Annotated in this window: 56 protein-coding genes, 3 tRNA genes and 1 pseudogene (2 of these 60 only partly in view); 20 read left to right on the plus strand and 40 right to left on the minus strand. The window is 64.1% G+C overall.

Annotation, left to right across the window (positions count from 1 at the left end; translation table 11 throughout):
- Positions 1-517: the 5' portion of a phosphonate ABC transporter substrate-binding protein gene (gene phnD / locus AB5S05_RS13705; RefSeq protein WP_369288086.1), read on the minus strand. It extends 488 nt beyond the left edge of the window; 517 of the gene's 1005 nt are visible here — the first part of the coding sequence; its start codon is at positions 515-517; its stop codon lies beyond the left edge, outside the window.
- A 55-nt stretch (positions 518-572) separates the two neighbouring features.
- The gene (gene phnC / locus AB5S05_RS13710; protein WP_369288087.1) at positions 573-1409 is read right to left on the minus strand and encodes a phosphonate ABC transporter ATP-binding protein; all 837 of its coding nucleotides are present in this window, start codon (positions 1407-1409) and stop codon (positions 573-575) included.
- 373 nt (positions 1410-1782) lie between these two features.
- On the opposite strand from phnC, the gene AB5S05_RS13715 reads away from it, so the two are divergent.
- The gene (locus AB5S05_RS13715) at positions 1783-2109 is read left to right on the plus strand and encodes an Arc family DNA-binding protein (protein ID WP_369288088.1); all 327 of its coding nucleotides are present in this window, start codon (positions 1783-1785) and stop codon (positions 2107-2109) included.
- 96 nt (positions 2110-2205) lie between these two features.
- Here the strand turns inward: AB5S05_RS13715 and AB5S05_RS13720 are convergent, their stop codons facing one another.
- The 4 genes from AB5S05_RS13720 to mgtE all read right to left on the minus strand — a co-directional run bounded on the left by AB5S05_RS13720 (position 2206) and on the right by mgtE (position 7073).
- Positions 2206-3342 (minus strand): sodium ion-translocating decarboxylase subunit beta, encoded by a 1137-nt coding sequence (locus tag AB5S05_RS13720; RefSeq protein WP_369288089.1) that lies wholly within the window; start codon positions 3340-3342, stop codon positions 2206-2208.
- 11 nt (positions 3343-3353) lie between these two features.
- Positions 3354-5135, minus strand: coding sequence for a sodium-extruding oxaloacetate decarboxylase subunit alpha (oadA, locus tag AB5S05_RS13725; RefSeq protein ID WP_369288090.1), 1782 nt, complete (start codon positions 5133-5135; stop codon positions 3354-3356).
- 25 nt (positions 5136-5160) lie between these two features.
- Positions 5161-5415 (minus strand): OadG family protein, encoded by a 255-nt coding sequence (locus AB5S05_RS13730; protein ID WP_369288091.1) that lies wholly within the window; start codon positions 5413-5415, stop codon positions 5161-5163.
- 215 nt (positions 5416-5630) lie between these two features.
- Positions 5631-7073 carry a magnesium transporter gene (gene mgtE / locus AB5S05_RS13735; protein ID WP_369288092.1) on the minus strand — a complete coding sequence of 481 codons (1443 nt, stop codon included), beginning with the start codon at positions 7071-7073 and terminating at the stop codon, positions 5631-5633.
- A 322-nt stretch (positions 7074-7395) separates the two neighbouring features.
- Between mgtE and AB5S05_RS13740 the strand changes: the two genes are divergently transcribed.
- Positions 7396-7890, plus strand: coding sequence for a DUF4124 domain-containing protein (locus tag AB5S05_RS13740; protein WP_369288093.1), 495 nt, complete (start codon positions 7396-7398; stop codon positions 7888-7890).
- Positions 7891-7937: 47 nt separating this feature from the next.
- Here AB5S05_RS13740 and AB5S05_RS13745 read toward each other — a convergent pair.
- The 16 genes from AB5S05_RS13745 to AB5S05_RS13820 all read right to left on the minus strand — a co-directional run bounded on the left by AB5S05_RS13745 (position 7938) and on the right by AB5S05_RS13820 (position 24102).
- Positions 7938-8014 (minus strand) — tRNA-Arg (locus AB5S05_RS13745).
- 72 nt (positions 8015-8086) lie between these two features.
- Positions 8087-8163: transfer RNA gene (locus AB5S05_RS13750), tRNA-Arg, on the minus strand.
- Between the two features lie 107 nt (positions 8164-8270).
- A tRNA-Ser gene (locus AB5S05_RS13755) sits at positions 8271-8361 on the minus strand.
- 62 nt (positions 8362-8423) lie between these two features.
- On the minus strand, positions 8424-8609 hold the full coding sequence (gene csrA, locus AB5S05_RS13760) for a carbon storage regulator CsrA (RefSeq protein WP_010490393.1): 186 nt from the start codon (positions 8607-8609) through the stop codon (positions 8424-8426).
- Between the two features lie 184 nt (positions 8610-8793).
- Positions 8794-10032 carry an aspartate kinase gene (locus AB5S05_RS13765; protein ID WP_369288094.1) on the minus strand — a complete coding sequence of 413 codons (1239 nt, stop codon included), beginning with the start codon at positions 10030-10032 and terminating at the stop codon, positions 8794-8796.
- A 112-nt stretch (positions 10033-10144) separates the two neighbouring features.
- Positions 10145-12769: an alanine--tRNA ligase gene (alaS, locus tag AB5S05_RS13770; RefSeq protein WP_369288095.1), complete on the minus strand. Its 2625-nt coding sequence runs from the start codon at positions 12767-12769 to the stop codon at positions 10145-10147.
- A gap of 123 nt (positions 12770-12892) precedes the next feature.
- Positions 12893-13897 carry a low-specificity L-threonine aldolase gene (gene ltaE, locus AB5S05_RS13775; protein WP_369288096.1) on the minus strand — a complete coding sequence of 335 codons (1005 nt, stop codon included), beginning with the start codon at positions 13895-13897 and terminating at the stop codon, positions 12893-12895.
- Positions 13898-14009: 112 nt separating this feature from the next.
- On the minus strand, positions 14010-15020 hold the full coding sequence (astE, locus tag AB5S05_RS13780) for a succinylglutamate desuccinylase (protein ID WP_369288097.1): 1011 nt from the start codon (positions 15018-15020) through the stop codon (positions 14010-14012).
- Positions 15021-15030: 10 nt separating this feature from the next.
- On the minus strand, positions 15031-15315 hold the full coding sequence (locus AB5S05_RS13785) for a topoisomerase II (RefSeq protein WP_369288098.1): 285 nt from the start codon (positions 15313-15315) through the stop codon (positions 15031-15033).
- Positions 15316-15331: 16 nt separating this feature from the next.
- Positions 15332-16678, minus strand: a complete 1347-nt coding sequence (astB, locus tag AB5S05_RS13790; protein ID WP_369288099.1) for an N-succinylarginine dihydrolase — start codon at positions 16676-16678, stop codon at positions 15332-15334.
- Positions 16678-18141, minus strand: coding sequence for a succinylglutamate-semialdehyde dehydrogenase (gene astD, locus AB5S05_RS13795; protein WP_369288100.1), 1464 nt, complete (start codon positions 18139-18141; stop codon positions 16678-16680). Before astD ends, astB begins: the two co-directional genes overlap by 1 nt.
- Positions 18142-18238: 97 nt before the next feature.
- Complete coding sequence (gene astA / locus AB5S05_RS13800; RefSeq protein WP_369288101.1) at positions 18239-19255, minus strand: arginine N-succinyltransferase; 1017 nt, start codon at positions 19253-19255, stop codon at positions 18239-18241.
- Positions 19256-19264: 9 nt separating this feature from the next.
- A complete protein-coding gene (aruF, locus tag AB5S05_RS13805) occupies positions 19265-20281 on the minus strand; it encodes an arginine/ornithine succinyltransferase subunit alpha (RefSeq protein ID WP_369288102.1) in 1017 nt (338 codons plus the stop codon).
- Positions 20282-20418: 137 nt separating this feature from the next.
- Positions 20419-21639, minus strand: coding sequence for an aspartate aminotransferase family protein (locus AB5S05_RS13810; RefSeq protein ID WP_369288103.1), 1221 nt, complete (start codon positions 21637-21639; stop codon positions 20419-20421).
- A 252-nt stretch (positions 21640-21891) separates the two neighbouring features.
- The gene (locus tag AB5S05_RS13815) at positions 21892-23094 is read right to left on the minus strand and encodes a patatin-like phospholipase family protein (RefSeq protein WP_369288104.1); all 1203 of its coding nucleotides are present in this window, start codon (positions 23092-23094) and stop codon (positions 21892-21894) included.
- A 78-nt stretch (positions 23095-23172) separates the two neighbouring features.
- Entirely contained in the window at positions 23173-24102 is a 930-nt protein-coding gene (locus AB5S05_RS13820) for a lipid A biosynthesis lauroyl acyltransferase (protein WP_369288105.1), read from the minus strand.
- Positions 24103-24235: 133 nt separating this feature from the next.
- On the opposite strand from AB5S05_RS13820, the gene minC reads away from it, so the two are divergent.
- From minC to AB5S05_RS13840, 4 genes are all read left to right on the plus strand, one after another.
- The gene (minC, locus tag AB5S05_RS13825; RefSeq protein ID WP_369288106.1) at positions 24236-24976 is read left to right on the plus strand and encodes a septum site-determining protein MinC; all 741 of its coding nucleotides are present in this window, start codon (positions 24236-24238) and stop codon (positions 24974-24976) included.
- 99 nt (positions 24977-25075) lie between these two features.
- Positions 25076-25888 (plus strand): septum site-determining protein MinD, encoded by an 813-nt coding sequence (gene minD / locus AB5S05_RS13830; protein ID WP_369288107.1) that lies wholly within the window; start codon positions 25076-25078, stop codon positions 25886-25888.
- Positions 25888-26142: a cell division topological specificity factor MinE gene (minE, locus tag AB5S05_RS13835; RefSeq protein WP_021443221.1), complete on the plus strand. Its 255-nt coding sequence runs from the start codon at positions 25888-25890 to the stop codon at positions 26140-26142. The genes minD and minE overlap by 1 nt, the downstream gene beginning before the upstream one ends.
- Before the next feature lie 57 nt (positions 26143-26199).
- On the plus strand, positions 26200-26835 hold the full coding sequence (locus tag AB5S05_RS13840) for an RluA family pseudouridine synthase (protein WP_369288108.1): 636 nt from the start codon (positions 26200-26202) through the stop codon (positions 26833-26835).
- 43 nt (positions 26836-26878) lie between these two features.
- Here AB5S05_RS13840 and AB5S05_RS13845 read toward each other — a convergent pair whose 3' ends face one another.
- From AB5S05_RS13845 to AB5S05_RS13875, 7 genes are all read right to left on the minus strand, one after another.
- Positions 26879-27211: a Na+/H+ antiporter subunit G gene (locus AB5S05_RS13845; RefSeq protein ID WP_369288109.1), complete on the minus strand. Its 333-nt coding sequence runs from the start codon at positions 27209-27211 to the stop codon at positions 26879-26881.
- A gap of 10 nt (positions 27212-27221) precedes the next feature.
- Positions 27222-27491: a K+/H+ antiporter subunit F gene (locus tag AB5S05_RS13850; protein ID WP_369288110.1), complete on the minus strand. Its 270-nt coding sequence runs from the start codon at positions 27489-27491 to the stop codon at positions 27222-27224.
- Entirely contained in the window at positions 27476-27979 is a 504-nt protein-coding gene (locus AB5S05_RS13855) for a Na+/H+ antiporter subunit E (RefSeq protein ID WP_369288111.1), read from the minus strand. Before AB5S05_RS13855 ends, AB5S05_RS13850 begins: the two co-directional genes overlap by 16 nt.
- Positions 27976-29481 carry a monovalent cation/H+ antiporter subunit D gene (locus AB5S05_RS13860; RefSeq protein ID WP_369288112.1) on the minus strand — a complete coding sequence of 502 codons (1506 nt, stop codon included), beginning with the start codon at positions 29479-29481 and terminating at the stop codon, positions 27976-27978. Before AB5S05_RS13860 ends, AB5S05_RS13855 begins: the two co-directional genes overlap by 4 nt.
- A complete protein-coding gene (locus AB5S05_RS13865; RefSeq protein WP_369288113.1) occupies positions 29478-29807 on the minus strand; it encodes a Na+/H+ antiporter subunit C in 330 nt (109 codons plus the stop codon). Before AB5S05_RS13865 ends, AB5S05_RS13860 begins: the two co-directional genes overlap by 4 nt.
- Position 29808: 1 nt before the next feature.
- Positions 29809-32601 (minus strand): monovalent cation/H+ antiporter subunit A, encoded by a 2793-nt coding sequence (locus AB5S05_RS13870; RefSeq protein WP_369288114.1) that lies wholly within the window; start codon positions 32599-32601, stop codon positions 29809-29811.
- Between the two features lie 359 nt (positions 32602-32960).
- Entirely contained in the window at positions 32961-33425 is a 465-nt protein-coding gene (locus AB5S05_RS13875; protein ID WP_369288115.1) for an outer membrane lipoprotein, read from the minus strand.
- A 148-nt stretch (positions 33426-33573) separates the two neighbouring features.
- On the opposite strand from AB5S05_RS13875, the gene AB5S05_RS13880 reads away from it, so the two are divergent.
- Complete coding sequence (locus AB5S05_RS13880; RefSeq protein ID WP_369288116.1) at positions 33574-33810, plus strand: hypothetical protein; 237 nt, start codon at positions 33574-33576, stop codon at positions 33808-33810.
- A gap of 125 nt (positions 33811-33935) precedes the next feature.
- On the opposite strand, the gene pdxH is transcribed toward AB5S05_RS13880, so the two are convergent.
- The 4 genes from pdxH to dinG form a co-directional block, all read right to left on the minus strand.
- Positions 33936-34583: a pyridoxamine 5'-phosphate oxidase gene (pdxH, locus tag AB5S05_RS13885; protein ID WP_369288117.1), complete on the minus strand. Its 648-nt coding sequence runs from the start codon at positions 34581-34583 to the stop codon at positions 33936-33938.
- A 47-nt stretch (positions 34584-34630) separates the two neighbouring features.
- Positions 34631-35275, minus strand: coding sequence for an OmpA family protein (locus AB5S05_RS13890; protein ID WP_369288118.1), 645 nt, complete (start codon positions 35273-35275; stop codon positions 34631-34633).
- A gap of 95 nt (positions 35276-35370) precedes the next feature.
- Positions 35371-36516: a serine hydrolase domain-containing protein gene (locus tag AB5S05_RS13895; protein ID WP_369288119.1), complete on the minus strand. Its 1146-nt coding sequence runs from the start codon at positions 36514-36516 to the stop codon at positions 35371-35373.
- Between the two features lie 105 nt (positions 36517-36621).
- Positions 36622-38766 (minus strand): ATP-dependent DNA helicase DinG, encoded by a 2145-nt coding sequence (gene dinG, locus AB5S05_RS13900; protein ID WP_369288120.1) that lies wholly within the window; start codon positions 38764-38766, stop codon positions 36622-36624.
- 111 nt (positions 38767-38877) lie between these two features.
- Here dinG and AB5S05_RS13905 point away from each other — a divergent pair, with 111 nt between their 5' ends.
- A complete protein-coding gene (locus tag AB5S05_RS13905; protein WP_369288121.1) occupies positions 38878-39342 on the plus strand; it encodes a CopD family protein in 465 nt (154 codons plus the stop codon).
- A gap of 68 nt (positions 39343-39410) precedes the next feature.
- Here the strand turns inward: AB5S05_RS13905 and AB5S05_RS13910 are convergent, their stop codons facing one another.
- The 3 genes and pseudogenes from AB5S05_RS13910 to AB5S05_RS13920 all read right to left on the minus strand — a co-directional run.
- Positions 39411-39752 (minus strand): DUF1145 domain-containing protein, encoded by a 342-nt coding sequence (locus AB5S05_RS13910; protein WP_369288122.1) that lies wholly within the window; start codon positions 39750-39752, stop codon positions 39411-39413.
- Between the two features lie 142 nt (positions 39753-39894).
- On the minus strand, positions 39895-40632 hold the full coding sequence (locus tag AB5S05_RS13915) for a PA1041 family peptidoglycan-binding anchor lipoprotein (protein ID WP_369288123.1): 738 nt from the start codon (positions 40630-40632) through the stop codon (positions 39895-39897).
- 125 nt (positions 40633-40757) lie between these two features.
- Positions 40758-41111, minus strand: a pseudogene (locus AB5S05_RS13920) (OmpA family protein); the annotation flags it as partial.
- A gap of 439 nt (positions 41112-41550) precedes the next feature.
- Between AB5S05_RS13920 and AB5S05_RS13925 the strand changes: the two are divergent.
- The 3 genes from AB5S05_RS13925 (at position 41551) to AB5S05_RS13935 (ending at position 43731) form a co-directional block, all read left to right on the plus strand.
- Positions 41551-42048: a DUF6231 family protein gene (locus AB5S05_RS13925; protein WP_369288124.1), complete on the plus strand. Its 498-nt coding sequence runs from the start codon at positions 41551-41553 to the stop codon at positions 42046-42048.
- Between the two features lie 4 nt (positions 42049-42052).
- Entirely contained in the window at positions 42053-42529 is a 477-nt protein-coding gene (locus AB5S05_RS13930; protein ID WP_369288125.1) for a YchJ family protein, read from the plus strand.
- A 71-nt stretch (positions 42530-42600) separates the two neighbouring features.
- Positions 42601-43731 (plus strand): hypothetical protein, encoded by a 1131-nt coding sequence (locus AB5S05_RS13935; protein WP_369288126.1) that lies wholly within the window; start codon positions 42601-42603, stop codon positions 43729-43731.
- 53 nt (positions 43732-43784) lie between these two features.
- Here AB5S05_RS13935 and AB5S05_RS13940 read toward each other — a convergent pair whose 3' ends face one another.
- Entirely contained in the window at positions 43785-44342 is a 558-nt protein-coding gene (locus AB5S05_RS13940) for a hypothetical protein (RefSeq protein WP_369288127.1), read from the minus strand.
- A 112-nt stretch (positions 44343-44454) separates the two neighbouring features.
- Between AB5S05_RS13940 and AB5S05_RS13945 the strand changes: the two genes are divergently transcribed.
- From AB5S05_RS13945 to AB5S05_RS13960, 4 genes are all read left to right on the plus strand, one after another.
- On the plus strand, positions 44455-44952 hold the full coding sequence (locus AB5S05_RS13945) for an LEA/WHy family protein (protein ID WP_369288154.1): 498 nt from the start codon (positions 44455-44457) through the stop codon (positions 44950-44952).
- Between the two features lie 6 nt (positions 44953-44958).
- Entirely contained in the window at positions 44959-45159 is a 201-nt protein-coding gene (locus AB5S05_RS13950) for an SEC-C metal-binding domain-containing protein (protein WP_369288128.1), read from the plus strand.
- A 7-nt stretch (positions 45160-45166) separates the two neighbouring features.
- On the plus strand, positions 45167-45631 hold the full coding sequence (locus AB5S05_RS13955) for a DUF2489 domain-containing protein (RefSeq protein ID WP_369288129.1): 465 nt from the start codon (positions 45167-45169) through the stop codon (positions 45629-45631).
- 154 nt (positions 45632-45785) lie between these two features.
- Positions 45786-48320 (plus strand): penicillin acylase family protein, encoded by a 2535-nt coding sequence (locus AB5S05_RS13960; protein WP_369288130.1) that lies wholly within the window; start codon positions 45786-45788, stop codon positions 48318-48320.
- Positions 48321-48478: 158 nt separating this feature from the next.
- Here AB5S05_RS13960 and AB5S05_RS13965 read toward each other — a convergent pair whose 3' ends face one another.
- Both AB5S05_RS13965 and dcd read right to left on the minus strand, forming a co-directional pair.
- Complete coding sequence (locus AB5S05_RS13965) at positions 48479-48706, minus strand: hypothetical protein (protein WP_369288131.1); 228 nt, start codon at positions 48704-48706, stop codon at positions 48479-48481.
- Between the two features lie 279 nt (positions 48707-48985).
- A complete protein-coding gene (gene dcd / locus AB5S05_RS13970) occupies positions 48986-49552 on the minus strand; it encodes a dCTP deaminase (protein WP_369288132.1) in 567 nt (188 codons plus the stop codon).
- A gap of 311 nt (positions 49553-49863) precedes the next feature.
- Between dcd and AB5S05_RS13975 the strand changes: the two genes are divergently transcribed.
- The gene (locus AB5S05_RS13975) at positions 49864-50073 is read left to right on the plus strand and encodes a cold-shock protein (RefSeq protein WP_003245585.1); all 210 of its coding nucleotides are present in this window, start codon (positions 49864-49866) and stop codon (positions 50071-50073) included.
- 98 nt (positions 50074-50171) lie between these two features.
- Here the strand turns inward: AB5S05_RS13975 and apbC are convergent, their stop codons facing one another.
- Entirely contained in the window at positions 50172-51266 is a 1095-nt protein-coding gene (gene apbC / locus AB5S05_RS13980) for an iron-sulfur cluster carrier protein ApbC (RefSeq protein ID WP_369288133.1), read from the minus strand.
- A 197-nt stretch (positions 51267-51463) separates the two neighbouring features.
- Here apbC and metG point away from each other — a divergent pair, with 197 nt between their 5' ends.
- The 4 genes from metG to rsxC form a co-directional block, all read left to right on the plus strand.
- Positions 51464-53506, plus strand: a complete 2043-nt coding sequence (gene metG / locus AB5S05_RS13985) for a methionine--tRNA ligase (protein ID WP_369288134.1) — start codon at positions 51464-51466, stop codon at positions 53504-53506.
- Positions 53507-53737: 231 nt separating this feature from the next.
- Positions 53738-54322, plus strand: a complete 585-nt coding sequence (gene rsxA / locus AB5S05_RS13990; protein WP_369288135.1) for an electron transport complex subunit RsxA — start codon at positions 53738-53740, stop codon at positions 54320-54322.
- A complete protein-coding gene (rsxB, locus tag AB5S05_RS13995) occupies positions 54319-54894 on the plus strand; it encodes an electron transport complex subunit RsxB (protein WP_369288136.1) in 576 nt (191 codons plus the stop codon). Before rsxA ends, rsxB begins: the two co-directional genes overlap by 4 nt.
- Positions 54891-55510 carry part of the coding region annotated (gene rsxC, locus AB5S05_RS14000; protein WP_369288137.1) for an electron transport complex subunit RsxC on the plus strand (this coding region is incomplete at its 3' end). 1464 nt of the annotated region lie beyond the right edge of the window, so 620 of the 2084 annotated nt are shown. The genes rsxB and rsxC, both read left to right, overlap by 4 nt.

Consider the following 55510-nt stretch of genomic DNA (forward strand, 5'->3'; position numbering starts at 1 on the left):
ACGCCTGGTTGGCATCGACGTTGTTCTTGGCAAACACGTAATAGCCCGGTACCAGGTAGCCGGAGGTGGAGTTCGGGTCACCGTTGGCGAAGGTCAGGTTCTTGGCGTTCTTCAGCATGTCCTCGATCGAGTCGATTGGGCTGTCCTTGTGCGCCACCATCAGGCTGTAGTAGCCCTGGCTGCCATTGGCGGCAACGGTCTGGGCGAAGATCTCGCCGCCGGCGCGATCCACCGCCTCCATGGCGGCCTTGTTGCCGTACCAGGCCACATCGACCTTGTCGAAGCGCATGCCCTGGATGATCCCGGCGTAGTCGGGGGCGAAGAAGGCCTTGATCTTCAGGCCGGTCTGCTGGCTCATGTCGGCCAGGAAGGGGTCCCACAGGGTCTTGAGGTTCTGCGACGACTCGGTGGAGATGATGCCGAAGTTGATTTCCGGCTCGACGGCCTGGGCGCTGCCCAGCAAGGAGCCGGTAAGCAGCGCGGAGGCGGCGAGAACATGGCTGATGCGTTTGAACATGCAAAGCACTCCTGTTGCGGGTTGGCGTAGTGGAAATGGGAATGGAAAGCTCAGGTCAGGCCTTGGCCAGGACCAGCGGGACAGGCGCACTGCGCGGTCGACGAGGCGGATCGGCAAGCAGCAGGCTGGTATCGAGATCGCCGCCATAGAGGTCGTTGAGCCATGCCGAATCGAGCCCGGCGGTCGCCCCGTCGAAATGCACGCGCCCGCCCTTGAGGGCCACGGCTCGCGGGCAATAGCGCATGGCGTAGTCGACTTGATGCAGGGTGACCACCACGGTCTTGCCGTCTTCGCGGTTGATCTCGGCGAGAATCTCCATGACCTTGCGCGCCGACTCCGGATCCAGCGAGGCGATGGGCTCGTCGGCCAGGATCACCTCGGCGCGCTGGCACAGGGCACGGGCGATGGCCACCCGCTGCTGCTGCCCTCCCGACAGCGTCGAGGCGCGCTGCGAGGCCAACTCGGCCAGGCCGACCCGTTCCAGCGCCTGCATGGCCCGCTGTTTCTCCTCGGCGCTGAACAGACCGAAGCTGCCACGCCAGCGCGGCATGCGGCCCAGACAGCCAAGCAGGACGTTTTGCGCTACGCTCAAACGACCCACCAGGTTGAATTGCTGGAAGATATAGCCGATGTCGGCACGCAGGCGCCGCACGTCGCCGTTGAGCCGGCCCTGGGCCTGGACCTGACGACCGAGCACCTCGATGTCGCCACCGCCGCTGCGGTCACAACAGGCCAGGCCGGCCAGATGGCGCAAGAGGGTGGATTTACCTGAGCCGGACGCGCCGATCAGGGCGACCATTTCACCGGGCAGGACGGAGAGAGCCAGATCGTACAAGGCCTGCTTGCGACCGAATGTCTTGTTCAGGCTGTTGACCCGAATCGCCTCGCTCATGGGATGCTCCCTGTATCAACGGTTGGATGGCGACACGCGACGGCCATCTGGTGTAGACCAAGATAGGCAGCTACTGTGTCAGCCCCGTTAATGGACCATGACGCTTGGGTGACGGTTACCTGCTTGACGTGCCGATGGCGATGCCTGCTTTTTGTTCAACAGCTCGCATTTCCGATCACAGGTACTGGCAAAGCGCCGCCATTCGGACGAGAATATGTCATGAGATTGGCGTCAAATAACCGCTGAGAGACTACAGGGTCATATAGACGCAAATGGCGATTCTGGTGAACGGTTAGTGCTAATGATTGTCAAACCGGTGACAATCACATGGCTCACCGCCAGCATCGTTTCCCTGAACTAACCGGTTTAATGTATGCGCCCTATGAAACAGGCTATCTATTCCAGCCGCACGGCTGACAAGTTTGTCGTTCGCTTGCCCGATGGCATGCGCGAACGCATCGCCGAGGTTGCTCGCAACCACCACCGCAGCATGAACTCCGAGATCATCGCCCGCCTCGAGCAGAGCATGCTCCAGGAAGGCGCCCTGGATGACGAGCCGAGCCTGCGCCTGGACAGCCCCGAGCTGTCCCTGCACGAACGCGAACTGCTGCAGCGTTTTCGCCAGCTGTCTCGTCGCCAGCAGAACGCCCTGGTCGCCCTGATCGCCCACGACGTTGAGATGGCCACTGAAGAAGCCTGAAGCTGGCAGCTAGAAAAACCGGCTCCAGGGCCGGCTTTTTCGTGACCCGCAAATAAAAAAGGCCGCCTCGAAGGGCGGCCTTTTTTGCCTAGGTGTCTAGCCGACGAAGTTGAGCAACACCCCCGCCGCTACCGCCGAGCCGATCACCCCGGCCACGTTCGGCCCCATGGCGTGCATCAGCAGGAAGTTCTGCGGATTGGCTTCCAGGCCGACCTTGTTCGATACCCGCGCGGCCATCGGCACCGCCGACACCCCCGCCGAACCGATCAGCGGATTGATCTTGTTCTTGCTGAACAGGTTCATCACCTTGGCCATCAGCACACCCGCCGCGGTACCACCGCAGAACGCCACCATCCCCAGCATCAGGATGCCCAGGGTCTTGAGCTGCAGGAAGGACTCGGCCGACAGCTTGGAACCCACCGTCAAGCCCAGGCAGATGGTCACGATATTGATCAGCGCATTGCGCGAGGTATCGGCCAGACGCTCGACCGCTCCGGCCTCACGCAGCAGATTGCCGAAAGCGAACATGCCCACCAGCGGCGCGGCATCCGGCAGCAACAAGCCGACCAGCAGGCAGAGAACCAACGGGAAGACGATCTTCTCGACCTGGCTGACATGCCGCAGCTGCTGCATGACGATGGCCCGCTCTTCCTTGGTGGTCAGCGCACGCATGATCGGCGGCTGAATCAATGGCACCAGCGCCATGTAGGAATAGGCCGCCACCGCAATCGGGCCCAACAGGTGAGGCGCGAGCTTGGCGGTCACGAAGATCGAGGTCGGCCCATCGGCGCCGCCGATGATGGCGATCGAGGCAGCCTCGCGCAGGGTGAACTCCATGCCGGGTATGCCCATGGCGGCGATTGCCAGCGCACCGATCAGGGTGGCGAAGATGCCGAACTGCGCCGCCGCACCCAAAAACAGGGTCTTGGGGTTGGCCAGCATAGGACCGAAGTCGGTCATGGCACCGACGCCCATGAAAATCAGCAGCGGGAACACGCTGGTCGGCAACCCCACCTCATAGAAGAGGTGGAGAATACCGGCCCCCTCCGCCATGCCGGCCACCGGAATATTGGCCAGCACACCACCGAAGCCGATCGGGATCAGCAACAAGGGCTCGAAGCCCTTGCGGATCGCCAGATAGATCAGAGCCAGGCAAACCACCATCATCAGGGCCTGGCCCGGCTCCAGGTGATAAAGACCCGTGCTCTGCCAGAGTTTCAGGAGCTTATCCATTACGCCGCCCCTTAACCGATGGTCAGCAGGCTTTCGCCCACCGCCACCGAATCACCGACCTTGACGTTGACATCACCGACGACACCGGCCTTGAAGGCGCGAATCTCGGTCTCCATCTTCATGGCCTCGAGGATGATCACCAGCTGACCCTCCTCAACCGTTTCACCGGCCCGCACCAGCACCTTGAAGATGTTGCCGGCCAGTGGCGCCGACTGTGGTTCTCCACCGCCCGCCGGTACGGCAGCCGCCGCAGCCGGGCCCGCGGCGGCAACGCCACCAACGGGCTTGATGCCCTCGATATCGCCACCTTCATTGACCTGCACGACAAACGACTTGCCAGCAACCTCGACGGTATAGACCTCGGGCTTGCCCGCCTCGCGGGCCGGCAATTCATTGCCGGTCGGTGCCGGCTCGAAGGCCGCCGGGTTGCCACGGTTCTCCAGGAACTTCAGGCCAATCTGCGGGAACAGGGCATAGGTCAGGACGTCATCGATTTCATCCTTGGCCAGCTTGATGCCTTTCTCCTGGGCAATGCCCTTGAGTTCGGCGCTGAGCTTGTCCATCTCGGCGTCGAGCAGGTCGGCCGGACGACAGGTAATGGCTTCGGCGCCATCCAGCACTCGCGCCTGCAACTCGGCATTGAAAGGGGCTGGCGCCGCGCCGTACTCGCCCTTGAGCACGCCTGCGGTCTCCTTGGTGATCGACTTGTAACGCTCGCCGGTCAGCACGTTGATCACGGCCTGGGTACCGACGATCTGCGAAGTCGGGGTCACCAGCGGAATGAAGCCCAGGTCCTCGCGCACCCGCGGAATCTCGGCCAGCACCTGGTCGAACTTGTCCTGGGCGCCCTGCTCCTTGAGCTGGCTTTCCATGTTGGTGAGCATGCCGCCCGGCACCTGGGCCACCAGGATGCGGGAATCGACGCCCTTGAGATTGCCCTCGAACTTGGCGTACTTCTTCCGCACTTCACGGAAGTAGGCGGCAATTTCTTCGAGCAGCTCCAGGTTCAAGCCGGTGTCGCGCTCGGAACCCTGGAAGATCGCCACCACCGATTCGGTCGGCGAATGGCCATAGGTCATCGACAGCGAGGAAATCGCGGTGTCGACGTTGTCGATGCCCGCCTCCACAGCCTTGAGGATCGCCGCCGTGGAGAGCCCGGCAGTGGCATGGCACTGCATGTGAACCGGAATCGCCAGGCTGGCCTTCAGGCGTGACACCAGCTCGAAGGCGACATAGGGGTTGAGAATGCCGGCCATGTCCTTGATGGCGATGGAATCGGCGCCCATGTCTTCGATCTGCTTGGCCAGATCGACCCACATCTCCAGGGTATGCACCGGGCTGGTGGTATAGGAAATGGTGCCCTGGGCGTGCTTGCCCTGGCGCTTGACGGCCTGCAGCGCAGTCTGCAGGTTGCGCGGATCGTTCATCGCGTCGAATACGCGGAACACGTCAACGCCATTGATCGCGGCCCGCTCGACGAACTTCTCCACCACGTCGTCGGCGTAATGCCGGTAGCCCAGCAGGTTCTGCCCGCGCAGCAGCATCTGCTGGCGGGTGTTGGGCATGGCCTTCTTCAACGCGCGAATGCGCTCCCAAGGATCTTCGCCCAGGTAACGGATGCAGGCATCAAAAGTCGCGCCGCCCCAGGACTCCACCGACCAGAAGCCAACCTGATCGAGCTTGGGCGCGATCGGCAGCATGTCTTCCAGGCGCACGCGGGTGGCCAGGATGGATTGGTGCGCATCGCGCAACACCACATCGGTGATACCGAGTGCTTTGTGTGTAGCAGTCATACGGAAACTCCCTGACAAACCGGAATCAGCCGCGGCGGGCGCGGTGTTGGTGAATGGCCAATTGAATGGCAGCCAGTACGTCGGCATCGGGCTGAGGCACCACCGCCTTGGCTGGCGCAGGCGAGGCAGAAGCACGCACAGGAGCCGCCGGCACAATGCGTTCGAGCAGTCGCGCCATCAATCGAATCGCAAGAATCAGAAGAGCCAGGAAGAAAAAGACTGACCCCATGCCCATCAGCATGAGATCGACACCCTCGAGCAAGAGTTGGCTGGGGGTCATGATGACTCCTTATTGGCGCGACTCGGCAGTCGCATATTCTTAAACGGAGAAGGGGCCCGAAAGTCGCCGGGCAAAGCTGGCGCACCTTAGCTTAAAACGAGCGTTTGAAGCAAACCCGAAGGGGGCTTTGGCGACAATTTCGGTCAATATGGCGACAGCGGAAAGTCGCAGAAAAACCACCGCCCAAACCAGCGGAAAAGCTCGCCCTGCCAGCGTCAAAGCAGGAAGATCGAGGCCAGTCCGAGAAAGATGAAGAAGCCTCCGCTGTCGGTGACTGCGGTAATCATGACACTGGCCCCCATGGCGGGATCGCGCCCCATGCGCATCAGGGTCATGGGAATCAGCACCCCCATCAATGCCGCGAGCAGCAGGTTGAGGGTCATCGCGGCCGTCATCACCACCCCCAGCGACCAGCTGCCGTAGAGCGCATAGGCTACCGCCCCGATCACCCCACCCCAGACCAGCCCATTGATCAGGGAAACCCCCAGTTCCTTGCGAATCAGTCGCGAGGTGTTGCCGGTGCTGACCTGATCCAGGGCCATGGCGCGGACGATCATGGTGATGGTCTGATTACCCGAATTGCCGCCAATACCGGCGACTATCGGCATCAGTGCCGCCAGCGCCACCAGTTTCTCGATGGAATCCTCGAACACCCCGATCACCCGCGAGGCGAGAAACGCGGTGATCAGATTGATCGCCAGCCAGGCCCAGCGATTGCGCAGCGACTTCCACACCGAGGCGAATATGTCCTCCTCCTCGCGCAGCCCCGCCATGTTCAGCACTTCGCTTTCGCTTTCCTCACGAATCAGGTCGACCATCTCGTCGATGGTCAAACGGCCGATCAGCTTGCCGTTCTTGTCCACCACCGGCGCGGAAATGAGGTCGTAGCGCTCGAAGGCCTGGGCCGCATCGTAGGCATCCTCGTCGGGATGGAAGCTCACCGGATCGGTGGCCATTACCTCGCTGACCAGCTTGTCCGGATCATTGACCAGCAGGCGCTTGACCGGCAGCACCCCCTTGAGCACACCGTCATAGTCGACCACGAACAGCTTGTCGGTATGGCCCGGCAACTCCTTGAGACGGCGCAGATAGCGCAGCACCACCTCGAGACTGACGTCTTCGCGAATGGTGACCATCTCGAAGTCCATCAGCGCGCCGACCTGCTCCTCCTCGTAGGACAGCGCCGAACGCACCCGCTCACGCTGCTGGGCGTCGAGGCTTTCCATCAGCTCGTGGACTACATCGCGAGGCAACTCGGAGGCCAGGTCCGCCAGCTCGTCGGCATCCATCTCCTTGGCCGCCGCGAGTATCTCGTGGTCGTCCATGTCGGCGATCAGGGTCTCGCGCACCGCGTCGGAGACTTCCAGCAGGATGTCGCCATCACGCTCGGCCTTGACCAACTGCCAGACGGTCAGACGGTCATCCAGCGGCAGTGCCTCGAGGATGTGGGCAATGTCGGCGGGGTGCAGATCCTCGAGCCTGCGCTGCAACTCGACCAGATTCTGCCGGTGCACCAGGCTCTCTACCCGGTCGGGATGCTGGCCCTCCTGACGATGAGTCAGGTCTTCGACCAGCTTGTGCCTGTGCAGCAGATCGACCACCTGAGCCAGGCGATCCTGCAGGCTTTCTTGCGGTTTCTTGGCGTCTACTTCAGTCATGGCGCGCTCCACCCCCAGCGGCGGCGCACGCCAAAGAGGGTCAATCAGTCAATACGCGATTGCACAAACGAGAATCGAAACAACTACTGGGTAAGTCCATGGTGGTAGTCCACAAGCCCCGGCGGAGCTGACGCCGCCGATAATAACACCGCAGCATTGCTTTGCACGCGACAAAAGCCGGCAAGAACAAGCGCTTGGACCACATACCCGCGAACCTTTCGCGCATCTGCTTGTGCGACGCCGGAGATCGGGCGCGAGGCACCCTGGCGCGGCAAAAGCTTTCCGCTACTCTCAGTGAGCGACTGTCAAGGAGGACGCGTCGATGCATACAGCCTACTGCGCCACCATCTGTGCCTTGCTGCTGAGCCCCTGCCTGGCACAGGCCACAACTGTCTATCGCTGCGAAGACCGCAACGGCCACACCACCTACACACTCCAGGGCTGCCCGGCTGAGCAGGAACAATACCTGGAAGACGTCGACAACCCGACACCCGGCAGCGGCAGGCCCGTTCCCCTGGCAGAAACCGGCCGCACCGCCCGCGCGCCGGCCGCGAACCCGAGAAAGGATGAACCTATAGTGGTCGGCGAACAGCAGGACGGCTGCGGCAATCGCGTCACCGGCAGCACCCGACGCACGGCGATGATCAAGCAGCGGATTCGCAGCGGCATGACCCGAGCCGACGTGGAAAGCAGCCTGGGCACACCCGACAAGATCAGCAGCCACAACGGTCAGATGCGCTATCACTACCGCGACCGCCGCGGCAACACACGCCAAGTCAGCTTCGACGAAGCTGGCTGCGTCAAAGGCAAACGCTGAAACGCAAGCAAAGAAAAAGGGCCTGCATCGCTGCAGGCCCTTCTATATGGCGCACTCAGGAGGATTCGAACCTCCGACCGCCCGGTTCGTAGCCGGGTACTCTATCCAGCTGAGCTATGAGTGCGTATGGCGCTTTTAGACCAGATCACCGCTGGTTGAAATGAAGGAAACCGCATCACTGCAGCCACTTCAAATATGGCGCACTCAGGAGGATTCGAACCTCCGACCGCCCGGTTCGTAGCCGGGTACTCTATCCAGCTGAGCTATGAGTGCACTGTGCGTGCGCATTATAAGGATCGATACTCAACAATCAAGCTTTTATCCAATAAATTCAACAACTTACTGGCTAGCTCAGATTTATCGCCTTGCAATGCAAATAATGGCGGAGAAGGGGGGATTCGAACCCCCGACACCCTTTTGAGATGTACTCCCTTAGCAGGGGAGCGCCTTCGGCCACTCGGCCACCTCTCCGCAACACGGGGCGCATGATACCCATCTTTACCCCGCTTGCAAAGCCAAAAATTAGATAAAAATTAGTGGCTTGGTTCTTCGTCTTTCTCTTTCTGGATGCGCTGGTAAATTTCCTCCCGGTGCACGGCTACTTCCTTCGGCGCGTTAACGCCGATGCGCACCTGATTACCCTTCACACCCAACACGGTGACAGTGACCTCGTCACCCACCATCAGGGTCTCTCCGACCCGGCGAGTTAGAATCAGCATTCCTTTCTCCTCACGGATTTCAATACAGGACAACAGTCTGCAAAAGTAAAATGGTGGCAGCCCCGTACAACTCAAGCGGAACCTTCACCCAAGTATTGACCAGTGTGGGCAGAAAGAAAGCCCCGCCCACCCTCGCCAAAAATGACAAAAGGCGCGGACTGAGCCGCGCCTTCTGGGTAATGCCTTACTCGCCCTGTCGGGCCGGGGCATCCAACTCGAAAGCGGTATGCAGGGCGCGCACCGCCAATTCCAGGTATTTCTCCTCGATGACCACGGAGACTTTGATTTCCGAAGTCGAGATCATCTGGATATTGATGTTTTCCTTGGCCAGCGCCTCGAACATGCGACTGGCAACACCGGCGTGCGAACGCATGCCGACACCGACGATGGACACCTTGGCGATCTTGATGTCACCGATCACCTCGCGGGCACCCAGCTCGCGCGCGGTGTTTTCCAGCACCTGGTAGGCGCTCTGGTAGTCGTTGCGGTGCACGGTGAAGGTGAAGTCGGTGGTGTTATCGTGCGCGACATTCTGCACGATCATGTCGACCTCGATATTGGTGGCACTGATCGGGCCGAGAATCTTGAAGGCCACGCCCGGGATGTCCGGCACGCCACGGATAGTCAGCTTGGCTTCGTCGCGATTGAAGGCGATGCCGGAGATGATCGGCTGTTCCATGGTTTCCTCTTCATCAAGGGTAATGAGGGTGCCCGGCCCCTCTTGGAAGCTGTGCAGCACGCGCAGCGGGACGTTGTACTTGCCGGCGAACTCCACCGAGCGAATCTGCAGCACCTTGGAACCCAGGCTGGCCATTTCCAGCATCTCTTCGAAGGTGATCTTCTCCAGGCGCTGGGCCTGCGGCACCACGCGCGGGTCGGTGGTATAGACCCCGTCGACGTCGGTGTAGATCTGGCACTCGTCGGCCTTCAGCGCCGCCGCCAGGGCCACGCCCGTGGTGTCGGAGCCGCCGCGACCCAGGGTAGTGATATTGCCGTGCTCATCGACGCCCTGGAAACCGGCGACCACCACCACGCGACCGGCCTTGAGGTCGGCCCGCAGCTTCTGGTCATCGATCTGCAGAATGCGCGCCTTGTTGTGCGCGCTGTCGGTGAGAATGCGCACCTGATTGCCGGTGTAGGACACCGCCGGCACGCCGCGCTTGATCAGCGCCATGGCCAGCAGGGCGATAGTCACCTGCTCGCCGGTGGAAACCATGACATCCAGCTCGCGCGGCACCGGCTGATCGTCACTGACCTGCCTGGCCAGGTCGATCAGGCGATTGGTTTCTCCGCTCATGGCGGATACCACCACGACGATATCGTCGCCGTTCTCGCGGAACTTCTTGACCTTCTCGGCCACCTGCTGAATGCGCTCAACGGTGCCAACGGAGGTGCCCCCGAATTTCTGTACGATCAAAGCCATTTCAAAGCCGCCTCAGCCCGTGAAGGGCGCCCATTAAACATTCAACACTGTCGACTGCCAAGGCCCGCCGGGCGTGCTCCGGGCCTTGACCGAGATGCCGGCGAACCGGCGCCTACAGCCCCTGCGAGACGAATTGCTGGGCCAGGCCCAGCGCCTCCTCCAGCTTGCCGGCCTCGCTGCCGCCCCCCTGCGCCATATCCGGACGGCCGCCTCCCTTGCCGCCGACTGCCGCGGCAGCCTGCTTCATCAGCTCGCCGGCCTTGAGCTTGGCGGTGAGGTCCTGGGTGACGCCGGCGACCAGCACGACCTTGTCGTCCTGCACGCCGCCGAGCAGGATCACCGCGCTGCCGAGCTTGTTCTTCAACTGATCGACCATCGCCAGCAGGGCCTTGCCATCCAGGCCGTCGAGACGCGCGGCGAGCACCTTGATGCCCTTGACCTCGACGGCCGAGCCGGCCAGATCGTTGCCGGCGGCACTGGCGGCCTTGGCCTTGAGCTGCTCGAGCTCCTTTTCCAGCTGGCGATTGCGTTCGATCACCCCGACCAGCTTGTCCAGCAGGTTGTCGCGATTGCCCTTGACCAGCGCCGCGGCTTCCTTCAGCTGCTCTTCCGCGCCGTTGAGATAGGCCAAGGCCGCGGCGCCAGTGACCGCCTCGATACGCCGCACACCGGCAGCCACACCACCTTCGCTGGTGATCTTGAACAGACCGATGTCACCGGTGCGCGCTACGTGGGTACCGCCACACAGCTCCACCGAGAAGCCGCCGCCCATGGTCAACATGCGCACACGGTCACCGTACTTCTCGCCGAACAGCGCCGCCGCGCCCTTGGCCTTGGCGGTATCGATGTCGGTTTCTTCGGTTTCCACCGCGCTGTTCTTGCGGATCTCGGTGTTGACGATGTCCTCCAGGGCCTTGAGCTGGGCCGGGGTCACCGCCTCGAAATGGCTGAAGTCGAAGCGCAGGCGCTGGCTGTCGACCAGCGAGCCCTTTTGCTGCACATGCTCGCCCAGCACCAGGCGCAGGGCAGAGTGCAACAGGTGGGTCGCCGAGTGATTCAGCGCAGTGGCCTGGCGCACGCCGGCATCGACCTGCGCCGCGATCGCAGCACCGACCTCGAGGTCGCCGCCAGCCACGATGCCGTGATGCAGGAAGGCGCCACCGGCCTTGGTGGTATCGCGCACGTCGAAGCGCACGCCGGCGGCTTCGAGATAGCCGCAATCGCCGACCTGGCCGCCGGACTCGGCGTAGAACGGCGTCTGGTCGAGCACCACGACGCCTTCTTCGCCTTCGGCCAGGCGCTCGACGGCCTGGCCATCGCGAAATAGCGCGATGACCTGGCCCTTGCCACTGGTGCCCTCGTAGCCGAGGAAGCGGGTGTCGCTGTCGACCTTGACCAGGCTGTTGTAATCCATGCCGAAGGCGCTGGCCGAGCGGGCACGCTCGCGCTGGCCTTCCATTTCGCGCTCGAAGCCGGCCTCGTCGATGCTCAGGCCACGCTCGCGGGCGATGTCGCCGGTCAGGTCGACCGGAAAGCCGTAGGTGTCGTACAGCTTGAACAGGGTCTCGCCGGGGATCATCTTGCCCTTGAGGCCGACTAGGTCCTGCTCGAGGATCTTCAGGCCCTGTTCCAGAGTCTTAGCGAACTGCTCTTCCTCGCCCTTGAGCACACGCTCGATATGCGCCTGCTGCTGCTTGAGCTCGGGGAAGGCCTCGCCCATCTCGGCCACCAGCGCGGCGACGATGCGGTAGAAGAAGCTGCCCTTGGCCCCCAGCTTGTTGCCGTGCCGGCAGGCGCGGCGAATGATCCGGCGCAGCACGTAACCACGCCCCTCGTTGGACGGGGTGACCCCATCGGCGATCAGGAAGCTGCAGGAGCGGATGTGGTCGGCCACCACCTTCAGCGACGGTTCGTCGTCGTTGGCGCAGCCGATGGCTTCGGCTGCGGCGGCCAGCAGGCTCTGGAACAGATCGATCTCGTAGTTGGAATGCACGTGCTGGAGCACTGCACTGATCCGTTCCAGGCCCATGCCGGTATCCACGCTCGGCGCCGGTAGCGGGTGCATGACGCCGTCCGCGGTGCGGTTGAACTGCATGAACACGTTGTTCCAGATCTCGATGTAGCGGTCACCGTCTTCGTCCGGGCTGCCGGGCGGGCCGCCCCAGATCTCCGGGCCGTGATCGAAGAAGATCTCGGTGCAGGGGCCGCACGGGCCGGTATCGCCCATCGCCCAGAAGTTGTCGGAGGCATAGGGCGCGCCCTTGTTGTCACCAATCCGGACCATGCGCTCGTGGGGCACGCCGACCTCTTCGGTCCAGATCCCGTAGGCCTCGTCATCGCTGGCGTAGACGGTGACCCACAGCTTGTCCTTGGGCAGGCCCAGCCATTTCTCGGCGGTCAGGAACTCCCAGGCGAAGTGGATCGCATCGCGCTTGAAGTAGTCGCCGAAGCTGAAGTTGCCGAGCATCTCGAAGAAGGTGTGGTGACGCGCGGTGTAGCCGACGTTTTCCAGATCGTTGTGCTTGCCGCCGGCGCGCACGCATTTCTGGCTGGTAGTGGCGCGGGTGTAGGCGCGTTTTTCCAGGCCGAGAAAGCAGTCCTTGAACTGGTTCATGCCCGCGTTGGTGAACAGCAGGGTCGGATCGTTGCCCGGAATCAGGGAACTGGAAGCGACACGGGTGTGCCCCTTCTCTTCGAAGAAGCTCAAAAAGGCTTCACGGATTTCTGCGCTTTTCATAGGGTCATCCACGGAAACAGGCGGCCACGGCAAAGCCGGCAAAGGGCCGCATTATATCGGGCCTGACAGTGGCGGCTAGTGCCTTTATCGATAGTGAACGGCTATAGGGTAGCCCGACAGCGCCTACAGCTTGTTAAATGCCGCAAATGCCTCGACCACCCGGTCGATCTCGCCGGTCGCGACATCCAGATGAGTGACCATGCGCAAGCGCGGAGCGGCCGTCAGCTTGATCCCGCGCTCGGCGCAGAACGCCTTGAGCGCAGCGGCCCGCTCACCCACCTGGACATAGACCATATTGGTCTGCACCGGCTCGACATCGAAGCCCAGTTGCTTCAGCCCGGCGGCCAGGCGTTCGGCGTGGGCATGGTCCTGCGCCAGGCGCGCCACCTGATGCTCGAGCGCATACAGGCCGGCGGCGGCCAGCACCCCGGCCTGGCGCATGCCGCCACCGACCATCTTGCGCAGGCGTCGCGCCTTGCCGATCAGCGCGGCGCTGCCGCACAGCACCGAACCAACCGGGGCGCCGAGCCCTTTGGACAGACACACCGATACCGAATCGAAGTGCTGAGTGATCTCCCGCGCCGCGACGCCCAGCTTGACCGCCGCGTTGTACAGGCGCGCGCCATCCAGGTGCAGGGCCAGCCCGTGCTGGCGGGTCAGCTCGCGCGCCGCAGCCAGATAGGCCTGCGGCAGCACCTTGCCCTGCATGGTGTTTTCCAGCGCCAGCAACCGGGTGCGGGCGAAATGAAAGTCGTCCTGCTTGATCGCCGCAGCGACTCGCGCCAGGTCAAGGGAGCCGTCGTCCTCCATGTCCAGCGGTTGCGGCTGGATGGAACCGAGTACTGCGGCGCCGCCGCCTTCGTACTTGTAGGTGTGCGCCTGCTGGCCGACGATGTACTCATCGCCACGCTCGCAGTGGGCCATCAGCCCGAGCAGGTTGCTCATGGTGCCGGTGGGCACGAACAGGCCGGCGGCGAAACCCAGCTCGGCGGCCAGATACTGTTCCAGGCGGTTGACCGTGGGGTCCTCGCCATAGACGTCATCGCCCAACTCGGCGTTCAGCATGGCCTCGCGCATGCCGGCGGTGGGCTGGGTGACAGTATCGCTGCGCAGGTCGATCACAGACATTGGGGCTTCCCTGAAAAATGACGGAAACCCGATGCTAAGGCGCCGCCGAACGGCGAACAAGGTACAGCTGGGCACAATCGGCGCGAGCCTGATGTGCCCATGACGGGCCGGCTCAGACCAGTGCGGCGTCCTCGGCCGGGACGATGAGAATGCCGGCGCGCAGGCCGTTCTTCACCTTCGGATTGGGAAAGATGATTCGCGCGCCCTGCTCCTCGACCACCCAGCGCATGCCGGCCAGGTCCTCGGCGAGCAGATAGCCGACCGGCAACTCGCTAAAGTTCTCGACGCCGTCCGGCAGGTGCATCTGGAAGGCATCGCTGTGCTTGATGACCTCGCGCGCCACCGCGAACAACTTGAGCTCTTGCAGATCGCCGGACTCCTGCTCGGGCTCGCAGCCCTCGACGATCTGCTGCAGACGCAGCTCCAGCCGCTGCAGGTTCACCTCCTGGTTCTGCCCGAACGCCCGCGCCTTGCCCAGTTCCAGGGTGAAGGCCTCGGCACCGAGCTGACTGTAGGTGTAGGCACTGAAGGTAATCGAACTCTTGTTGTGCAGCAGCACCGCCTCGATACCCGCCGCCTCCAACCGGGCCAGCTCGCGCTTGCTGCGCGGGCGCCCTTCCTGCCAGGGATAGAGCGCAAACTGTTCGATCTTCGAGCCGCGGATGGCCGTGTGCAGGTCGTAGTGCAGGCGGGTGCGCTCGGGGTTGTTGAAGAAGGTCGCCGCCAGGTGCTCAAGGTCGCAGGCACGCATCGCCTCGACCCCGGTATGCTGCTCATGACGCCCATTGAACAGGCGGTTGATATCCTGCTCGATGAAGCGCTCGCCGCGGCGAATCGCCGCCGGATTGCCGAACAGGAAGAGAATGCGTGCTCGCGGCTTCAGCTCACCACGGGCGATGCCCCGCAGCAGGCGATCGAGCAGTTCGATGGGGGCGGTTTCATTGCCATGGATACCGGCCGACAGCAGCAGGTCCAGGCCGTTGTCGCTGGCCGCCGGCGGGGTGATCTCCAGCGCCCCCTCGGCCAACCAGCGCAGGCGCGCGCCCTCGTGGGTCAGCTGGATCTTCGCTGCCGGTTCGTGGCCGGCAAGGGTCAGTTCGAGCAGTTTACCGAGGGCAAGCATGGGGACTACCTCAATCGTGGTTGCAGTCGGGACCGTGTACGTGCTCGTCATCGCCAAGCCCGGCCGGCTCCATCTCCAGTTGCAGGCTGACCAGGTTGGTGGCCAGCGGACGCAGCAGCAGGTTGGCGTACTCGGCGTCGCCCTCCTCCACGTCGACGCCGATGATCAGCTGACCGCGGCCATCCTGCTGGATCCACACCTCCTTGCCCTGCCAGACCACGGCAAAGCGGGTGCAAGAGGTCTCCAGCTGGGTGCCGTCGGTGTCTTCGAGGATCAGTTGCAGGGCGTCGGACATGGTGATGGGCTCTCTATTAGGCCAATTGGAAGGGATAGACCGAGCCCAGTTTAAGGATCTGGGTCAATTCATCCAGTGCCGTGCGACATTCGACCAGCAATTGCGGGTCGGCCAGGTCGCTCTCGCTGAGCTGATCGCGGTAGTGCTTGTCGACCCAGACGTTGAGGGTGTCGTACAGGCTCGGGGTCATGATCACCCCGGGATTGACCGCTTCCAGCTCATTGTCCTTGAGCGCCACTCGCAAACGCAGGCAAGCGGGGCCTCCGCCGTTCTGCATGCTCTGCTTGAGATCGAAGACCTTGACCTCGCGGATCGGCCCGTTGCCGCTGGTGAGCCGCTGCAGGTAGCTCCAGACGTTGCCGTTGTTGCGGCACTCCTCCGGCACGATCAGCAACATGCCGCCATCGGCGCGGCTGAGCAGCTGGCTGTTGAACAGGTAGGAGCGCACCGCATCCTCCACGCTCACCGCGTCACGCGGCACGCATACGGCCTGCAAGCGGCCGCCGCGCTTGGCCAACTTGTCGCCCAGTTCGGCCAGCACCTTGTCGGTGTCGAGGAAGGCGTCCTGGTGATAGAACAGCACCTCGCCATTGCCGACCGCGATCACATCGTTGTGGAACACACCCTGGTCGATCACCGCGGGATTCTGTTGAGCATAGACCACCCCTGCCTCGCTCAAACCATGCAGGCGGGCCACCGCCTGCGAGGCCTCCAGGGTCTGCCGCGCCGGGTAGCGGGTCGGCTGGGCAAAGCGACTGTCGAAGGCGCTGCGGCCGAAGACGAAGAACTCCACGCCGGCATCGCCGTAGCCCTTGCAGAAGCGGGTGTGGTTGGCCGCCCCCTCATCGCCGAACTGGCTGACCGCCGGCAGGGCCGCGTGGTGAGCGAAATGCTGCTCATCGGCGAACATGGCGCCGAGCACCCGACTGGTGGTCGGATGTTCGATGCTGCGGTGGAACTTGCAGTTGAGGTTGGCCGCGGTGAAGTGCACCCGCCCATCGGCGGTGTCGGCGCTGGGGCTGACGGTACAGGCGTTGGCCGTCCACATGCTGGAGGCCGAGCAAGTGGCCACCAGCAGCGGCATGGCCTCCTTGGCGGCACGCTGGATCACCTGGGCGTCAGTTCCGCTGAAACCCAGACGGCGCAAGGCGTTCACATCCGGTCGCTCCTGCGGGGCCAGCACGCCCTGCTTGAAGCCCATCTCCATCAGCGCCTTCATCTTCGCCAGGCCCTGCTTGGCGGCCTGCCTGGGGCTGGAAATCGCCTGACTGTTGCTCTGCGAGGCCACGTTGCCGTAGGACAGGCCGCCGTAGTTGTGAGTCGGCCCCACCAGGCCATCGAAATTCATTTCATAAGCGGACATTACAGGCTTACTCCCGGAGTCAGGGTGGCAGGCAGGCTCAGGCTTTCGGATTCCAGCGAGGCCACCGGATAGGCGCAATAGTCGGCAGCGTAGTAGGCACTGGGGCGGTGGTTGCCGGACGCCCCGACACCGCCGAAGGGCGCGCTGCTCGCCGCCCCGGTCAACTGCTTGTTCCAGTTGACGATGCCGGCGCGGCTCTGCAGCCAGAAGCGCTGGTAATTGGCCTTGGAGTCCGACAGCAGGCCGGCGGCCAGGCCGAACTCGGTGTTGTTGGCCTCGGCGATGGCGGCATCGAAATCGGCGTAGCGGATCACCTGCAGCAGCGGGCCGAAGAACTCCTCGTCGGGGCGCTCGGCCACCGCCGTGACATCGGTGATGCCCGGGGTCAGCAGCGCGGCGTCGGCGCGCGGCTGGGTCATTTCCAGCAGGGCCTTGGCGCCCTTGGCCAGCAGCTGGCGCTGAGCCGAGATCAGCTGCTCGGCGGCCGCCAGGGAGATCACCGAGCCCATGAACGGCGCCGGCTGCTCGTCGAAGGCACCGACCTTGATGCTCGACGCCACGCCCACCAGGCGCGCCAGCAGGGCGTCGCCCCAGTCACCCTGCGGTACCAGCAGGCGGCGCGCACAGGTGCAGCGCTGACCGGCGGAGATGAACGCCGACTGGATGATGGTATACACGGCGGCGTCCACATCGGCGACCTGGTCGACGATCAGCGGGTTGTTGCCGCCCATCTCCAGCGCCAGGATCTTCTCCGGACGGCCGGCGAACTGCTGGTGCAACAGGTTGCCGGTGCGGCTCGAGCCGGTGAAGAACAGGCCGTCGATGCCCGGATTGCCCGCCAGCGCCACACCGGTTTCGCGGGCGCCCTGGACCAGATTGAGCACTCCCGCCGGCAGGCCGGCTTCGATCCAGCACTTGACCGTCAGCTCGGCCACCCTGGGGGTCAGCTCGCTGGGCTTGAACACCACGCAGTTGCCGGCCAGCAGGGCGGGAACGATATGGCCGTTGGGCAGGTGGCCGGGGAAGTTGTAGGGGCCGAAGACCGCGACCACGCCGTGCGGCTTGTGGCGCAACACGGCGGTGGCATCGGCCAGCGGGCCACTCTTCTCACCGGTACGCTCGCGGTAGCTCTGCACCGAGATGGCGACCTTGTTGACCATGCTGGTCACCTCGGTGGTCGACTCCCACAGCGGCTTGCCGGTTTCCTCGCCGATGGCGCGAGCCAGCTCGTCAGTCTTGGTCTTGAGGGCCACGGCGAAGCGCTCGAGCACACCGATGCGACTGTCCAGCGAGCGCGCCGCCCAAGCGGAGAAGGCATCACGGGCGGCCTGCACGGCGGCCCCGACCTGCGCCGCACTGGCGGCCTGGCCCTGCCACAGCAGCTGCTGGCTGACCGGGTTCAACGACTGCAGGGACTCGCCCTGACCAGCCTGCCAGCTTCCGGCAATATAATGAGTGCTCATCTTGTTTTATCACTCCAAGGCAATTCAGCACCCGGCTGTGTCACGGATGCGCAGTTCAATAGACTCGCCCGACCGACGCCGGGCTCTCCGCTGTTGGTCAGCCGCGGGCCGACAGGGGCACCGCACGCACCTGATCGCCGGCGGTCAGCTGCAGGCGCTTGGCGGTCAGCGCGTCGACCACCAGGGTGCCGGCCGCCACACGGGCCGGCGCCGCGGTGATGCGGCAGTCCTCGCGCTTGCGGTTGTGGATCAGATAGGCGGTGGCATCATCGCCGGGCGTGCCGATCGCCAGGACCAATGCCTGACTGGCCTTCACCGCGCGAATCTTCGCGGTTTCCGCCTCGATCGCCGGGCCAGCGTCGAAGATGTCGACATAGCCCTGATAGCTGAAGCCCTCGCCCTTGAGCATGGCCAGCGCCGGCTCGGTGTCCGGGTGCACGCGACCGATGACCGCCCGCGCGTCGTCGGAGAGGAAGCAGGTGTACAGCGGGAACTTGGGCATCAGCTCGGCGATAAAGGCCTTGTTGCCGACGCCGGTGAGGTAGTCGGCCTGGGAAAATTCCATCTTGAAGAAATGCCGCCCCAGGCTCTCCCAGAACGGCGAGCGGCCGCTGTCATCGGACATGCCGCGCATCTCGGCGATCACCTTGTCGCCGAACAGCTCGCGGAACTCGGCGATAAACAGGAAGCGCGCCTTGGACAGCAGGCGACCATTGAGACCGCTGCGATGGCCAGCATGCAGGAACAACGAGCACAGCTCGGAATTGCCGGTCAGGTCGTTGGCCAGGAACAGGGTGGGGATTTCCCGGTGGATGTTCAGTTCCTGGGAGGCGCTCACGGTCAGGCCCACCCGGTAGTTGTACCAGGGCTCGCGCTTGCCGACGGCGCCGGCGATCGCCGAAATGCCGACCACCCCGCCGTCATCGTCCTCGAGCACGAACAGGTAGTCCGCATCGGCCCGCTCGGCCTCGCCGCGAAAGGTTTTCTCCGCCCAGCCGACCCGGTGCGCCAGGCGCTCCTCGTTGGCCGGCAGGGTGGTCAGGCCGGCGCCGGTGCTGCGCGCCAGATCCAACAAGGCCGACAGGTCGGCGCTGCGTACGGGACGAACAATCATGCTGACTCCTTAAACCGCGACCAGGCGCACGCTGGCACCTTCGCCGACGCCCAGGGCCTCGGCTGCTTCAAGACTGAGGGTGACTGGCTTGCCCGGCACCCAATCCAACTCGGCGACTATGGCGCGGTAGTCCTGCAGCTGGCCGTTGCTGACCAGATAAGGACGGCCGCCACTGCCCGGCTCACCGAGCCGGACCGGCACCACGCGGCTCTGGGCGATGGAACGCACGCCCGAGGTACGCGCATGCAGGGTCGGTCCGCCGTCGAAGATGTCGATGTAGTTATCGGTCTCGAAGCCCTCGCGCATGAGGATGTCGAAGGTCACCTGGGCGCGCGGATGCACCTGGCCCATGGCTTCCTGCGCCGCATCCGGCAGCAGCGGCACATAGATCGGGTAATGCGGCATCAGCTCGGCGAGGAAGGTACGGCTCTTCAGCCCGCACAGACGCTCGGCCTCGGTATAGTTCATGTCGAAGAAATTACGCCCAACGGCATCCCAGAACGGCGAGTCGCCGGCCTCGTCGCTGTGCCCAACGATCTCCACCACCACCGAATCGGCAAAACGTTCCGGGTGATTGGCGACGAACAGCAACCGGCCGCGCGAGTTCAGCTCCGAGCCGACGCTGCCAACCAGCGGTCGCTCGATGTAGAAACTGGTCAGCAGGCTGTTGCCGGTCAGGTCATGACACAACGACAGCACATGGATCTTGTTGTGGATCTTCAGCTCACGGGAGTTGTGCACGAAGGTTTCGTTGCGAAAGCTGTAGAACGGCTCGGAGTAGCCTGCCGAGGCAACTATCCCGGAGCAGCCGACCAGGCGCCCAGTCTCGCTGTCCTCGAGGACGAAGAAGTAGCTTTCCTCGCCATTGAAGCTCACTTCGGCCGCGAACGACGCCTCGGAGGCGGCGATCTTGTCGCGCAGGCGACCGGCATCGTCCGGCAGTGAAGTCACACCAACCGGGCTGTCCGCGGCGAGACGCTGCACTTCAGTGAGGTCGGCCATTTGCGCGGGGCGCATCACCAGCATGGTGTCACTCCTTCTGATAAAAGCTCCGAGCCGCTCGCGCTGAGCCGCCCAGAGAAACTACGGCCTGAGCCGCAGAGCACACTAAAGACTGTCGTCCCTGGATTGATCCCGGCGCATCCTTGCGCCGGGCACTCGCATCAGGCCTGGGCCAGCTTGGCCACCGCACGCTCGAAGCGGGCCAGGCCCTCATCGATGTCGGCATCTTCCACCACCAGGCTCGGGGCGAAACGCACCACATCGGGGCTGGCCTGCAGCACCATCACCCCTTCCAGGGCCGCCGCATCCAGAATCGCCTTGGCCTTGCCCTTCCAGGCATCGCTGAGCACCGCACCGATCAGCAGGCCCAGGCCGCGCACCTCGGCGAACACGCCGTACTGCCGACCGATCTGTTCCAGCGTGCTCTTGAAGCGCTGGTGCTTGACCTTGACGCCTTCGAGCACGGCCGGGGTATTGATGGTGTCGACCACCGCCTCACCCACCGCACAGGCCAGCGGGTTGCCGCCGTAGGTGGTGCCGTGGGTACCGACCCCCAGGTGCTTGGCCAGCTCGGTGGTGGTGAGCATGGCGCCGATCGGAAAACCGCCACCCAGGCTCTTGGCGCTGGAGAGGATGTCCGGGGTGACGCCGTAATGTTGATAGGCGAACAGCGAGCCGCTGCGGCCCATGCCGGTCTGCACCTCATCGAACACCAGCAGCGCGTTGTGCGCGTCGCACAGCTTGCGCGCCCCTTCCAGGTAGGCTTTCTCGGCCGGCAACACGCCGCCCTCGCCCTGGATCGGTTCGAGCACCACGGCGCAGGTCTTGTCGGAGATCGCCGCCTTCAGCGCCTCCAGATCATTGTAGGGGACGTGGCTGATACCCTGGATCTTGGGTCCGAAACCGTCGGAGTACTTGGGCTGACCACCTACGCTGACGGTGAACAGGGTACGGCCATGGAAGCTGTTGGTCGCGGCGATGATCTCGTGCTTGTCTTCGCCGAATTTGTCGAAGGCAACGCGCCGGGCCAGCTTGAACGCGGCCTCATTGGCCTCGGCGCCGGAGTTGCAGAAGAACACGCGCTCGGCAAAGGTGGCATCGACCAGCTTCTTGGCCAGGCGCAGGGCCGGCTCGTTGGTGAACACGTTGGACACATGCCACAGGGCGTTGGCCTGGGTGGTCAGGGCCTCCACCAGCGCCGGATGACAGTGACCGAGCACATTGACGGCGATCCCGCCGGCGAAATCGATCAGCTCTCGACCGCTCTGGTCCCAGACTCGCGAGCCCGCGCCGCGCACCGGAATAAAGCCGGCCGGAGCATAATTGGGAACCATCACCTGGTCGAAATCGGCGCGCTGCACCGGGTCGTGCTGAACGGACATCGGAACTCTCCTGACGAGGAACTTCTGCCTTGGGTGGCAGACGATGAAAGGGATTGTAGGGATTGAACCGGGGCGGGCATTGCCGCCATGCGACAACTTCTTATAGCGCCAACCCGGGAAAAACCGGCGCTTTCGCAAATGCGACAGAAAGCGTCGGGAAGGCGCAGTTTAAACGCTGTTCGCTACCAAAGGGCACGCCCCAGGCAATTTAGCCACAAGCTGACTGGCGGGTCTTTCGCCACCTGTATCCGGCTAGGCTGGCGCTACCGAGGCCTGCGCCAGCGAAGGCCGGGCCAGACAGAGAAAGTCACTCAAAGCTTCTTTCTTCGCCATGGCATCCTGATAGCCCAGCTCGACCAGTTCGTTGCAGTAGCCCTGCTCGAACAACAGGTAGCTGAGCACCCCGGCACCACTCGCCTGGGTCGCCCCCGGCCCACGCAGGAACAGGCGCAGCACGGCCGGCAGCTCGCGGCGATGGCGGGCGGCGATCTCATCGAGCGGCTGACTGGGGGAAATCACCAGCACCTCCACCGGCTTGACCCCCAGGCCACGCGACTGGCGCTCCTCGGGGATCAGCCTGCTCATCAGATTGAGGCGCTCGAGCAGCTCGATATCGCTCTCCAGGCTGTCGATAAAGGCGCTGTTGAGCAGATGCCCGCCGATCTGCGCGAGGCTCGGCGGCAGCACGGCAGGAGGATGACCGAAGGCATTGTTGACCGGCTCACCCTGCGGGTTGTCGCTCACCCCGATCACCAGCACCCGCGTGGCCCCCAGGTGCAGGGCCGGGCTGATCGGCGCCGACTGGCGCATGGCGCCATCACCGAAGTACTCGCGATTGATCTTCACGGGCGGAAACATCAGCGGAATCGATGCGCTGGCCAGCAGGTGCTGCAACGACAGGCGCGTCGGCACGCCAACGCGCCTGTGCCGAAACCAGGGATCGATGGTGGCGCGCCCCTGATAGAAGGTCACCGCCTGCGCCGATTCGTAGCCGAATGCCGTCACCGCCACGGCGCGCAGGCGGCGCTGGCGCACCGCCGCGGAAATCCCGGAGAAATCCAGCTCGCGCTGCAGCAACTCGGCCAACGGCCGGCTGTCGAGCAGGGCCACCGGCAGCTGCCTGCCCAGGCCAAGCAGGCTGTGCCCGATAAAGCGACCGGCCTGGTGGAACACCCCGCGCCAGTCGCTGCGGTACACCTGATGGGTGCGAAAGCCTTGCCAGACGGCGGTCAGCCGGCGCACCGCCTCACCGAAATGCAAGGCGCCGCAGGCCAGACTCACCGCGTTGATCGCCCCCGCCGAGGTGCCGACGATGACCGGGAAGGGGTTTTCCGCGGCGTCGGGCAACAGGTCGGCGACGGCGGCCAACACCCCGACCTGATAGGCGGCTCGCGCCCCGCCCCCGGAAAGAATCAGCCCGGTGACAGGTTCGCTGGAGGTGGTTGAGGCCGTCATGCAGGGCTTCCGCTGGGTTTCTTGGCAAGTATAGGGAGGCGCTCGTCAACCGCCGCGATGGTCAGCACCTGCGGCCGGCTAGGCGCGCCGCTTCTTATACAGCTTGGCCTCACCGGGTGGCCGGGTCTTGAAGCGGCGGTGGGCCCAGAGATACTGTTCCGGGTGCTGACGAATCGCCGCCTCGATCCACTGGTTGATGCGCAGGCCATCGGCCTCCTCGCTGTCGCTGGGAAAGTCGGCCAGGGGCGGATGCACCGTCACCTTATAGCCGCTGCCATCGGCGAGACGAACCTGGGTAAAGGGAATCACCCGCGCCCGCCCCAGACGGGCGAACTTGCTGGTGGCCGTCACCGTCGCCGCCGGCACCCCGAACAGGGGCACGAAGATGCTGCGCTGGGCGCCGTAATCCTGATCCGGCGCGTACCAGACCACCGCGCCGGCGCGCAGCAGCTTGAGCATGCCGCGCACATCGTCGCGCTCGACCACGCCCAGCAGCCTCTGCTCGCGGCCGCGGCGCTGAACGAAGTCGAACAGCGGGTTCTTGTGCGGCCGATACATGCCATACATGCCCTGGCGCAGACCGAGCAGACCGCCGCCCATCTCCAGGGTGGTGAAATGCAGGGCCATCAGGATCACCCCCTGCCCCTCGGCCTGGGCCTGCTGCAAATGCTCCAGGCCATCGAACTGCCCCAGCTCCAGCAGGCGCTTTTGCGGCCACCACCAGCTGATCGCCATCTCGAAGAAGGTCATGCCGGTCGAGGCGAAGTTCTCGCGCAACAACTGCAGACGCTCGGCTGCCGACAGCTCGGGAAAACACAGCTCCAGGTTGCGCGCCGCGATCTGCCGGCGCGAGCGTGCCAGGCGCATCATCAGCGCCCCCAGCCAACGGCCCAGGCGCATCAGCACCGCGTAGGGCAGCAGAGACACCAGCCACAGCAGGCCAAGCCCCAGCCACAGCAGCCAGAAGCGCGGATGCAGGTAATAGGCTCGAAAACGGGGACGATCCATGGTTGATTCCGCACAAACGACAAGGCCGGGCATTCTACAGGACTCGGCTCGGCTTGCGGCCCACCGGCGATATCGCTATAAGTCCGGGCAACTTAAAAGACATGCCCACCCTACAAGGCGAACTAGGCAGACCATGAGCCAAGCCGACCTCCTCGACCAAGACCCCGTATTCCAGCTCAAGGGCAGCATGCTGGCCATCACCGTGATGGAGCTGGCCCACAACGACCTCGCGCGCCTCGATCAGCAACTGGCGGCGAAAGTCGCCCAGGCGCCGGGGTTCTTCAGCAATACCCCGCTGGTTCTGGCCCTGGACAAGCTGCCGCAGGACGAAGGCACCCTCGACCTCGCCGCCCTGATGGCCCTGTGCCGCCGCCATGGCCTGCGCACTCTCGCCGTGCGCGCCAACCGCGAAGACGACATTGCCGCCGCCGCAGCCCTGGACCTGCCTGTACTGCCGCCCTCCGGCGCCCGTGAGCGGGTGATTGATCCGGGCGCAGGCAGCAGCCCGGCGAAACCGCCGGAGAAACCGGCCGAACCCGAGGTCAGGCCGAGCAAGCTGATCACCAGCCCGGTGCGCGGCGGCCAGCAGGTCTATGCCCAGGGCGGCGACCTGATCGTCCTGGCCCCGGTCAGCGCCGGCGCGGAACTTCTCGCCGATGGCAACATCCATGTGTACGCACCGATGCGCGGCCGCGCCCTGGCCGGCATCAAGGGCAACGAGCAGGCGCGAATCTTCTGTCAGCAGATGGGCGCCGAACTGCTGTCGATCGCCGGTCACTACAAGACCGCCGAGGACCTGCGCCGCGACCCGCTGTGGGGCGAGGCCGTGCATGTCTGTCTGTCGGGTGACGTGTTGAACATCACCCGCCTTTAACGGATACTGCGGCCAAATTTCAGGGACACAAAAGGGCACTGGAAGCCTCGAGGGGCCTACAGTTTCCTGCTTTTATCTTCATATTTGGGGTGAATCACCTTGGCCAAGATCCTCGTAGTCACTTCCGGCAAGGGTGGCGTCGGTAAAACCACCACCAGCGCCGCCATCGGTACCGGCCTCGCCCTGCGCGGGCACAAGACCGTCATCGTCGACTTCGACGTCGGCCTGCGTAACCTCGACCTGATCATGGGCTGCGAACGCCGCGTGGTGTACGACTTCGTCAACGTGGTCAACGGCGAATCCACCCTGACCCAGGCCCTGATCAAGGACAAACGCCTGGAGAACCTCTACGTGCTGGCCGCCAGCCAGACCCGCGACAAGGACGCGCTGACCGTCGAGGGCGTGGAGAAGGTGATCAATGAACTGTCGCAGAACTTCGAGTACGTGGTCTGCGACTCGCCGGCCGGTATCGAGAAAGGCGCCCACCTGGCCATGTATTTCGCCGACGAGGCGATCGTGGTAACCAACCCCGAGGTCTCCTCGGTGCGCGACTCCGACCGCATGCTCGGGCTGCTGGCGAGCAAGTCGCGGCGCGCCGAGAAAGGCGAGGAGCCGATCAAGGAACACCTGCTGCTGACCCGCTACAACCCCGAGCGCGTGACCAAGGGCGAGATGCTCGGCGTGGAAGACGTCGAGGAGATCCTCGCCATCCGCCTGCTCGGCGTCATCCCCGAATCGCAGGCGGTGCTCAAGGCCTCCAACCAGGGCGTGCCGGTGATCCTCGATGACCAGAGCGACGCGGGCCAGGCCTACAGCGACGCCGTCGATCGCCTGCTCGGCAAGGAAGTTGCCCACCGCTTCCTCGACGTGCAGAAGAAAGGACTCATGCAACGCCTGTTTGGAGCGCGCTAATGAATATTTTCGACTTCTTTCGTGAACGCAAAAAAGAAACCCCGGCGTCCATCGCGAAAGAGCGTCTGCAGATCATCGTCGCCCACGAGCGCGGCCAACGCAGCCAGCCCGATTACCTGCCGGCCCTGCAGCAGGAGCTGGTCGAGGTGATTCGCAAGTACGTCAATATCGACTCGGACCAGGTCCAGGTCGCCCTGGAGAACCAGGGCAGCTGCTCGATCCTGGAACTGAACATCACCCTGCCGGATCGCTGATCCGCCCTGGGCACGTGGCGGCGGCTCAGGCCGCCGTTCGCATTTGTGGACCCCTGCATGCCGCTGACCAATATCCAGATCCTCCACCAGGACGACGCCCTGCTGGTGATCAACAAGCCCACCCTGCTGCTCTCGGTGCCCGGCCGCGCCGAGGACAACCGCGACTGCCTGGTCACCCGCCTGCAGGAAAACGGCTACCCCGAGGCGCGCATCGTCCACCGCCTGGACTGGGAAACCTCGGGACTCATCGTCCTGGCCCGGGACCCCGACAGCCACCGCGAGCTGTCCCGGCAGTTCCACGACCGCGAGACGGAGAAGGCCTACACCGCCCTGTGCTGGGGCCAGCCGGAGCAGGACAGCGGCAGCGTCGACCTGCCGCTGCGCTACGACCCGCCGACCAAACCACGCCACGTGGTCGACCATGACCTGGGCAAGCACGCCCTGACCTACTGGCGCATCCTCGAACGCTGCGGCGATCATTGCCGGGTCGAGCTGACGCCGATCACCGGGCGCTCGCACCAACTGCGTGTGCACATGCTGTCGATCGGCCACCCGCTGCTCGGCGACCGGCTGTACGCCCACGCACAGGCGCTGGCTGCCCACGAGCGCCTGTGCCTGCACGCCAGCATGCTCTGCCTGACCCACCCGCAGAGCGGCGAACGCCTGCGCTTCGAGTGCCCGGCGCCCTTCTAGCGGCTCATCAAAAGGGCCGCCACAGGCGCCCGCCCCGCTCCCGCTACTGCTCCCAGGGGCGCCCGCGGGTCTGCTCGCTCAGGCGCACCTTCTGCTGCAGCGCGGCCTTGGCCAGCATATGGGCGCTGACCGGCGCGGTAATGAACAGAAACAGGGTGATCAGCAGCTCGTGCAGGCTGATGCCCTCGGTGCTGTTGCCGAAGTAGATCATCGACGCGATGACCATGCCGCCGACCCCAAGGGTCGTCGACTTGGTCGGGCCATGCAGACGCATGAAGAAATCCGGCAGACGGTACAGACCGACCGCCCCGATCAGGGCGAACAGGCTGCCAAGCAGCAGGGACACGGCGACCAGCGCCTCGATCCAGGTATGCATAAGGACTCCTCTATTCGATGATGTCGCCGCGCAGCAGGTACTTGGCCACGGCCACGGTGCCGATGAAGCCCATCACCGCGATCAGCAGCGCCGCCTCGAAGTACAGCTTCGAATCCAGACCGATGCCGAGCAGCACCAGCAGCGCGATGGCGTTGATGTACAGGGTGTCCAGGGCGAGGATACGGTCGGGCAGGTCCGGCCCCTTGATCAGGCGCGCCAGGGTCAGCAGCAGGGCCAGGCCCATGATCGCCAGGCACAGGGGAATCACGTAGGCGAGCATGCGAACACCTCCAGCAATGGCGCTTCGTAGCGGGTCTTGATCTCGTGCACCAGACCGGCCTCATCGGCCACGTCCAGGCTGTGCACCAGCAGGGTCTTGCGATCGTCGCTGAGGTCGGCGGAAACGGTGCCGGGGGTCAGCGAGATGACGCTGGCGAGCATGGTCAGAGCCAATTCGTCTTCCAGCGCCAGCGGGATCTCGACGAAGGCCGGGCGCAGCTTGCTGCTCGGCCCGAGAATCAGCTTGGCCACCTGCAGGTTGGCAATGACGATGTCGCCGATCACCCGCAGCAGGAACAGGCACAGTTTCAACGGCCGCTGAATCTGCGGCGGATTGATCCAGAACCGCTGACTGACCAGCGGGATCAGCCAGCCCAACAGAGCCCCGAGCAACAAGTTACCGAGACCGAAGTCATTGACCAGCAGCAGCCAGACCAGCAGCAAACACGGGCTCAATAGCGGATGGGGCAGCCAACGTCGGGCCTTCATGCGCCACCTCCGGCTTGCAGGAGCTGCCGATAGGTCTGCAGGTCGTGCAGCTGGTCGACCGTCGCCTCGACATACTCCAGCACCGGCGCGGCCAGACCGACCAGCACGGGACTGAGCAACAACAGGCTGGCACAGGCGAACAGACGCCCATAATCCAGCTCGGCACTATCGAGCTGACTGCGCCCGACCCTCCAGAACAGGGTGCTGCCGGCGCGACTGAGGGCAATCAAGGTGGCCAGACCGCCGAGCAGCACCACCGGCCAAAGCAGCAGCGCCTGCGCGCCTGGTTCGACCGACCGCAGCAACAGCAGCTTGCCGAGAAAACCGGAAAGCGGCGGCAGCCCGGCCACGCCAATCGCCCCGAAAAAGAACAGGGCGCCGAGCAGGTGCGGGTTCTGCAGCTGCGGCCCCTGCACCAGATCGCTGGTCTTCACCCCACGCTGGCGGGCGATCAGGTCGGCCAGGAGGAACAGCCCACCGCCGATCCAGGTGCTGTGGATCAGGTAATACAGAGCCGCCGACTGCGCCTGCGGCGTGCCCAGGGCGATACCAGCCAGCAGGGTGCCGACCGAGACAACCACCAGGTAGGCAAACAGCCCATGCAGGCTGCGCGCCGCCAGCGCGCCGATGACGCCACAGGCAATGCTGAGCAGCGCCAGCGGCCAAAGCCAATCCTGCGCCATATTGGCCAAGCTGCCCGCCTCATCACCGAAGATCAGCGTATAGACGCGCAGGATCGAATACAGGCCAATCTTGGTCATGATCGCGAACAGGGCCGCCACCGGCGCCGTCGCCGAGGCATAGGCCCTGGGTAGCCAGAAATACAACGGCAGAAAGGCCGCCTTGAGGCCGAACACCACCAGCAGCAGCATGCCAGCGGCCCCCAGCAGCGGCGCCTGATCGGGTCCCGCCGCCGCCACCCGCACGGCCAGATCGGCCATGTTGAGGGTGCCGGCTATGCCATAGAGCACGCCGACCGCGATCAGGAAGAACGAGGAGCCGACCAGATTCAGGATCACGTAATGCAAGCCGGCGCGCACCCGCTCGGGGCCGCCGCCATGCAGCAGCAGCGAATAGGAGGCGATCAGCAGTATCTCGAAGAACACGAACAGGTTGAACAGGTCGCCGGTGAGGAAGGCGCCATTGATGCCCATCAACTGGAACTGGAACAGGGCGTGAAAGTTCCGCCCGCGCTCATCATCACCGCGCACCGCATAAAGCAAGGCAAAGAATGCCAGCACCGCGGTGACCATCAGCATGAGCGCGCTCAGCCGATCGAGCAGCAGGATGATGCCGAACGGCGGCTGCCAGCCCCCCAGCGCATAGACCTGCAACCCGCCCTGGTTCGCCTGCCCCAGCAACCAGAGGCACAACGGCAGCAGCAGGGTGGTGGCCAGCAGCGACAGGCCACGCTTGACCCGCCTATCCAGGCGCGCTGCGAACAGCAACAGGCTGCCGGTGAACATCGGCAACAGCACCGGCAGGATCAACGCATGATTCATCGCGAGGACTCCCGCCCATCGACGTGGTCGGAGCTGGTTTCACCGACGCTGCGCAGCGCCAGCACCACCACGAAGGCGGTCATGGCGAAGCCGATGACGATGGCGGTGAGCACCAGCGCCTGCGGCAAGGGGTCACCATACTCGGCACTCTTGCCGATCACCGAAGCCGCCCCGCTATGCAGCCGGCCCATGGCGAACAGGAACAGGTTGACCGCGTAGGAGATCAGCGTCAGGCCCATCACCACCGCAAAGGTGCGCCCGCGCAACAGCAGATAGACCCCACTGCCGGCCAGAATACCCAAGGCGACGGCAAACAATGCTTCCATTTCAGAGTACCTCTTGTCCGGCCTTTTCCTGGGTCAGCTTGCCCAGGTTGGCGAGTATCAGCAGGGTCGCGCCGACTACCGTCAGGTACACACCCAGGTCAAACAGCATGGCGCTGGCCAGTTCGATGTCGCCGATCAGCGGGATGTGCCAATGGCCGAAACTGGAGGTCAGGAACGGTCGCTCGAACAGCCAGCTGCCGAGGCCGGTGAATCCGGCGACCAGCACGCCGCACCCGGCGATACGGTGGTAGTTCAGCGGCAAGCGCGACTGGGTCCACTGCACGCCGCTGGCGACGTACTGCAGGATCAACGCCACCGCCGTGATCAAACCGGCGATAAAGCCGCCGCCCGGCAGGTTGTGACCGCGCAGGAAGGTAAACACCGAGATCAACAGCGCCATCGGCAACAGCACCCGCGACAGGGTGGCGAGGATCAGGGGGTGGCGGTCGCGCGCCCAGCTGCGCCCGGCCGTATCGACGCCCGGCTGGAATAGCTTCAGGCCATCGAGCATGGCGTAGATACCGACCCCGGCGATGGCCAGCACGCTGATCTCGCCCAGGGTATCGAAGCCGCGGAAATCCACCAGGATCACGTTGACCACGTTGGCACCACCGCCACCGGACAGGCTGTTGGCCAGGTAGTAGCCTGAAATACTGTCGTAGGGGCGAGTCAGCACGGCGAACACCAGAATCGCCACCATCACCCCACTGCCGACGGCCAGGACGAAATCGCGCAACCCCCTGATGCTGCTCGACTCGGCGCGGGTCTGTGCCGGCAGAAAGAACAACGCAAGCATCAGCAGGACGATGGTCACCACCTCCACCGACAACTGGGTCAGGGCCAGGTCCGGCGCCGAATAGCGGGCGAAGGCCAGGGCCACCATCAGGCCCACCACGCTGAGCATCAGCAGCGAGACCAGGCGCTGGCGGTGGAAGACCACCGTGGCCAAGGCTGCCAAGGCGAGAATCCCCAGCCCCAACGCGGCCATACCGTCGATCGGCGCCAGCGCCAGCGGGCCGGCAAGCTGCGGCAGCGGCCCCAGGCCGAGAATCACCACCACGAATGCCGAGCCCAGCAGCAGGCCCAGGTAGTGCTGCAACGAACCGCTCTCCAGGCGCCCGGTGACCGCCGCACAGCCGCGCGCCAACAGCACGACGCCGCGCTCGAACAGCAGCTTGGCGTCCATGCTCGGCAGCCCGACATACCAGCGAAACAACGGCTGACGACAGGAATAGACCAGCACCCCGCCGAGCAGGGCGATAACGCTCATCAGCAACGGCAGGTTGAAACCATGCCAGATCGCCAGGCTATAGACCGGCAATTCACCGCCGAGGCTGGCCGACGCCGCCGCGGCCAGCAGTGGCGCCACCGTATAGGCTGGCACTATGCCGACCAACAAGCAGAGGAACACCAGCACCTCCACCGGCACCTTCATGTAGCGCGGCGGTTCGTGGGGCGGGTATTTCGGCAGGTTGATCGGCTCGCCGTTGAAGAACACGTCATGGATGAAGCGCAGCGAATAAGCCACCGAGAACACCCCGCCCAGGGTCGCACCGGCGGGAATTACCCAGTTGAAACTCCCGAGCATGTGCAGGTTGAGGGTCTCGCTGAAGAACATTTCCTTGCTCAGGAAGCCATTGAGCAAGGGCACCCCGGCCATCGCCGAGGCCGCCACCATGGCCAACATCGCGGTGTGCGGCATGTATTTCCACATGCCGTTGATCCGCCGCATGTCACGGCTGCCGGTCTCGTGATCGATGATGCCCGCCGCCATGAACAACGACGCCTTGAAGGTCGCATGGTTGATGATATGGAACACCGCCGCTACCGCCGCCAGCCGCGTATCCAGGCCAAACAACAGGGTGATCAAGCCCAGGTGGCTGATGGTCGAATACGCCAGCAGCCCTTTCAGGTCATGCTGGAACAGGGCCATGGCGGCGCCCACCAGCAAGGTCACCAGGCCGGTGATGCTGACCAGGTAGAACCACCATTCCGAGCCGGCCAGCGCCGGGTACAGGCGGGCCAGCAGAAACACCCCGGCCTTGACCATGGTCGCCGAGTGCAGATAAGCCGATACCGGGGTCGGTGCCGCCATCGCGTGGGGCAACCAGAAATGAAAGGGAAACTGTGCCGACTTGGTGAACACGCCGAGCAGGACCAGCACCAGCGCCAGCGGATACAGCTCATGGGCACGTATCGCATAACCGGCCGCGAGCACCCTGGACAGCTCAAAGCTGCCGGCGATATGACCGAGCAGCAAGATGCCCGCCAACAGTGCCAGGCCTCCGCCGCCGGTGACGGCCAGGGCCATGCGGGCGCCCTTTCGCGCATCGGTACGGCCACTCCAGAAGCTGATCAGGAGGAACGACGACAGGCTGGTCAGCTCCCAGAACATCAGCATCAACAGCAGGTTTTCCGACAGCACCACGCCCAGCATGGCGCCCATGAACAGCAACAGGAAGGCGAAGAAACGGCCCATCGGCTCCTTCTTCGACAGGTAATAGCGGGCGTAGAGAATCACCAGCAGGCCGATGCCGAGGATCAGCAGGGAGAACAGGAATCCCAGGCCGTCGAGACGAAAGCTGAGGTTCAGTCCCAGGGCGGGCAGCCAGTCCAGCCGGATGCGCAGCACCTCACCGGCAAATACCCGAGATTGCTGCGACAGCAACAGTATCAAGGCCAACAAGGGTGCCAGAGCGGTCGCTACCGAACAGGCCGAGCGGCCGATCCGCTCCGCCAACAGCGGCAGGATCATTCCAATAAATGGCAAGGCGACTATCAGCGCAAGCGCCATATTACAAACCCCTTCTGCAAGCCCGCCGACTGCATCATGCCGACGGATAGCGTCCAAATCGCCATGCAAACGTGAAACGGTGACCGAATGCCTGTAACGGACTACCCGTTGCTTGCCTCACCGGGCCCCACCGTTCGCCAATGTGCCGGCTAAACCATTGCCGGCACAGCATAACTTGCCGATTATCCATATCTATCGGCGCTAGGTCATGAATAGAATTATTACCAAAACCTCCAGCCAGGCGCTCTCATTGACTCTAGCTGGCGCGCCTGCAAGGTGCCCGACGCTGCGGCGTATCGATTCGCACGCAAGAAAAAGCCGGATCGGCTGACGCCGACCCGGCCACAAACCGGTAGCTGCTAGTGGGTCACGCGACTGGTGCCGTTGACCGACATGATGCGCACACGCTCGCCCACGCGAAAGATCTGGTTGGCTTCGACCTCCTGAACGTAGGCGCGCAAAATGCCGTCATCCTCGCGCACGGTGATTTCCACACCCTGGGTGCGGGTCAAGCCCTCTTCGGCGGCCGCACCCAGCAGGCCGCCCGCGACCGCACCGATCACCGCCGCCACGGTACTACCGCGACCGCCGCCGACACCACTGCCGGCCACACCACCCACCACCGCACCCGCACCGGCGCCGATCGGGGTCTTGGTGCCTTCGATCTTCACCGGCCGCAGCGCCTCAATGGTGCCCATACGCACGGTCTGCACGCTACGCGCCTCGGCGCGCGAGTAAGTATCGCCGGTCAGGCTGGACGCGCAACCACCCAGGACCAGCGCCAACGCCGTAACAGCGGCAACCAACAAAACTGGCTTGTGCATCAGAACTACCTCCGTCTGCTAATGCCGATTATTAGACCGCGCAACAGCTGCTGGTGTCATCCAGAGCCCGGGAAAACTTCGCGCGACAACCCGTCCTGTTCATCGCAGGCGGGCTATCGGTTAGTCTGCGCAGGAGGAGGATTTACCCTTGGACTACTTCATCATCGCCAGCCTGACCATCGCCGGGTTGTATTTCCACTGGTGGCTGTATGTGCGCATCAAGCGCTGGGCCGACCGCGACCTGGCATTGTCGCTGGCAGGAAGCGACGTCGGGAAAAAGGACTATATGCTCAAATGCCTCGCCGAAGCCCGGGCCCGCAAGGTCAAGCGCGCGGAGCTGCAGCGCTGGCTGGAGCGCGCCGCCGCCGACTACCGGGCGCCCTGAGCCGAGCGCCTAACGCTATTGCCGCCAACCCGGCCCGACCGAAGAGCTCTCGCGCAGGCCGGTGACGCTGGGCACCATGCGCCCGACGAGCAACCAAGGCGACCGAAGCCGCCGCTCGATGCCCCTCAGGGCGCCAGGCGCTCACGGCACCACTGACCATCCTGCAGACGGTAATTCAGCCGATCATGCAGACGGCTGGCGCGACCCTGCCAGAATTCGATCCGCTCGGCCAGCAGCCGGTAGCCCCCCCAGTGCGGCGGACAATGCGGAGCCTGGTCGAGAAAGCGTTGCTCGATACTGGCCAACAAGTCCTCCAGCTCGGCGCGATCCTTGATGACCTGGCTCTGCGGCGAAGCCCAGGCGCCCAGGCGGCTACCCAGCGGGCGAACCTGAAAGTAGGCGTCCGATTCGGCAGCGCTGACCCGCTCGACCCGACCCTCGATGCGCACCTGGCGCTCCAGGCTCGGCCAGAAGAAGGTCATGGCCGCATAGGGCCTGTCCATCAATTCACGCCCCTTGGCGCTGTCGTAGTTGCTGAAGAAGGTGAAGCCGCGCTCATCCAGCCCCTTGAGCAACAGCACGCGAGCATGCGGGCGACCCTCGGCGTCGACGGTGGCCAGGGTCATCACATTGGGTTCGACCGGAGGCATTTCGGTCTTCACTGCATCGGCGAACCACTGCTGAAACAGGGGAAAGGGCTCGAGCGGCGCGTTCGCTTCGCTCAAGCCATCCCGAATATAGTCGCGGCGCATATCAGCCAGGGTGTGGAGCATGGCGATTCCCTCTGGAACGGAGACCGCCTAGCTTAACCGGGCCTCGCCTATTTGGCTTGATCTGCGACAACTACGCGCTTGGCCACAACCTGCTCGGCGGGGACGGGCTGGCTGAATTTGGCCAGCAGCGCACGCAGGGTCGGCTGCGGGGTCAGGATGATTTCCACACGACGATTGCGCGCCCGCCCCTGGGCGCTGTCATTGCTTGCCCGCGGCATGTTGGCCCCCATGCCTTGGACCATCAGGCGGTCCTGCTTGAGCCCGCTCAAGCGAAAGATCGCGGTAAAGGCACGCGCACGCTTGTCGCTCAGTTCGCGATTGAGCTCCAGGACACCGCTGCTGTCGGCATGGCCGAGCACCAGCACCGCCAGGGACTTGTCGCCCTCCACGACCTTGGCGACGCGACTGATCGGGCCGAGGGTCACCGGTAGCAGCATGTGCGGACGGTCCGGGTTGAAACTGCCCTGCACCGGCGCCGTGACCACCAGTACATCGTCGCGGCGCTCCAGCTCGAACAGGCTGTCCTTGATCGCCTCACGCAGCCGCGGCTCGTAGTCGTCCAGCCAGGCCGCCGAAATCTGCGGTTGGGCTTTGACCTTGGCCAGCGGCATCGGCTTGGTGTCTCTTTCAGCGCCAGCGCAGCCGGCAATCAGCAGACAGAAGGCCAGTGCGAGAGTCTTGTCAGCAAACATCGGATATCCACACGAAATCGGTCGGAAGAAACTGGCATTCGGCCACTGTTAAGCGAACTAAACAGCCAGGCTACGGGGAAATTGTAGCTTCACCTTTACAAACAATCCGCCAACACTCGCGCAAGTTTCTGCGCACGGGGGTCCATTAAGACGAACGGTCCTAGATTGTTGGTGACGAAGCCGAATGCCAGGTCGCGTTCGGGATCGGCGAAGCCGCTGGAGCCGCCCGCCCCCGGGTGGCCAAAGGCACGCGGACCCAGGCCATAGGTCGCATTGGCCAGCTGCGGCTGGTCGAGCATGCAGCCCAGGCCGAAGCGCGTGGAGGTCAGCAGGGTCTTGTCAAGGCCGATGCTGTGCTCCCGAGTCATCTCATCGAGCAACTCGCTCTCCAACAGGCGACCGTCGAGCAGGCCGCTGTAGAAACCGGCCAGGCTGCGGGCATTGCCGTGGCCATTGGCCGCCGGCTGCTGCATACGCCGCCACTCCGGCTTGTTGGTGCTGGTCATGATCGACGGAGGATTGGTGAACGAGCGCGTGCTCATCGCCGTCGGCTCGCTCATCATCACCTTGAGCAGGCGCTGCGCGGCCGCATCCCCCAGATTGCCCTTGCCGCGGGAGATGTTCGCCACTCGCTCGAACTCACCATCATCCAGGCCGATGTGAAAATCCAACGCCAGGGGCTTGGCGGCGCGCGCCACTATGACCTCTCCCGGGCCGCGCCCCTCGACACGCCGCAGCAGCTCACCGATCAGCCAGCCATAGGTGATAGGCGCATAGCCATGCCCCTCGCCGAGCGGCCACCAGGGCGTTTCGGCGGCCAGTGCCGCCGTCATCGCCGGCCAGTCATACAAGGCTTCGGCCGGCAGCATATCGCGCAGAGCCGGCAGGCCCGCCTGATGGCTGAGCAGCTGGCGCAGGGTGATCCTGTGCTTGCCGGCAATGGCGAATTCGGGCCAGTAGCGAACCACCGGAACGTCGAGCTCGAGCTTGCCTTCGCCGACCAACTGCAGGGCGGCAACCGCGGCGAACGGCTTGGTGCAGGAAAACAGGTTGGCAATGGTGTCGCTATGCCAGGGCTGGAGACCGTCCTTGTCCGCCATCCCGGCCCAGATATCCACCACGGTTTCGCCCGCCACCTGCACACAGAGCGCCGCACCGCGCTCCTGCGGATCCTCGAACAAGGCGGCGAAGGCCTCCTTGACAGCCTCGAACTGAAGGTCGAAATAGCCTTGAATCTGCACTGCTGGCTCCTAGGTCTGGCAATGGGTTGGCTGGCCGGCATTGTTCCAGCCCGCGGTCGAGTTGGGAACCGGACAGGCGCCGGTACCGGTCGCACGCCAGCAGATCTAGCCGATCTCCCGACGGAACGGCGGCAAGGCATTGAGAATCGCCTTGCCATAGCGCTGGGTCACCACGCGCCGGTCGAGCAGGGTGATGGTTCCACGATCCTCTTCGGTACGCAGCAGGCGGCCGCAGGCTTGCACCAGACGCAACGAAGCATCGGGCACGGAAATCTCCATGAAGGGGTTGCCGCCGCGGGCCTCGATCCATTCGGCCAGAGCGGCCTCGACCGGGTCATCCGGCACGGCGAAGGGAATCTTGGCGATCACCACATGCTCGCAGTAGGCCCCCGGCAGATCGACCCCCTCGGCAAAGCTGGCCAGGCCGAACAGCACGCTCTCCTCTCCGCCATCGACCCGTGCCTTGTGCTTGTTCAGGGTCTCCTGCTTGGACAGGTTACCCTGGATGAACACCCGCTTGCGCCAGTCGCGCTCGAGGCCATCGAACACCTCCTGCATCTGCTTGCGCGAGGAAAACAGCACCAGGGTGCCGCGCGAACCGGCCACCAGCCCGGGCAGCTCGCGGATGATGGCCGCCGTATGGTTCGCCGCTTCGCGTGGATCGGCATTCAGGTTGGGCACCCGCAATACGCCGGCATCGGCGTGGTGGAACGGACTGGGCACCACCGCGGTCACCGCCACTTTTGGCAGACCGGCACGCATCCGATAGCGATCGAAGGTGCCCAGCGCAGTGAGCGTGGCCGACGTCACCAGGGCGCCGTAGGCCACGTTCCACAGGTTGCGGCGCAGGGTCTCGGCCGCCAGGATCGGACTGGCATTGACCTCTATATCGAACAATGCACCGCTCTCGGCCAGGGTCAGCCAGCGCGCCATCGGCGGGCTGTCCTCGGGGTCTTCGGCGGTGAAGGCCAGCCACAACTCCCAGTTGCCCCGGGCACGCGCCAGCAGGCTGCCGAACAGTGGGTACCACTCCTCGGCCTGATGGCTGGCGATGCCGATGGCGGCTTCGCCGTCCATTGCTTCCTTGAGCTGTTCGGCGATCCCGGTGAACAGATCGGTCAGTTTGCTGAAGCCCTTCTTCAGTTCCAGGCCCAGCTCGCGCAGGTGCTCGGGCACCAGACCACCGACGAAACGATGACGGGGCCGCTCACGGCCCTCCATGTCCTCGCCGGGCCTGAATTCGGCGACCTGTTCGCAGGCGCTGAACATGAACTGCTGCTGGGTCTTGAGCTCTCGCGCCAGCTCCGGCACCTGCTCGATCAAGCGCCCCAGGTCACCGGGCAGCGGGTGCTGAGCCAACAGTTTGCTCAGGTTCTTGGCCGTCTGCTCGAGCCAGTCGGCGGTCGAGCGCAGCCGGGTGAAATGGGCGAAGTGGCCGATTGCCTTGTCCGGCAGGTGATGGCCTTCGTCGAACACATAGAGGGTCTCGCGGGGGTCCGGCAGCACCGCGCCCCCACCCAGCGCCAGATCGGCCAGGACCATGTCATGGTTGGTGACTATCACATCGACCTTGCCCATGCCTTCGCGCGCCTTGTAGAAGCTGCACTGCTGGAAGTTCGGGCAATGACGGCCGGTGCATTGACTGTGGTCGGTGGTCAGGCGCGCCCAGTCGGCGTCGGCCAGTTCCTGGGGCCAGCTGTCGCGATCGCCGTCCCATTTATTGCCGGCAAGCTTCTCGATCATGCTGCCGAACAGCTTCTGGCTCTGCTCGTCGACGTCGATCCTAAAACCTTCTTCCTCGAACAACTGGGCCGTCGCGCTTTGCGCCTGACCCTCCTGCAGCAACAAGTCGAGCTTGGACAGGCACAGGTAACGACCGCGCCCCTTGGCCAAGGCGAAGCTGAAACTCAGGCCGCTGTTGCGCATCAGATCGGGCAGGTCCTTGTGCACAATCTGTTCCTGCAAGGCCACGGTTGCCGTGGCGATCACCAGGCGCTTGCCGGCGGCCTTGGCCGTGGGTATCGCCGCCAGGCTGTAGGCCACGGTCTTGCCGGTGCCGGTTCCGGCCTCCACCGCCACCACCGCCGGCTCACCCTCGCGCCGGCCTTCGCCGTCGGCCTTTATCGCCCCCAGGACCTTGGCGACTTCGGCGATCATCAGGCGCTGGCCATAACGCGGCTTGAGCGCCTTGGCTTCGAGAAAGCGGGAATAGGCACCCTGGATCTGGGACTTGAGTTCTGGACTGAGCATGATGATCTGGGCGCAAAAAGGCTGGATAAATTTTCAGTGTTTGTAATCGGCCGCTATCATAACGCGCTAAACGATACCGCGCAGAACCGCTTGCCTGACTGGAGTACTCGCATGACCCCCTATGCCATGACCTACGCCCTGCACCTGCTCGCCGCCCTCGTCTGGGTCGGCGGCATGTTCTTCGCCTGGATGGTTCTTCGTCCCGCGGCCGTTAGCACTCTCGAGGCCCCGGCTCGACTGCAGCTGTGGCTCGAGGTCTTGCGCCGTTTCTTCCAGTGGGTGTGGGGAGCGGTGCTGATATTGCCTATCACCGGCGTGGGCCTGCTCCATTTGCACTTCGCCGGCTTCGACAGTGCGCCACGCTACGTGCACGTGATGATGGGCCTGTATATCGCCATGCTGGCTCTGTTTCTGCGGGTGCAGGTGCTCTTGCTGCCGGAACTGCGCCGCGCTGTCAGCAGCGAAGATTGGCCTGGTGGCGGCGCCGTGCTCGGGCAGATTCGCCGCTGGGTGGGCATCAACCTGCTCCTCGGCCTGCTGCTGGTGAGCGTTGCAGGCAGCCGCCCCGGGTTCTGAATCGCCAAGCGGCGCGGCTATGCCTCACCGGATGCTCGCCTGCCGGCCGCTGCCCAGGCGAGCGCCTTTCAATCGATCAGCGGCGCGGACTGCGCCTGCGCGCCGTAGGCCCCCTCGGCTGCCAACGACTCACCCTCGGGTAGCGCCTGAGCAGCGGGTGCCCGAGGCAGCGTCAGCGCGTAGAACACACCGAAGAGCAGAACCTGAGCGCGTGCCAGCCCGGGCTGCCGACAATCGCCGATTCGATCGGCGAACAGCCACAACTCGACGCAGTGAATCAACAGCACAATGCCACAGGCCAGATTCAGCAGTGCCGCGAAGGGTTGCGCCAACGGCTCGACCAGGTTGACCAGGATCACGCCCCAGAATACCGCGGCCAGTAGCTTGCCCGCGACCAAGAGTCTATTCATGCAATCCTCCAACACCTATGGTTGCGCCGCACCTTAGCGGTTTTACGCAAGAGCAACCAGCCGACAAGCAAAAACGGCGACGGGAACCTACTCCCGTCGCCGCCTTCAGGGTTGATTGGTGCTCGAATCGACAGGGATCCGATCAGGGCCGTGCTTCGACCTCCGCCTCGACCCGCCGATTGATCGCACGGCCGGCATCGGTGGTGTTGTCCGCCACCGGTCTGGACTCACCGTACCCCACCGACGAAATCCTGCTGGACTCGATGCCATGCTGATTGACCAGCACGTCGCGCACGGCATTGGCGCGGCGCTCGGACAACCGCTGGTTATAGGCATCGGTGCCGATCCAGTCGGTATGCCCCTCGACCGTAGTGGTGGTCTGCGGGTACTGCTTCATGAAATCGGCCAGACTCTTGATGTCATCCTGGCTATCTTCCTTGACCACCGCCTTGTCGAAATCGAACTTCACATCCAACTCGACACGCACCGGCTCGACGGCCATCTCGGGCTCGGGCTCCATCATCGGCTCGCTGCTCGGGTACTCCTTGAGCGGGCAGCCGTTGTGATGGACAGGTGTATTGGCCGGGGTTCCGGGGCAGCGATCGCGCCGATCGAAAACCCCATCGCCGTCTTCGTCGCCATCCTGGGCATAGCAGATCAGGGTGCCGATGACCGCTCCGGCTACCGCCCCCCCCGCCGCCCAACTTGAACTCTCGATGGCGCCCAGGCCGCCGCCGGCCAGGCCACCAATCGCTGTGCACAGGGGCCAGTTCCCCTGGTTGAGCGGCGCACTTCCCGTACTGGAAGTCGACACGCAACCGGAAAGAACACTGCTGACCAAGAGAAGGGGTGCACCAACCCTGAACAGGTTAGACCTCATGGTGAATCTCCTGTGTCACCGAGCAACTGCCGGCAGCCTTTGGGTAAAACGCCGGCAATTGAACTCTTCAATCCAGGCCCGCATCGTGGCACGTTGCCCCCATGATGCGAGCCCAGCACCTGGCGCTAGGGCTGTGCCTCGACTTCTGCTTCCACTCGGCGATTGATCGCACGACCAGCAGGCGTGGCGTTGTCGGCAACCGGTCGCGACTCACCATAACCGACCGCATTGACCCGATCGCCGCCGACACCGTATTGATTGACCAGAACGTCGCGCACGGCGTTGGCCCGGCGCTCGGACAAGCCCTGGTTGTAGGCATCGGTTCCGATGGAGTCGGTATGCCCCTCGAGCACCGCGTTGGTTTGCGGATACTGCTTCATGAAGTCCGCCAGGTTCTTGATGTCGCCATAGCTCTCTTCCTTGACCTTGGCCTTGTCGAAATCGAATTTGACGTCCAGTTCGACGCGCACGGGTTCGGCAGGCTCGGCCATGACGGGTTCTTCCATCATCACTTCCTCGACCATCGCCATTTCCTGCGCCTCGGCGCCATGCACCCAGCAGTAGGCTGCCGCCATGCCGGCACCGACTGCCGCACCGCCAGCTGCCCAGGTCGAGCTCTCGATGGCCCCCAGCGCAGCCCCACCGACACCGCCGACGGCCGCACAGGTCGGCCAGTCACTCTTCTGCAAGCCTGCACAACCAGTCAGCAAGCCGCTCGCCAGGATCAGGGGTACTGCAGTCCTCATGATGCTCATAAACAAGTCTCCTGTAGATAATCGGCCCAGAACCGACACATATGGATTAAAGACGGCAGTTCTATATTCCGCCAGATTGATGCGAATACTCTGCCTCCGCCCATTCGCTCTAGGCCGGCAGACGACGGCGCGTTAGTCTTTCAACTCCGATCGAGGAATTTCGATGTCTGAGCGCGCCCCTTCCCGCACCCCACAACAAGCCCTGGCAGCCTTGCTGGAGCGCTATGCGCCGCAGCGCCTGCTGGTCATCGGCGCCAGCGATCTGCCGGCGCTTCGCGCTTTCCAGGCAGCGCATGGCAACTGCCAGGTAGCCCATGCACCTGCCGGCAGCCTGCCGCCGGAACTGGCGACCCAGCGCTTCGACCTGGCCCTGCTGGTCGATTGCCTCGAACACCTGCCCAAACGCGTCGGCCTGGAGTTGCTGGGCGGTATTCGCAACCTGAATGCCAGCCGCCTGGCGGTGCTGGTCGACCTGCAGGCATGCGAATGGCAGGACACCGACTTCTTCGCCCTGGCCCTGCAGGCCAGCGAACGTTTTCAGCGCGACCAGCAGACCCTCAGCCTGTTCACCTATGACCTGCTCGACTACAAGCAGGTACCGGACTGGCTGAATGCCAAGTTCTGGGCCAATCCAGAAAATTTCGGCAAATACTGGTGGTAGACGCATGAACCCAGCCACTCTCGACTGCCCCTGCGGCAGCGGCGAAAAACTGCCTGACTGCTGCGGCCGCTACCATGCCGGCACCGCGGCGCCCGACGCCCAGGCCTTGATGCGCTCACGCTACAGCGCCTATGCCTTGGGACTGATCGACTACTTGCTGGCGACCACCCTGCCGGCCCAACAAGCGGGCCTGGACCGCGAGGCCATCAAGCGCTGGAGCACGCAGAGCCAGTGGCTGGGCCTGCAGGTCGAAAGCAGCGAAGAGCTGGACGGCCAGCCGCCGCATGCACGGGTGACCTTTACCGCGCACTGGCGCGACAACGATGGTGAACACCACCATCGTGAACGCTCCGCGTTCGTCCAGCGCGACAACCACTGGTACTTCATCGACCCAACCGTTAGCTTGAATCCCGGCCGCAACGATCCCTGCCCCTGCGGCAGTGGGCAGAAGCTCAAGAGATGCTGCGCGACCTATTTCTAGCAACGCCCGACTCGGGCTCGATCGGAGTACCGGCCGGCGCGCCATGACAAGCGAACCACAAGGAGCGACACATGCGACATGGAATTTGGCTTGGCGGCACCCTGAGCCTGCTGACCTTCGCGGCCCACGCCCAGGCGGACGCCCAGCTTGCCCTAGGCAGCAGGGCCCGGGTCAGCCAGTTGTTTGCCTACCCCAACAACTGCAGCGCCATCTGCTACCGCGACTGGAGCCTGGAACAGACAGTCGAGCATTATCTGAAGCAAAGCGTACAGCGCGACGGCTACAGCAATGCCCAGGTCAGCGTCAGCAGCAAGGACGGTCAGCTCCACGCCACCATCAGCGGAGTGCCAGACGGCTACGGCCAGCCACTCGAGCAACTGCTGGCGTCCGGCGACCTGGCCTATCAGGGCGCGAGCAAGCTCAACGCCGAGGGCAAATGGCAGTACAACTGGTATTTCTTCCTGCCACTGGGCATGGCCCTGGAAAACCGTCGCAGCGTCGAACTGTTGCACTTCCCGCCGGACTATTCGCTGACCCAGGCGCAGGACTACCTGGAGTCCAAGACCACCGACCGCTGGGCCGAGCTGCTCACACAAAACGGCGTACCGCCAGAGCAGACGCCGGCCTACCAGACCATTATCGACATTGCCCCGATTGCCGCCCCGGCCAGCGCCGGCGGCTCGCTGGAAGATACCTACAGCTATTTCCAGGCCTATCAGACCAGCATGGTGGCGCAGCTGACCGCCAACAAGCAGAGCACGGCCCCGTCACTGCCAATGGTCGCCTTCGGTAGCCCGGTACGCGACTGGGTGAATCAACAGTATGGGGTCAATCTCAAGGTGCTCGGCCTCGACCAGATAACGCCTGCCCCCGGGCGCACCGTGGCGGTACTGGGCAGCAACCACCCCAGCTATATCTGGTATGCGGCCGATCCCGAGAACCATGACGGCGACCAGAGCAAAGCCGACCAGGCCGGGATCAAGGTCATGGGCCAGGACATCTCGGCGGCCTGCTGGCAGGCCAGCATGGGCCGCGATCCGGGGGCAGACGCCGCCACCACCCTGCACAGCTGCACGCAAAAATGGCAGGTGGCCGACCAGCAGCAGACCTGCCAGCTGTTCTATACCTCGATTCGCGACCTGACACCGGCTCAGGCCCAGGCCAAGTGCGCAGCCAGCGAGCAAACGGCAGCCGGCACCTGAATCGCGAAGTCGTGGATACAGCGAGGCCCGCTTCACGCGGGCCCCGATTGCCGTCACTCCTGCAGTTTCAGGTGCGATACGTCCGGTGGTGGCGCGGCCGGCGCGGCCTTGGCCTGCCCCATATCGCTGCCAGCAGGCGCCAGGCTGAACTGCGACAGATCCAACGCCGGTGCCGCCGGCTCCGGCTTGTCGTCCTGCAGGTCGTTGCCGAGCGGGGCGATACCAAAATCCGGCGCCTGCACCTCACTGAACGCCGCCATGTATTCGTCTCGCGGCACGACCTCGAGACGCCCGCGGACCGCTTCCTCGGCCGCAGCGGTCGGTGCATCCCGGCCCACATCTGCGCCGGGCGGGGTAGCCAACTCGATCTCCTCGACATCGCACGGCATCGCCCGCACCTCGACCACGGCGCCGGCGCGCAGCAGGGTGGAGCGGTATTTTTCCGCGCCAGCGGCATCCAGATTGCTCTTGATCACGATACGCCGGCCCGACAGCAACAAGGCGACTCGCTCGGCGTCGGCCTGGAACAACCTGGCCAGATTGGCCTTCACCGCCTCCAACTGGGCGCCTGGCGCCAACTGGCCGGCAAAGGCAATCTCATAGCGATCCATGGTCACACTCCTGTTCTAAACAACCTGCAGTATGGCGCAGGTTTTTTTCCAGCCACAACACGTTGCAGCCGGCTCGCTGCTTGCTACACTGTGGCGTCCTTCGGAGTATGAAATGTTTTATCAGGCGCAAACGATAAGAATTCTTAGCCTATTGATGTTTTTCGGTCTGCTTTCAGGCCTTGCCGGTTGCTCTTCCTGGATGGCGGGCGACCTCAAAGACCCGGATGTACGCCTAGTCAACGTCGACGTGGTCAGAGCCAAGCTCCTCGAGCAGCGCTTCGTCCTACGCTTTCGCATCGACAACCCCAATAGCATCAGCCTGCCCATTCGCGGCCTCGACTACACGGTCTATCTCAACGACGTGAAACTGGCCGACGGCACCTCCGACAGCAGCTTCAGCGTACCGGCCCATGGCCGCCACGAGTTCGAGGTACCGGTGCGCACCAACCTCTGGCGCCACATGCGCCAGATCGTCAAGGCCCTCGAGGAACCGGAAGAGCCGATTCGCTACCGCCTGATCGGAGTGGTGAAAACCGGCATGTTCTTCGGGCGCAGCGTGCACATGTCGCGCAATGGCGAGATAATCCCCGGCGATTTAATCCCTGAGTAAGCCTCCATGAACCAACAGCACGTCCACGGCCCCGACTGCAACCATGACCATGACCATGACCATGACCATGACCACGGACACGTGCATGGCCCGCACTGCAACCACGAACATCAGGAACCGGTGCGCAATGCCCTGAAGGATGTCGGCCGCAACGACCCCTGCCCATGCGGCAGCCAGAAGAAGTTCAAGAAATGCCACGGCGCCTGACCCCGCAATGACCGGACTGACCCTGGCGGCCCTCCTGGCTGGGGGGCTGTTGATCCTGGCCCTCGCCGGCTACGCCCTGCACCTGTGGCGGCGTGTCTGGGCGCAGCAGCGCGACCAGGCGCAGGTCGAGCAGGAACGCCATGAGCGCCTGGGCGGCGACCTGCAGATCCTCGCCAGCAGCCTGCTCGACGGCCAGCTGCCACTGATCGAGGGCGCCATCAGAATCAAGGTACTGCTCGACAACTACGACAGCAGCCTGAGCCAGGACAGCCGCTGCCAGGTGTTCCACCTGCTCTTCGAGGCCACCGCCCAGGTGCCTACTCACGGCGACTGGAAGGCCCTGGACAAGAGCGTGCGGCGCCAACACGAAAGGCACTTCAATGAGCTGGAGTTGCAGCACAAGGCCGCCGCACGCAGCGCTGCTCGCTGGCTGCTCGAAGAAGCCTTGGCGCCGGCGCGCAAACGCGCCTGAGCCTCTTGCCAGGCGCCTTGCCGCTCTCTACCTTTAGCCGCCAATATACCCTGGGCCGACACCGCGTCGACGTGAGCGGACGCCCGGCTTGCTAGGCTCTTGAGCAGTACTGCTTCCACGCCCCCATTACCTGCGCCGCGCAAGGAGCTGCCGCATGTCTTCGCCCGTGTATCGCCCCCTGGCCCGGCTGTGCCTGGGTGTGGCCCTGAGCGCCGCGGTCCTGAGCGGCTGCCAGTCGTTGCTCGATAGCCGTTACAGCGCCAGCGTCGCCCCGGACCAGGGGACCGTTCGCCTCAAGGGTTTGGCCCAGAGTGCGACGGTAAGGCGCAACGCCTTGGGCATGCCGCTGATCGAGACCTCGACCTTCCATGATGCGCTGTTCACCCTCGGCTACGTGCACGCCAGTGACCGCCTCAGCCAGATGGTCGGCATGCGCCTGATGGCCGACGGCCGGCTGGCCGAGATGGTCGGCCCAGGCGTACTCGACCTGGACCGCTTCATGCGCGCGGTCAACCTCAGGCAAAGTGCCGAGACTCTCTACCGCGACGCTTCACCGCGCCTGCGCAGATTCTTCGAGGTCTATGCCCGCGGCGTAAACGCCTACCTGTTCCGCTATCGCGACAAGCTTCCGATGGACCTGGCCGAGTCTGGCTATCGCCCGCCCTACTGGAAGCCAGAGGATTCGGTTCTGGTGTTCTGCCTGATGAATTTCGGCCTGGCCGTCAACCTGCAGGAAGAAATCGCCGCCCTGACGCTGACCCAACAGGTCGGCAGCGACAAGCTTGCCTGGCTGCTACCGACCTACCCGGACGAGCCGCTGCCCTTCGACGAAGCGGCCAAGCTCAACGGCTTGCAACTCAAGGGACAGATCCCCGGCCTGGCGGCCGTGGGCCGGGCGGCCGGCCAAGTGGCCGACGCCCAGATGCTCGGCGTTGCCGCCTCGAACAACTGGGCCATAGCCCCACCGCACAGTCGCAGCGGCAAGAGCCTGCTGGCCAACGACACCCACCTGCCGCTGTCGATACCCTCGATGTGGAACTTCGTGCAGATCCGCTCGCCAAAATACCAGGCCGCAGGTGTTTCCATCGCCGGCGTGCCGGCGGTGGTCGCCGGCTTCAACGGCAAGCTGGGCTGGGGCATGACCATGGTCATGGGCGACAACCAGGACCTGTTCCTGGAGAAGATCAGGCGCCAAGGCGATCGCCTCTACTACCTTGCCGACGGTCAATGGCTGGCGGCGCAGGAGCGGCATGAAACCTTCTTTATCAAGGGCCAGCGACCGGTCCGCGAACGCATTTTCGCCACCCGCCACGGGCCGCTGCTGAACTCGGTGCTGGGCGAGCGCAAACACCCGCTCCAACCCCTGCAACTGAGCAGCGGCTATGGCCTGGCGCTCAAGACCACCCAGTTCGAGGCGGACAAGACCCTGGACGCGTTCTTCGACCTGTCTCGCGCCCAGACGGTCGAGCAGGCCTTCGACGCCGCCCGAGAAATCCGCGCCACGCCCCTGAACATTCTCTTCGCCGATGCCCAGCACATCGGCTGGCAGGTTACCGGGCGCTTTCCCAACCGCCGCGACGGCCTTGGCCTGCTGCCCTCGCCCGGCTGGGATGGCCAGTACGACTGGGACGGCTTCGCCGATCCGATGCTCCACCCCTACGACCAGGATCCGCCCCAGGGCTGGCTGGGCACCGCCAACCAGCGCAGCGTGCCGCGCGGCTACGGAATGCAGCTGTCCAACTCCTGGTACTACCCCGAACGCGCCGAGCGCATTGCCGAGCTGGCGGGCAGCGGCAAGCACGACACCCAGAGCATGATCGCCATGCAATACGACCAGCGCTCGCCCTTCGTCGCCAAGCTGCAAGTCATGCTCAGCGCACCAGGCATGGCCGAACCGCTGAAGCAGGCCATCGAGGCCCTCGCGCCGCCGCAGCGCGCCCGTGCCCGCGAAGCCCTGGACCGGCTGCTGGCCTTCGACGGCCGACTCGCCGCTGCCTCCGCGGATGCGGCGCTGTACGGCGCCTTCCTGCACGAGAGCGCGCGCCAGACCTTCCTCGACGAACTCGGCCCCGACACCAGCCCTGCCTGGCAAGCCCTGGTGGACGCCGCCAAGCTCTCCTATTCAGCCCAGGCCGACCACCTGCTGGGGCGCGAGGACAGTCCATTCTGGGACGACCTCGGCACCCCGCAGACAGAGGACAAGCCGGCGATCCTCGCCCGCAGCCTGGCTGGTGCCGTAAGCCTGCTCGAGACCCGCCTGGGCAGCGATCGCAGTGCCTGGCAGTGGGGACGACTGCACAGCTATAGCTGGACCAGCGAAACCACCCGCCTGGCGCCCTACATGAGCGCCAGCCAGCGCGCCGCGATCAACTCGCTGCACGACTACCTGGACCGCGGTCCCTATCCGGCCGGCGGCGACCACAGCACCCTGAACGTTTCGGCGTATCCCTGGGGACAGAACTTCGACACCTGGCTGGTGCCGGCAATGCGCATCATCGTCGACTTCGGTCGCGAAGAACCCTTGATCGGCCTGAACAGCTCCGGCCAGTCCGGCAATCCGGCCAGCGACCACTATGCCGACGGCATCGAGGCCTGGCTCAAGGGCCGCTACCTGAGCTTTCCGTTCCAGGCCAAGAACCTGGAGCAGGCCTATGGCACCCAGCACCTGCTGCTCTTGCCCGAACCATAACGACCGTTCGTCGGGTAGCGCTGAACCTATTGCTCACCCGACGACTCTGAATGAACGGACTTACTCCACAGATCATCGACTTTCAGGGCGCCTCGGCGCCCTTTCTTTTGTCCGCGAGCCTCGCCCGCAACGAGCCTGCCGCACGCGCGGCCTGAACCTCACTCCTCGCAGATGCTGGTCACGGCAATGCCATAGCGCTCCAGCAGGCGCACCGCCGGCGTCTGCTCCTCGTAGGGCGCATCCTTGGGCTCTTCGCGTTCGTAGGTCTCCTCGGCCATTTTCAGCAGCAGCTTCACTGCCTCCTCCATGGTCGGCTGGCTCGGCGCCTCCACTTCCAGAACCCCGGTGCCCTCGTCTTTGCTATAGGTGATCATCCACTTGGCCATGCGTAGTCCTTCCCACTCTGGTTGTCTTGATTGACCCCTCATTCGCACCACCCTGCTCGGCGCCGCCTGAGCCATTCGCTCATGTCGACACCTGAGGCGCGAACATCGACAAGATTGCCCCCCAGGCAGCGCCTAGCCGGCCACGCTCGCCAGGCGTCTACGTTGAGTCTAGAAAAGTCCCGGCCGGCGTGCCGAAAAAGCCCCCGCCCCCCCCCCCATGGCCGATGCGCGGACGTAAAAAAGCCGGGACATGCCCGGCTTCTTTCGCGTCCACCGGCCTCAGGCCTTCGGCAGAGTCACCCCCAACTGGCCCTGGTACTTGCCGCCACGATCCTTGTAGGACACCTCACAGGCCTCATCGGACTGCAGGAACAGCATCTGCGCCACCCCTTCGTTGGCATAGATCTTCGCCGGCAGAGTGGTGGTGTTGGAGAACTCCAGGGTCACGTGACCCTCCCACTCAGGCTCCAGCGGGGTGACGTTGACGATGATCCCGCAGCGCGCGTAGGTGCTCTTGCCCAGGCAGATGGTCAGCACATCGCGCGGAATGCGAAAGAACTCGACGGTGCGAGCCAAGGCGAAGGAGTTCGGCGGAATGATGCACACATCGCTCTTCACATCGACGAAGCTCTTTTCGTCGAAGTTCTTCGGGTCGACGGTGGCCGAGTTGATATTGGTGAACACCTTGAACTCGTCGGCGCAACGCACGTCGTAGCCGTAGCTCGACACCCCGTAGGAGATCAGCCGCTCGCAACCTTCGGTGCGCACCTGACGCTCGACGAAGGGCTCGATCATGCCGTGTTCCTGGGCCATGCGGCGAATCCATTTATCCGATTTGATGCTCATGGCGGGGCGTCCTGAATGACTGATGGTGAAAAAGTGAGCGCATCTTACCGGGGCGGCGCACTGGGTTCAAAGCCCCTTAGTCGCTCCAACCGACCAGCTCTGCAGCACTAAATACAAGAAAGACGCACAGAGCATTCGCGCTCAGCGTTAAAAGCGGGTATGGTGACCCCACTGTGCTGCATGTGTCACCGCGAATCGCTACTTGATGCCTAGATTTCGATCCAAACATCGTCCGACTCCTAGTACTCGTTGCACTCAGTCCCGGCCTGGGCTTTTCCAGGGCTGCTATCAATTTTGTTAGGAGATATCACATGTCCAATCGTCAGACTGGCACCGTTAAGTGGTTCAACGATGAAAAAGGCTACGGCTTCATCACCCCGCAATCCGGTGACGACCTGTTCGTACACTTCAAAGCCATCCAGAGCGACGGCTTCAAGAGCCTGAAAGAAGGCCAGCAGGTTTCCTTCGTGGCCACCCGTGGTCAGAAAGGCATGCAAGCTGAGGAAGTTCAGGTTATCTAACCTGCACTGACTCGAAAAAGCCCTGCCCTGTGCAGGGCTTTTTTTGTGGGCGCTCGTTTCGCTGGAGGCCGCGCCGCCCGGGCGCGGCCTCCAGTCACTCAGTCGTCGCTGACCTGGATGTTCGGCATGGCCGGCGCCTGCGACTCGCCGCGCGCGATACGCGCCCCTACCTTGCGCGCAACCTCCTGATAGATCATCGCGATCTGGCTCTCCGGATCGGCGATGGTGGTCGGCTTGCCACCATCGGACTGCATGCGGATGGCCATCGACAACGGCAGCGAGGCCAACAGCTCGACGTCGAACTGCGCCGCCAGCTTCTCGCCGCCGCCTTCGCCGAACAGGTGCTCGGTATGACCGCAATTGGAGCAGATGTGCACGGCCATGTTTTCCACCACGCCGAGCACCGGAATATTCACCTTGCGGAACATCTCCACGCCCTTCTTGGCGTCCAGCAACGCCAGGTCCTGTGGAGTGGTCACTATCACCGCCCCCACGACCGGCACCTTCTGCGCCAGGGTCAACTGGATATCGCCGGTGCCCGGCGGCATGTCCACCACCAGGTAATCCAGGTCGCTCCAGGCGGTCTGGGTGATCAGCTGGATCAGCGCGCCGGAGACCATGGGCCCGCGCCAGACCATCGGCGTGTTCTCATCGGTTAGAAAGGCCATGGACATCACCTCGACCCCATGAGCCTCCAGTGGCACGAACCACTTCTGCTCCTTGACCTGCGGGCGGGTACCTTCGGCGATGCCGAACATGATGCCCTGGCTTGGCCCATAGATATCCGCATCGAGAATGCCCACCTTGGCCCCTTCGCGCGCCAGAGCCAGGGCCAGGTTGGCCGCGGTGGTCGACTTGCCCACGCCGCCCTTGCCCGAAGCCACCGCGATCACGTTCTTGACGTTGGCCAGCGCCGGCACCTGCGCCTGCGCCCGATGGGCCTCCACCACGCAGTCGACTTGCACCTGGGCCTTGTCGACGCCCTCCAGGCCTTCCAGCGCCATCTGCAACAGCTGCGCCCAGCCGTTCTTGAACAGGCCCGCGGCATAGCCTAGCTGCAAGCGCACCGCTACCCGCCCGCCCTGAATATCGATCTCACGCACGCAACCGGCACTGACCGGGTCCTGATCCAGGTGCGGGTCGGTGTAGTGGCGCAGACAGGCTTCGACCGCTTCGCGGGTGACGACACTCATGGTGGCAACTCCAAAAGACTGAGTAAAACAGACGGCCATCCTACCCGAGAGCAACTGCTGGTGCATGCCTGTGGCCGCCGCCGACGCTGACGCAACGGCACGCAGCCAGGCACGCGGTTGCAGAGCGCGGGTGAAAAAAATGTCCTGCGCCTATATAGTTGCCGACTTCCTTTGTTTTCCCTGTGCAGCCGATCACCATGACCGAAGCCCGCAAGATTCTCGTTACCAGCGCCCTGCCCTATGCCAACGGCTCGATTCACCTCGGCCATATGCTCGAGTACATCCAGACCGACATGTGGGTGCGCTTCCAGAAGCTGCGCGGCAACCAGTGCCTGTATGTATGCGCCGACGACGCCCACGGCTCGGCCATCATGTTGCGCGCCGAGAAGGAAGGCATCACCCCGGAGCAGCTGATCGCCAACGTCCAGGCCGAGCACACCGCCGACTTCGCCGACTTCCTGGTCGACTTCGACAACTACCACTCGACCCACAGCGACGAGAACCGCGAGCTCGCCTCGGCCATCTACCTCAAACTGCGCGAGGCCGGCCATATCGCCACCCGCTCGGTGACCCAGTACTTCGACCCGGAAAAAGGCATGTTCCTCGCCGACCGCTTCATCAAGGGCACCTGCCCGAAATGCGCGGCCGAGGACCAGTACGGCGACAACTGCGAGAAATGCGGCGCCACCTACGAGCCCACCGAACTGAAGAACCCGCGCTCGGCCATCTCCGGCGCCGTGCCGGAACTGCGCGATTCCGAGCACTTCTTCTTCAAGCTGCCCGACTTCGACGCCATGCTGAAAAGCTGGACCCGCAGCGGCGCCCTGCAGGAGGCGGTGGCCAACAAGATCGCCGAATGGCTGGATGCCGGCCTGCAGGAATGGGACATCTCGCGCGACGCCCCGTATTTCGGCTTCGAGATCCCCGGCGAGCCGGGCAAGTACTTCTACGTCTGGCTCGACGCGCCGATCGGCTACATGGCCAGCTTCAAGAACCTCTGCGCGCGCCGCCCGGAACTGGATTTCGATGCTTTCTGGGGCAAGGACTCGACGGCCGAGCTGTACCACTTCATCGGCAAGGACATCGTCAACTTCCACGCCCTGTTCTGGCCGGCCATGCTCGAAGGCGCTGGCCTGCGCAAGCCGAACGGGGTCAACGTGCACGGCTACCTGACCGTCAACGGCCAGAAGATGTCCAAGTCGCGCGGCACCTTCATCAAGGCACGCACCTACCTCGACCACCTCAACCCCGAGTACCTGCGCTACTACTACGCGGCCAAGCTCGGCCGCGGCGTCGACGATCTGGACCTCAACCTCGAGGACTTCGTGCAGAAGGTCAACTCCGACCTGGTCGGCAAGGTGGTGAATATCGCCAGCCGTTGCGCCGGCTTCATCCACAAGGGCAACGACGGCCTGCTGGTGGCCGGCAACGCCGCCCCCGAGCTGACCGATGCCTTCCAGGCCGCCGCCCCCTCCATCGCCGAGGCCTATGAGGCCCGCGACTTCGCCCGCGCCATGCGCGAGATCATGGCCCTGGCCGATCGCGCCAACGCCTGGATCGCCGACAAGGCGCCCTGGGCGCTGAACAAGCAGGAAGGCAAGCAGGACGAGGTGCAAGCCATCTGCGCCCTGGGCATCAACCTGTTCCGCCAGCTGGTGATTTTCCTCAAGCCGGTACTGCCCAAGCTGGCCGCCGACGCCGAGGCCTTCCTCAATGTCGTCCCGCTGACCTGGAACGATCACCAGCAACTGCTGGCCAATCACCAACTGAATCCGTTCAGCGCCCTGCTGACCCGTATCGAGCCGGCGAAAATCGACGCCATGATCGAAGCGTCCAAGGAAGACCTGGCCGCCAGCCAGACCGACAGTGCCCCCCAAGGCAACGGCGAGCTGAGCAAGGAACCGCTGGCGGCGGAGATCGCCTTCGACGCGTTCGCCGCCGTGGACCTGCGTATCGCCCTGATCGAGAAGGCCGAGCTCGTCGAGGGCGCCGACAAGCTGCTGCGCCTGTCGCTGGACATTGGCGACGCCAAGCGCAATGTGTTCAGCGGGATCAAGAGCGCCTACCCGGACCCGAGCAAGCTGGAGGGCCGCCTGACCCTGTACGTGGCCAACCTGGCCGCACGCAAGATGAAGTTCGGTGTCTCCGAGGGCATGGTCCTGGCGGCCGGCCCCGGCGGCGAGGAGATCTACCTGCTCAGCCCGGACAGCGGCGCCAAGCCGGGCCAGCGGGTCAAGTAAGCCTGTGCGACTGGCAGCGGGCCACCCCCGCTGCTAGCGTCAAGCTGTCGCAGCCTGCCGCTGAGTACCTGGGCATAAGTCCCGGTATCACGCCAAGTTATCGAGTTTGAGGGATTCGGCGATCGCGGCGGAAAATGTCCTGACGACAGCCGACTTGTACGCCTTATCCCCCTTTACGATAATAGGCGCCCTTTTTTCCACGGCCTTTGCCTGTCCACAACGGTACCCGCAATGACCGAACTCGCCCTGATCATGGTAAGTGCCATCCTGGTCAACAACTTCGTGTTGGTGCAGTTCCTCGGCCTATGCCCGTTCATGGGTGTATCGAAGAGGATCGAGACGGCCATCGGCCTGTCCCTGGCCACCACCTTCGTCCTGACCCTGGCGGCGATGTGCAGCTACCTGGTCCAGCAGTACGTGCTCAAGCCCCTGGACCTGGAGTTCCTGCGCACCATCAGCTTCATCCTGGTGATCGCGGTGACCGTGCAGTTCACCGAGATGGTGGTGAACAAGACCAGCCCCCTGCTCTACCGGGTACTGGGCATCTTCCTGCCTTTGATCACCACCAACTGCATCGTCCTGGGCGTGGCCCTGCTCAACGCCAACAAGGCCGAGTTCACCTTCCTCAGCGCCACCGCCAACGGCTTCGCCGCCGGCCTCGGGTTTTCCCTGGTGCTGGTGCTGTTCGCCGCCATGCGTGAACGCATCGCCATTGCCGACGTGCCCAAGACCTTCCAGGGGGCCGCCATCGGCATGGTTACCGCCGGCCTGATGTCGCTGGCGTTCATGGGCTTTTCCGGGTTGATCAAGCTATGAGCCTGGTTGTCAGCGCGGTACTCGCCCTGCTCGTCCTGTGCCTGGTGTGTGGCGCCATCCTCGGTTTCGCCGCCGTGCGCTTTCGCGTCGAAGGCAACCCGATCGCCGAGCAGATCAACGCCCTGCTGCCGCAGACCCAGTGTGGCCAGTGCGGCTACCCCGGCTGCAAGCCCTACGCCGAGGCCATCGCCGGCGGCGACAAGATCAACAAGTGCCCACCGGGCGGCGAATCGACCATCGCCGCGCTGGCCGACCTGCTGGACGTCGAGGCCGAACCGCTGGACGCGGTGGAAGGCGAGAAACCGCAGATGGTCGCCTACATCCGCGAAGCCGAATGCATTGGCTGCACCAAGTGCATTCAGGCCTGCCCGGTCGACGCCATCGTCGGCGCGGCCAAGCAGATGCACACGGTGATCGCCAGCGAATGCACCGGCTGCGACCTCTGTGTCGAACCCTGCCCGGTGGACTGCATCGACATGCTCGAAGTGGGCAGCACTTTGCAAAGCTGGAAATGGAGCCTGCCCCTGCCTCCGGGGCAGTTGATCGCCAGCGACCGGGAGCAAGCGGCATGAGCGCGCAGGACATGATCTGGGACATCCACGGCGGCATCCATCCGCCGCAGCGCAAGGACCTGTCCAACCGCACGCCGATTCAGTCGGCGCCACTGCCCAAGCGCCTGGTGTTGCCGCTCAACCAGCACATCGGTGCGGCCGCCGCCCCCCTGGTGGTGGTCGGCGAGGCGGTGTTCAAGGGCCAGAAGATCGCCGAGGCGAGCGGCTTCGTCAGCGCCGCGCTGCATGCGCCGACCTCCGGCATCGTCAGCTTTATCGGCCCGCAGCCCTACCCGCACGTATCCGGAATGCTGATTCCGGCCATCGTCATCGACAGCGATGGCGAGGAGCAGTGGGGCGACCTGGAGCCCTGCACGGACTTCCGCGCCCTCGAGCCAGCCGCGCTGCTGGAGAAGATCAGCCAGGCCGGCATCAGCGGGCTGGGCGGCGCCGGCTTTCCCACCTCGGTCAAGCTGACCGCGCGGCCGACCCAGAAGATCCATACGCTGATCATCAACGGCACCGAGTGCGAGCCGTACATCACCGCCGACGACCTGCTGATGCGCGAGAAGGCCGACCAGCTGATCGGCGGCATCGAGATCCTCGCCCAGTTGATCCAGCCCGAGCAGGTGCTGAT

Source organism: Pseudomonas zhanjiangensis, assembly GCF_041027545.1.
Taxonomy (GTDB): Bacteria; Pseudomonadota; Gammaproteobacteria; order Pseudomonadales; family Pseudomonadaceae; genus Aquipseudomonas; species Aquipseudomonas zhanjiangensis.

What these genes read in the sequence shown, in the direction of transcription:
- AB5S05_RS13870 (WP_369288114.1), bottom strand. Translation starts at nt 32,601, where the DNA reads ATGGCGCTTGCGCTGATAGTCGCCTTGCCATTTATTGGAATGATCCTG.
- AB5S05_RS13965 (WP_369288131.1), bottom strand. Translation starts at nt 48,706, where the DNA reads ATGGCCAAGTGGATGATCACCTATAGCAAAGACGAGGGCACCGGGGTT.
- AB5S05_RS13845 (WP_369288109.1), bottom strand. Translation starts at nt 27,211, where the DNA reads ATGCATACCTGGATCGAGGCGCTGGTCGCCGTGTCCCTGCTGCTTGGC.
- alaS (WP_369288095.1), bottom strand. Translation starts at nt 12,769, where the DNA reads ATGAAAAGCGCAGAAATCCGTGAAGCCTTTTTGAGCTTCTTCGAAGAG.
- AB5S05_RS13785 (WP_369288098.1), bottom strand. Translation starts at nt 15,315, where the DNA reads ATGTCCGACGCCCTGCAACTGATCCTCGAAGACACCGACGGCACCCAG.
- AB5S05_RS13875 (WP_369288115.1), bottom strand. Translation starts at nt 33,425, where the DNA reads ATGCACAAGCCAGTTTTGTTGGTTGCCGCTGTTACGGCGTTGGCGCTG.
- rsxA (WP_369288135.1), top strand. Translation starts at nt 53,738, where the DNA reads ATGACCGAACTCGCCCTGATCATGGTAAGTGCCATCCTGGTCAACAAC.
- AB5S05_RS13925 (WP_369288124.1), top strand. Translation starts at nt 41,551, where the DNA reads ATGTCTGAGCGCGCCCCTTCCCGCACCCCACAACAAGCCCTGGCAGCC.
- AB5S05_RS13935 (WP_369288126.1), top strand. Translation starts at nt 42,601, where the DNA reads ATGCGACATGGAATTTGGCTTGGCGGCACCCTGAGCCTGCTGACCTTC.
- minC (WP_369288106.1), top strand. Translation starts at nt 24,236, where the DNA reads ATGAGCCAAGCCGACCTCCTCGACCAAGACCCCGTATTCCAGCTCAAG.
- AB5S05_RS13930 (WP_369288125.1), top strand. Translation starts at nt 42,053, where the DNA reads ATGAACCCAGCCACTCTCGACTGCCCCTGCGGCAGCGGCGAAAAACTG.
- minE (WP_021443221.1), top strand. Translation starts at nt 25,888, where the DNA reads ATGAATATTTTCGACTTCTTTCGTGAACGCAAAAAAGAAACCCCGGCG.
- AB5S05_RS13715 (WP_369288088.1), top strand. Translation starts at nt 1,783, where the DNA reads ATGCGCCCTATGAAACAGGCTATCTATTCCAGCCGCACGGCTGACAAG.
- AB5S05_RS13955 (WP_369288129.1), top strand. Translation starts at nt 45,167, where the DNA reads ATGACCGGACTGACCCTGGCGGCCCTCCTGGCTGGGGGGCTGTTGATC.
- pdxH (WP_369288117.1), bottom strand. Translation starts at nt 34,583, where the DNA reads ATGCTCCACACCCTGGCTGATATGCGCCGCGACTATATTCGGGATGGC.
- AB5S05_RS13765 (WP_369288094.1), bottom strand. Translation starts at nt 10,032, where the DNA reads ATGGCTTTGATCGTACAGAAATTCGGGGGCACCTCCGTTGGCACCGTT.
- AB5S05_RS13960 (WP_369288130.1), top strand. Translation starts at nt 45,786, where the DNA reads ATGTCTTCGCCCGTGTATCGCCCCCTGGCCCGGCTGTGCCTGGGTGTG.
- ltaE (WP_369288096.1), bottom strand. Translation starts at nt 13,897, where the DNA reads ATGTCTGTGATCGACCTGCGCAGCGATACTGTCACCCAGCCCACCGCC.
- astB (WP_369288099.1), bottom strand. Translation starts at nt 16,678, where the DNA reads ATGTCCGCTTATGAAATGAATTTCGATGGCCTGGTGGGGCCGACTCAC.
- AB5S05_RS13855 (WP_369288111.1), bottom strand. Translation starts at nt 27,979, where the DNA reads ATGAAGGCCCGACGTTGGCTGCCCCATCCGCTATTGAGCCCGTGTTTG.
- AB5S05_RS13840 (WP_369288108.1), top strand. Translation starts at nt 26,200, where the DNA reads ATGCCGCTGACCAATATCCAGATCCTCCACCAGGACGACGCCCTGCTG.
- AB5S05_RS13905 (WP_369288121.1), top strand. Translation starts at nt 38,878, where the DNA reads ATGACCCCCTATGCCATGACCTACGCCCTGCACCTGCTCGCCGCCCTC.
- astE (WP_369288097.1), bottom strand. Translation starts at nt 15,020, where the DNA reads ATGCTTGCCCTCGGTAAACTGCTCGAACTGACCCTTGCCGGCCACGAA.
- astA (WP_369288101.1), bottom strand. Translation starts at nt 19,255, where the DNA reads ATGATTGTTCGTCCCGTACGCAGCGCCGACCTGTCGGCCTTGTTGGAT.
- AB5S05_RS13730 (WP_369288091.1), bottom strand. Translation starts at nt 5,415, where the DNA reads ATGACCCCCAGCCAACTCTTGCTCGAGGGTGTCGATCTCATGCTGATG.
- AB5S05_RS13820 (WP_369288105.1), bottom strand. Translation starts at nt 24,102, where the DNA reads ATGGATCGTCCCCGTTTTCGAGCCTATTACCTGCATCCGCGCTTCTGG.
- AB5S05_RS13940 (WP_369288127.1), bottom strand. Translation starts at nt 44,342, where the DNA reads ATGGATCGCTATGAGATTGCCTTTGCCGGCCAGTTGGCGCCAGGCGCC.
- oadA (WP_369288090.1), bottom strand. Translation starts at nt 5,135, where the DNA reads ATGACTGCTACACACAAAGCACTCGGTATCACCGATGTGGTGTTGCGC.
- astD (WP_369288100.1), bottom strand. Translation starts at nt 18,141, where the DNA reads ATGAGCACTCATTATATTGCCGGAAGCTGGCAGGCTGGTCAGGGCGAG.
- AB5S05_RS13975 (WP_003245585.1), top strand. Translation starts at nt 49,864, where the DNA reads ATGTCCAATCGTCAGACTGGCACCGTTAAGTGGTTCAACGATGAAAAA.
- dinG (WP_369288120.1), bottom strand. Translation starts at nt 38,766, where the DNA reads ATGCTCAGTCCAGAACTCAAGTCCCAGATCCAGGGTGCCTATTCCCGC.
- AB5S05_RS13915 (WP_369288123.1), bottom strand. Translation starts at nt 40,632, where the DNA reads ATGAGGTCTAACCTGTTCAGGGTTGGTGCACCCCTTCTCTTGGTCAGC.
- csrA (WP_010490393.1), bottom strand. Translation starts at nt 8,609, where the DNA reads ATGCTGATTCTAACTCGCCGGGTCGGAGAGACCCTGATGGTGGGTGAC.
- aruF (WP_369288102.1), bottom strand. Translation starts at nt 20,281, where the DNA reads ATGCTGGTGATGCGCCCCGCGCAAATGGCCGACCTCACTGAAGTGCAG.
- apbC (WP_369288133.1), bottom strand. Translation starts at nt 51,266, where the DNA reads ATGAGTGTCGTCACCCGCGAAGCGGTCGAAGCCTGTCTGCGCCACTAC.
- mgtE (WP_369288092.1), bottom strand. Translation starts at nt 7,073, where the DNA reads ATGACTGAAGTAGACGCCAAGAAACCGCAAGAAAGCCTGCAGGATCGC.
- AB5S05_RS13850 (WP_369288110.1), bottom strand. Translation starts at nt 27,491, where the DNA reads ATGCTCGCCTACGTGATTCCCCTGTGCCTGGCGATCATGGGCCTGGCC.
- AB5S05_RS13890 (WP_369288118.1), bottom strand. Translation starts at nt 35,275, where the DNA reads ATGTTTGCTGACAAGACTCTCGCACTGGCCTTCTGTCTGCTGATTGCC.
- AB5S05_RS13950 (WP_369288128.1), top strand. Translation starts at nt 44,959, where the DNA reads ATGAACCAACAGCACGTCCACGGCCCCGACTGCAACCATGACCATGAC.
- AB5S05_RS13740 (WP_369288093.1), top strand. Translation starts at nt 7,396, where the DNA reads ATGCATACAGCCTACTGCGCCACCATCTGTGCCTTGCTGCTGAGCCCC.
- phnC (WP_369288087.1), bottom strand. Translation starts at nt 1,409, where the DNA reads ATGAGCGAGGCGATTCGGGTCAACAGCCTGAACAAGACATTCGGTCGC.
- AB5S05_RS13720 (WP_369288089.1), bottom strand. Translation starts at nt 3,342, where the DNA reads ATGGATAAGCTCCTGAAACTCTGGCAGAGCACGGGTCTTTATCACCTG.
- AB5S05_RS13815 (WP_369288104.1), bottom strand. Translation starts at nt 23,094, where the DNA reads ATGACGGCCTCAACCACCTCCAGCGAACCTGTCACCGGGCTGATTCTT.
- rsxB (WP_369288136.1), top strand. Translation starts at nt 54,319, where the DNA reads ATGAGCCTGGTTGTCAGCGCGGTACTCGCCCTGCTCGTCCTGTGCCTG.
- AB5S05_RS13865 (WP_369288113.1), bottom strand. Translation starts at nt 29,807, where the DNA reads ATGGAAGCATTGTTTGCCGTCGCCTTGGGTATTCTGGCCGGCAGTGGG.
- AB5S05_RS13945 (WP_369288154.1), top strand. Translation starts at nt 44,455, where the DNA reads ATGTTTTATCAGGCGCAAACGATAAGAATTCTTAGCCTATTGATGTTT.
- AB5S05_RS13910 (WP_369288122.1), bottom strand. Translation starts at nt 39,752, where the DNA reads ATGAATAGACTCTTGGTCGCGGGCAAGCTACTGGCCGCGGTATTCTGG.
- metG (WP_369288134.1), top strand. Translation starts at nt 51,464, where the DNA reads ATGACCGAAGCCCGCAAGATTCTCGTTACCAGCGCCCTGCCCTATGCC.
- dcd (WP_369288132.1), bottom strand. Translation starts at nt 49,552, where the DNA reads ATGAGCATCAAATCGGATAAATGGATTCGCCGCATGGCCCAGGAACAC.
- AB5S05_RS13810 (WP_369288103.1), bottom strand. Translation starts at nt 21,639, where the DNA reads ATGTCCGTTCAGCACGACCCGGTGCAGCGCGCCGATTTCGACCAGGTG.
- AB5S05_RS13860 (WP_369288112.1), bottom strand. Translation starts at nt 29,481, where the DNA reads ATGAATCATGCGTTGATCCTGCCGGTGCTGTTGCCGATGTTCACCGGC.